The organism is Prosthecobacter sp., from assembly GCF_044378005.1.
Taxonomy (GTDB): Bacteria; Verrucomicrobiota; Verrucomicrobiia; order Verrucomicrobiales; family Verrucomicrobiaceae; genus Prosthecobacter.
The window spans coordinates 57,672-112,753 of the sequence record NZ_JBILYB010000002.1 but is presented as its reverse complement, the minus strand read 5'-3'; the positions used below and the strand labels follow the sequence as shown (position 1 = coordinate 112,753).

Here is a 55,082-nt window from a genome sequence, read left to right as displayed (position 1 = left end):
TGCCCTTCACTTCCTCTCCCTCATTCAATTCGCCTCCATCATCGACTGGCTCAGATACGGTTGTTGAGGGTTTTCAAACACCGCCTAGTTCTCCGCTCACAGCGACATGGGCTTCATGGCGGCGCCTTTTTCCAGACAGGGAGGGATGGCGCGGCGGAAGTCGTCGAGACTGACGGGCTTGGTGAGGAAGGAGTTCATGCCGACGGCTTTGCATTCCTCACGCACGCCGGTGAGAGCGTGGCCGGTCATGGCGATGATGGCGGGCTGGTTCTTGAGATTGAAGTTGGAGCGGATGCCCTTGGTGGCGTCAATGCCACCCATGACGGGCATTTGGAGATCCATGAAAATGAGATCGTAACTGCCGCTGCCTGACATGTGCATGGCTTCCTGGCCGTTGTTGGCGACATCAATGGTGCTGTAACCGAGACGCTGGAGGAGCATGACGGCGATCTTTTGATTCAATGGCTGATCCTCGACGAGGAGAATGCGGGCGGGATGCTGTTTGGCGAAGCTGTCTCCCCCTGTTTGAGCAGCAGCAGCGATGGCGCGATTCGTCGATTGGGAAATCTGGGCATCGTGACCGGCAGAGGCCGCGCGGTTGCTGCCATGGGATGGCGCCCAATCGAGGCTGGAGGCATGAAGTGTGGATGGCTCTGCAGGAGGGGGCGGCTCACCTTTCGTGACCGGTGGCAATGCAGGCTGAAGGGTGGGCATTGGAATGGCCTGATGCAGTGTCTGCTGGAGGACGGCCAGGGGGGTAACGGCTGGAGCCGCCATGGCGGGGCGCAAGCGAGGTGCTGAGGTGGTCTGTGTAAAGGCAGTGGTGCGATCGAGCGAGGTGGTCTGGGGATTGCCAGCGACTCGTGGCATGCGGATGAGTTCAGCGAGGGAGCGGAGAAGTTCACGACGCTTGGCAGGTTTGGCGAGCTTGGCAAAACGGACGCAGCCTGGAGGGGCGTAGTGGTCGCGAAATTTCCAGCGCGTGAGGGGGAGGAGGACGATGATGGCAGCGCCCTGTGCCATGGCTGTCTGGAGGACAGGCTGGGCGGACTCGGGCGAGTGGTCGCGAGCATCAAGGATGAAGACGGCGGGATCTCTGAGGTCACTGGCGAGTTCGGCAGGAGAGACGTCCACCCGTGCCTGGGGAATGCCGGAGATGCCCCATAGCTGAAGGGTCTGCTGGAGGATCTGCTGTGTGGTCGTGTGGGGGCTGTGATAGACGACACGTTTGTCACGCACGGTTTCAGTCCAGGCGACCTCCTCTTCACGACCTTCGGTGTCCGGGGTGATGCGGAGGGGGATCTCGAAGAAGAAGTCAGAGCCGCGCCCTTCTTCGCTGACGACGCTGACTTCACCGCCCATGAGACGGCAGAGCCTGCGACAGATGGCGAGGCCAAGTCCGGTGCCGCCGTATTTACGCGTGGTGCTGGCATCGGCCTGAGTGAATGCCTGGAAGAGCTGGCCGATGTTGTCAGCCGGGATGCCAATGCCGGTGTCACGCACAGAGAAGTGGAGATGTGGGATGTCCCCCTCTTTGGTTCGGCGACTGACCTGGCGTGCAAGGATGAGGATCTCTCCTTTCTCGGTGAATTTGATCGCATTGCCGGTGAGATTAACGAGCACCTGCTTCACACGCTGGAAGTCACCGATGAAGTAGCGGGGGAGTGCGGCATCGACGTGGAAGTTGAGTTCGACACCCTTTTCTGCGGCGCGGTAGGAGAAGACGTCGGCCACCTCAGCGAGAAGTTTTTCCATGTCCACGGGAGCTACTTCGAGTTCCATTTTGCCGGATTCGATCTTGGAGAAGTCGAGAATATCACTGATGAGGTGGAGGAGTGATTCACCCGAGGAGCGGATCATGCGCACGAGTTCTTCCTGTTCCGGGGCGAGGCCAAGCTCCAGGAGGAGGGAGGTGGTGCCGATGATGCCATTCATGGGCGTGCGGATCTCATGGCTCATGTTGGCGAGGAAGTCGCCTTTGGCGGCAGTAGCCTGCTCGGCCTGCTTGCGGGCGTTGTGGAAGTCCGAGAGGATCTGGGATCGCTTCCCCTCCTCTTCCTGGAAGTGGGAGAGGGCGTCGTTGAATGCCTCTTGCAGGGCATCGAGATCGTCGCTTCCATGAGCTGGGAGGCGGTGGTTGAGATTTCCCTGGCGGATGGCCTGGAAGCCCTGGCTGAGTGTCGAGGTCTTGCGTGTGATGGTGCGGCCGAGCCAGAAGAAACCCAGAACGGCAGGCAACAGACCAGCGACTCCCCCAAGAATGGGTACCATGAGACGTGGCAGGCTGAGCAGATGGGGTATCTGTACGAGCGGCTGGCGAACGATGACCCCGCCTGCGATACGCCCGCCAGCATCGAAAAGAGGTCCGCCTGCGACAATCCATTCACCTTTGCTCATGAGGCTGGCCTTGAGCGAGATGGGTGCATCTCCGACCACCATGCTGGAGCCTGCGAGGATGCGGTACATGATGTCTTCGACCTTGTCTGATTCAGGTTCCAGGGGCAGCAGATGCTCTGCGGTATCGTGGACGACGATGTAGGGCGTCTTATCAAGCACGGCTTCTTTTTCGCTGCGGTGAGGGCCGGCGATCTCGATACGCAGACCGAGTTCCTGGATCATGGCAGGCACATCGACGATCTGGAGCCGCATCTGAAGATGCACGATGGACTCGGCATTCAAATTTCTCATGCCGGCGAGTTCGTCGGGCTTGAGGGCCTGGGAAGTAAGTTCGTTTTGCGCAGTGCGGACGATGCTCCCGAGGTAGGAGCGCTGAACCATGCGGAGGGTGAGAAACTCCTGCCAGATGAAGGCGGCGGAAGTCACCAGGACTCCGATGCTCATGGCGGTGACACCGAGAAGGGTGAACCTTTTGGCGATGGAGAGGCGGAGTTTCATGCCTGGGTGAATGCGGCGGTTTTATCACGCACCAGACAGCGCCTGACGATGGCGCAGAGCGCCTCGATGGAATAGGGCTTTTGCAGGATGTCGGCAAAGCCTATGGCCTGACATAGGTCACGGGCATCCTCCTGGAAGTAGCCGCTGCAGGCGATGACTGAGATGCCTGGATCGAGTCTCTGGATGGACTCCAACGCATCAAAGCCGGACATGCCACCAGGCAGGGTGAGATCCAGGACCAAGACATTGAAGGGGTCCGGCTTCTGCATGGCTGCTTCAATGAGTTCGATGGCGGTCTCGCCGGAGTGACAGCCAGTGACCTTGAATCCCTGGGATTCCAGCATGGTGCAGGCCATGGTGAGCACATGAGGCTCATCATCGACAACCAGAATCTGCCCGGTAGGCCGGGACGCGGCAGAAGAGTAGGGGTGGGTGTCAGGATTCATGGCGTAAAGAGAGTGGGTGATCTCAGGTCAGGGCGGTGTAGGCGAGGCATTTGATCTCATCGAGGCTGGTATGACCGGCGATGACTTGCATGAGCCCTTCCTGGTAGAGTGAAAAGAAGCCGTTTTTGAAGGCGGCGGCGCGCATGGCGGACATGGGTGCAGCCTCCTCGACGAGATCCCGCAGTTCAGTGTTCACCTCGCAGAGTTCCATGAGGGCCACGCGGCCCGAGTAGCCGGTGCCATGACATTCCTGACATCCGACCGGAGAAAAAATGGGCTGGGTGAGGGGCTGGGAGATGACGTTTTGTTTGGCCATCATGTCCTGGATGTCCTGCGGCACCTGCATGGGGCGCTTGCAGTAACTGCACATTCGGCGGACGAGCCGCTGTGCCTGCGAAAGAGCCAGACAGTCGGCGAGCAGATATTTTTCCACGCCCATGCTCATGAGCCGGGAAACGGCACGAAGGGAGTCATTGGCGTGCAACGTGGTCAGCACGAGATGTCCGGTGAGGGCGGCATTTACGGCGGAGTTCGCCGTCTCAGAATCACGTGATTCACCGATGAGGATGATGTCCGGGTCAGCTCGCAGGAGGGCGCGCAGACCATTGGCAAAGCTGAGCCCGTGGTGCGGGTTCGTCTGGGTCTGGTTGATGCCCTCGATCTCGTATTCGATCGGGTCTTCGATGGTCTGGATGTTGACGCTTTCGTCGTTCACGCTGTTGAGCAGCGCGTAGAGCGTGGTCGTCTTCCCCGAACCTGTGGGGCCGGTGACGAGGATCAGCCCCTGGTCACGCGTCATGGTGCGGTTGAGGATGTCCACCTGACGCTGTCCGAGATTGAAATCACTGAGCCGCTTCACGCCGTCCTGCTTGTCGAGGAAGCGCATGATGATCTTCTGGAATTCGCGGCGCGTGGGTACAGCGGCGACGCGGACGTCCACACGACGGCGGCCTACACTGAGGGCGAAGCGGCCATCCTGTGCCTCCTGCCGGTTCTGATTCATGCCAGCGTAGTTTTTGATCAATGCCACGAAGCGATTGAGCAAAGCCTCAGGTGCCGTGAGGATGGTTTTCATGTTCCCGTCCATGCGGGCGCGGAAACGGGCGAGATTATAAAATTTCTCCAGATGAAGGTCAGAGGCACGGCAGCGGATGGCGGTGAATAGCGCCCACTGGACAAGTTCCTCGGGCGTGTGGTTGGGGCTGGCCGGATTGATGCGGGCCATGTCCTCCGGCATGATGTCGATGACGCTCTCATTGCCAGATGCGGAGGCACTGAGGGTTGACTTGTCCATCTTGACGCCGCTGGGGTCAAAGGTGGCTCCTGCGCGGTTGATGGCGTCCCTGATGGAGGCGGGATCTGTGAGGACCGTGACGATCTTCACGGCCGGATTCCCCATGCTCAGCCATTCGTCCTCGAAAGCGTAGCTGTCCGCGTGCTCACTGAGCATGAAGACGGCGTTTTTGCCGATGTAGAGGGGATAGACGTTGTGCCTCTCCAGCAGAGGCAGCGGGAAGAAGGTCTGCCTGGGGGCCTCGGCAGCCGAGAAGCAGAAGTCCCGTCCATGCGTGACCATGAAATTGAGCGCCACACCCAGATTGCGCTGCACGATATTGAAGTGTCCGATGCCGAGCTTCGGATTCTTCTCCTTCTGGCCTTCGTAAAATCCGCGCAGCTTGGTGATCTCCGTCTGCTCGTACGGGTAGTGCTCCATCAGCCACTCGAAGGTGCCTTCCAAACCCATCTCATCAAAACGAGGCGGCTCCATGCCCTCAAAGGCATTCTGTTGGGCGATGGGAAGCTGCCCGAAGCGCTGCACGAGATCTTTTCTCGTCTTTTGATATTGGTCCGGGGTGATGAGCACCCGGAGCGTGAGAAACGCCGGCACTCCCCAGGTGTCGCCCGCGCGTGGGTTATGATGCGCCATGACGACGAGCGGACCAAACATCATCAGCGGAAGCCAGGGATCGGCGACATACGGTACACGGCCCAGCTTGCGCACGATGCGCTCCGCTTCCGGTGAGCAGCTCTCGCGCATGAGCGTCACAGGCAGGATGCGGTACTGCATGGCCAGCCCTTCGATGGAAAGGATTGCCGCCTGCTTCGTGTCGATAGTCGTGGCAGCCGTATTACCTGCTTCCCCGAAAGAATCGGGTGGCGGTGCTGCGGTGTCTGGAAGCTTGAAGGAAGACATGAAAAAGGGCAGGCTGAGGACTTGAATCAGCGACCGTTGGAGTTGTAGTTCGGCGGGTACTCCCGCGGCTCTCCGATGTCTGAACCATCGAAGACAACCTTTAAACCAGAGCCCGTCGTGCCGGGGCGAAGCAGTTCAAATCGGCGCCCCGTCCAGCGCAGCCGGAAGTCATTGACCGAGGATGAAGTCGTCGGGCGGTAGCGTGGCTCGATGAAGGGGCTGTTGACTTCCGCCTTATCAGGATCGGGGTTCCGGTACTGCATGTCCATGAGCACGAGCTGCTCGTCCGTGGTGTTGGCATCCACACGGGTGAACACATATTCCTTCACGCTCGCGGCACGTTCAGACATCCCTCGGTTCAGCATCTCCAGTCGGTCCACCGCCAGAACGCCCCGTGCGGTGGAATAGTTGTCACTCATCTGCAGGACGACGATGGATGCGAGAATCCCCAGGATGGAAATGGTCGTGATCATCTCCGTGAGCGAAAACGCCTCAGCATCCCCTTGAAGAGGATGCTGTGGAAGCGGTGTCCTGGATTGGCAGCCGAAACGCATGTCGGGGTGGGCGGGATTGTTCTTCAGTAGGCAATGACACCGCTGGGACCAGTCAGTCGGGCCTTCGTCATGCTCGTTATGGAATCTGGGAAGACGATGCTGTAATCCGAGGGCAGAAATGCTGTCAGAGTGGTTTCTGAATAGGCCAGATAGGGCCGGAGGAGGTTGTACTTGGCGGTGGACGTGGTGGCATTGCCCCAGTTCACGCTGGCCTGTGTTCTGCCCAGCACCTGCATGTAGGTGGACATCGAGAGATTCAGCGACTCCGCACGCGCGATGGCCAGATTCCTCTCACTGTCTCCGCGCATTCGCGTGATGGATGGGATGGCCAGGAAAGCGATGATGCCGATAATCGACACACACGCGATCATCTCCACCATGGAAAAACCGAAGCGCCGGCGACCTCGGGAACCGGAAACAATCGAGATTGGATTCATCGTGAAGTTCATCGCAGGGGTTGTTTACTCATTGACCATGTCTACCATCGGGAAGCCCCCATCCTGCCAGGTGGGTAGATTGAGGTACTGGCTGCTGCCCTTCAGCGCCTTGCTGTAAAGCCGGTCTGTTCCCGTGGTGTATTCCAGAAAATGATCCGCCGTGGTCTTGTCGATGAATCCATTCTTCGCACTCAGATCACTGGAGGCAGGATTGGGCACCAGCAGATTGAAACGTGCAGACGTGGTCGCGAGTGAATTGTAAAGAGTGCGCAGACTGGCAAGACTCCGAACCTGGGCTGTCTCATTCCCACTGCTGTCACGGACGCGCGTATTGGCCATCACCCAATTCACCAATGCCTCGTTCAGTACAGTCTGTTGCTGACGGGCGACGACACGATTCGCATCACGAGCCCCATTGGAAACAGCACTCAGCGCCAGAGCAGACATGATCCCAATGATGGCAATAGTAAAAACTGCCTCCACAAAGGTGAAGGCCGACGATGATCGACTTCTTGGTTTGATTTGAGAGAGCATGGATTATTTAGATTAAATCATAATTATCATACAATCCATATTAATTATCGCCAATGGCAAAATTTGCGAAATCATGCCTTCGCTCGCCATTCGGGAAGGACCTCCCACGCGGACAGCCTCGGCAAAACATCCGGTCAAATCAGCGAGAACACCTCAGGCCCAGAGGGAATGCGCATCATCGAAGTGGTGAAGTCCTTGGAATATTGCCACTCAAAGGCATCAGCGTTCACTCGTATTAAACGCAATTATTTTGCTATAACTCTTGACTATAGTGCAACTTTATTGCTTTAAATGCAGCGTTCATGCCTCTTATGACAGCCTATCCCGCCTCTCTTTCTCTGGCCGCCTATGCAATCCTGACCTTTCAGGTGACGACCTCTCAAGCTCAGACATCCGCTCAATTCTCCGCCCAGCGTCAGCAGCAATACCAATATTCGACCTTCAGCGCCATGTCCTCCCCCGTCGTCCTGCCGATGGACGGGAAGGTGGACGAAGCCGACTGGCTCACGGGCCTGGATGTCAGCCTTTCCGACAAAATCTTCCCCCACGTCCATATCGATACAGCTTTTGGAACCAGCACTCTTGATCAGGAAGAACTCGCCACAGGCCACCATGATCCCATCCGTCGCGACGGAGTGACCGTTCAGAACATCGAGTTCTCCCTCTCCGGGAGACTAGATGACCACAACGAGTTTTTCATCACCTATGCCGGTGCCATCGGGGCAGATCATCACCTCGAGCCCATCTTTGAAGAAGCTTTTTGGAAATTCAAAAACCTTCCTGGCGGCTTCGAACTGCGTCTCGGACGTGTGTACAACCGCTTCGGCATCCAGAACACCTACCATCCGCACGGCTTCGACTGGATCGACCAATATCTCATGAGCACGCGGATGCTTGGAGACGACTCGCTCACCACCCTCGGAGCCGAGCTCACTTGGATCGCTCCCTTGCCGTGGCTTTCCCAGTTTGACTTCGCCATCGGAGAGCCGCCCAGCCACGATGGACACGCGCACCACGAGGATGAGGAGGCGACGCGCTACGTCGCCGATGAATCCTACTTCTCCGAAGACAGTCTCACCTCTGTCGTGAACTGGACGAACGTCGCCTATTACAATGACTTCCATCAGTTCCGATTCGGCGCTTCCGGAGCCTGGGGCGACAACGCCAGTGGCTACCGCACCAGCATCTATGGCGCTCATTTTGAATACCAGTGGCGGGAAAATGGCTTCGATCCCGGCGGCCGCTACTTCCGAGTTCGTTCGGAGGCGATGACGAACCGCTACCGAGTCGAAGATGAAATCGTCGAAGGCCGTTCCCCCGAAACTCAGCAGGACTTCGGAGCCTACCTCAGCGCCCTTTACGGCCTTTCAAACCACCTCGAACTCGGCCTGCGCGGTGAATTCGTTTCTGGCAATAGCGACACTGGCCAGGACTCCCGCTTCCGTGTCAGCCCAGGTGTCACCTGGTATGCCAATGATGCCCGCACTCTCCGTTTCCGACTCCAATACAACTACGACAACTCCAACACACGCGGCACCGACCACGCCATCTGGGCGCAGGTCAGTCTTTCCTGGGGCGGCCCTGAAGTCCGCTAGCTTATCCTTCAAACCTTCGTTTCCTCCTCATCATGAAATCTATCCTCGTTGCTCTTCTCCTGACTCCAGCTCTTGCTAGCGCGGCAGTGAAAGTCGCCACGCTCCATCCCATCCTCGCCGATCTCACCCAGCAGGTCGGCGGAGCCAATGTCGAAGTCGTGGAGATCCTCAAAGCCGGGGGAGACATCCACCACTTCGAGCCCGCCGCGCGTGACATCGCCGCCATGCGCGGCTCCGTGCTTCTGCTCGCCATGGGCAAGCACCTCGAAACCTATCTCGACAAGCTGCGCGACAGCGTGGGCACGGGCGTCAAAGTCATCGAAGTCGGCAAACTCATCCCCTCCGTGAAGCTCGACCCCAGCCAGGAAATCTTCGTCTGCTGTCCCGAACATGCGAAAAGCAGCATTGATCCCCACTGGTGGCACAGCGCCGAGAACATGAAGCGCGCAGCACGGATCATCGCAGATGAGCTAAGCAGCGTCGATCCCGCCAACGAAGCCGCCTATTCCGAAGGCGCCAAGGCCGCAGGCAAACGCTTCGACGAACTGAAAAAATGGGCTCAGCAGCAGATCAGCGCCATTCCTCGCGGAGATCGGAAGCTCGTCACCGCCCACGCCGCCTTTGGCTACTTCTGCAAAGAGTATGGCTTCAAAAGCGTGCCCGTGCTTGGCATTGGCCGCAGCGATGACGCCTCGCCGCAATACATCGCCCTCGCCATCCAGGTCATCCGTGAGCACAAGATCCGCGCCGTCTTCGCCGAAGATCAGGCCAACCCCAAAGTCCTCTCCGAAATTGTCCGCAGCACTGGTGTCAAATTAGGTGCCTCACTCGTCGCCGATGGCACCTCGAAAGAAGCCCACACCTTCGAGACGATGCTCGCGCACAACGTCAAGTCCATCGTCGATGCCTTGAAGCCATCCGCACAGTAGGAAAAAATGGCGGCAGGATTATCTGTCGGGAAGGACAAGAAACTTCCCCTCAAGAAACTTCCCAATGAACAAGCCCCGTGAGACTCTCGTCTGAACCACGGTCCGCTTCCGCCATGAAACAAACTTCGCTCCTCACCCTCGGCAGTCTTTTCCTCATCTCCCTCACCGGGTGCAAACCACCTGACAACACCGCCGCCGAAGAAGCCAGACGCCAGCTCGAGCAAACTCAAGCTGCCTACGCCCAGGAAGCTGCCGACATGAAGCAGCGCAGCGAGGATCTGCAAAAGCAGCTCGCCGAAATGCAACGCGCCCTGCAGGACAAAGAGAACGCCGAGCTGAAGGGAAAGCTCGATGCCATCCAGCAGGAGAATCAAAAGCTCATGGCCGATGCCGAGGCCGCCCGCAGAAAGAGTGAAGAACTGCGCGATGAACTCGCGAGAACTCCGGTGGTTACCACGCCTTACGTGCCACCACAGGTGCCCGGGTCCCAGCCGTGGAATGATCCCAATGCGGATTACTCCATGTTCTACGATTCCCTGAATCCGTATGGCCGCTGGATGGATGTGGACGGCTATGGCTACGCCTTCCGCCCGGACAATGCTGAACGCTCCTCGTGGCGGCCCTATGTGGACGGGCGCTGGGTTTCCACAGATCAAGGCTGGGCCTGGGACTCGAACGAGCCATTTGGTTGGGCCACCTATCACTACGGACGCTGGATCAAAGTCTCACGTCACGGCTGGCTCTGGATTCCTGGCCGCCAGTGGGCTCCCGCCTGGGTGTCATGGCGTCATGGCAGCGACTACGTCGGATGGGCACCCCTGCCTCCGAGCGCCGGTTTCGGCAGCATCGGACATGATTGTGATGCGCGTTACGGCCTGTCCCCGAGCAGCTACACCTTCATCAGTGCGTCAAACTTTGGTCGCAGCAGCTATGTCAATGTGAGCCTCTCCATCTCCAACATCGCCAGCTTCTTCAATCAGACCATCAATGTCACCAACATCGTTGTCGTGCAGCAGAACAACACCTGCATCCAGCGCGGCGGCCCCGCCCTCGACTGGGTGGAGAAGCGCATCGGAGCGCGTGTCGTCCGTGCGCCAGTGCAGGTCGTTCGCACACTGGAGCGCCCCATCGAGTTCCGCCGTGACCGCAGCCAGCCCAGCTTCGTCGCCGCGCCGCTTCCCTCCGGCCGCACCGACCGCAAACCCGTCCTGCCACGCAACGCCGAGCGCATCCAGAAACCCGTCATGCTTAATGCCTGGACGGACGTGCCCGACAACAAGCGCAGCGAACTCCGCGATGCCATCCTCCAGCAATCGAAGCGTCCGCAGCCCAAGCCAGTGCTTGCCGAGTCACCTCGCACACCCGAACCCATCGCCGAGCAGCCACGACAGCCTGGAGATCGCCCCGCCATCCCTCAGCCAGGCCGTGATCGCGGCAACGGCCAACGGCCTGAAATGCCCAAGCTCGAAATCACCCAGGATGCGGCGAACAAAGCCGAACTCGCCCGCCGTGCCGCTGAAGCCCGGATGCAGGAAGCCCAGGCAGATCGTGAAAGGCAGATAGCCGAACAAAAAGAAGCCATGGCATCCCGCCAGGAGGAACTCGCCCGCAGGCAGGCCGAAGCAGCCGCCATGCAGCAGCGGATGGCCGAGCAGGCCAGGGAGGCAAAGGCCACGCGTGAAAAGCAGGCCTCCGAGATGAGCGCCAAAGAAGCCGCCGCCTTGAAAGAAAAGCAGGATGCCGAGATGGCCGCCCAGCAGCAGGAACTCGCCCGCAAACAAGCCGAGGCAGCCGCCATGCAGGAACAGCTCGCCGCCCAGGAAAAGAAAGCCCAGACCATGCGCGAAGAGCAGACTGCCCTCATGAAGCAGCGCGAAGCCGAAGCCCAGCAGGCCAAAGAAGCCGCCATGGCTGCCCAGCAGGCTCAGGCTGAAGCTGAAAAACAACGTGAGATGCAGTCCACGTTGCAAAAAGCGGAGGACCGCAAACAAGCTCAGGTGGAGGCCATCCAAGCCCGCGAAGCCGCCATGGCTCAGCAGCAGGCAGCCAAAGAAGAACTCGTCCGCCGCCAGCAGGAACTCATGCAGCAGCGTGAGCAGCAGGAAGCCATGAAGGCCCAGGTCGAAGCCGCCGAGAAGCAGCGCGCCGCCCTCATGGAACGCCAGCAACAGGAAGCCACCATGCGTGCCCAACAGGAGACCGCTGCCAAAGCCCAACAAGAGGCCATGCGCCAGCAGCTCGAACAACAGGCCGCCATGAAAGCTGCCCAGGAAGCTGCCGAGCGCCAGCGCGAAGCCGCCATGCAGGCTCAGCAGGAAGCCGCCGAGCGCCAGCGCGAAGCCATGCGCCAGCAGCAGGAGGAAGCCCGCCGTCAGGCCGAGGAAGCAGCGCGTCGCGCTCAGGAGGAGGCAGCCCGCCGCGCCGAAGAGGCCGCTCGTCAGAGAGAGCAGAACCAGCCACCACCCGGCCAGTGATTTGCCAATGCGGGACCGGATTGGCGCAAGACCGTGATTGTCGCGGAGGAAAGTCGCGGTAGCATCTTGGCAATCACACTGCATTCATGATCCGCTCCCTCTTCCTCCTCACACTCGCCTCTGCGCTGATCGGCTGTTCCTCCTCTGAATCCGAAAGCGAGACACGGCTTCCGGGTCGCAACATCCTCGATGCCAGCACGCTGAAGGCCGCCCAGACCGGTAAAGTCAGCTTCACCGCCCACGTGAAGCCCGTGCTCGAAGCCAAATGCGCCATGTGCCACAACAAGTCGGCGCAGCCAGGACGACTGAGCCTCGCCAGTCAGGCGGAGGCCGTACAAACCGGCACTCTGGGTGCCTTCATCATCCCAGGACAGCCGGACAAAAGCCGCTTCATCACGCATCTTGGCAGCGCCCATTCCTCTGTGAAGGCCATGCCTCCTGTTGGCGAGACACTGACGCCAGAGGAAGCCGCCTTGATTCGCCGATGGATCGCCCAAGGTGCCGAATGGCCCGCAGGTGCTGCCGGTAAACTCGTCACGGAACGCTGACTCTCTTCACTCCGTGTCTCTGCGTCTCCGCGACATCGCGTCTGTCCTTTGTTCGTTCGGCATCGCCGCATGTTCACCTGACCGACCCCGCGCTGATCTCGTCTTCATCCAAAGCGCGGAGCCGGAGACCATCGATCCCGCGCTGGCTTCCGATCAGGTATCCATGCGTATCGCCACTTCGCTGTTCGAGGGACTTTGTCGTGTGAACTCCACTGGCAGACCCGAGCCCGGCATGGCCGAGCGCTGGGACACCTCCGAGGACAAAAAGACCTACACCTTTCATCTCCGCGCAGGCAGCACCTGGACAAATGGAGCACCTGTCACCGCCCAGGACTTCGTCAGATCCTGGCAGCGAGCTTTGCTGCCGGAGACAGGCTCTGACTATGCCAACCTCATGTTCATCATCCGAGGTGCCCGCGCGTTTTCCGAGGAGACAGACAAAGACTTCTCCCATGTCGGTGTGAGGGCGCTGGATGATCGCACGCTGCAAATCGAGCTGGAAAACCCCACGCCCTACTTCATCGACCTCTGCTCCTTTGTCACGCTGGCTCCCGTGCCGGTGGACACCATCCGCACGCACGACACCGCCTGGATCAAGCCGCAGAACATCGTCACCAACGGAGCCTACCTGCTCGAAGACTGGCGGCTCGATGATCACATCCGTTTGAAAAAGAACCCGCAGTACTGGGACGCGGCGAACGTGAAGCTCAGCACTGTCGAGGTGAAGCCCGTGCAGGATGCCAACACCGCGCTGAGCTACTTCCACACTGGTCAGTGCGACCTCATGATGGACAAGGGTATGGTGCCGCCATCGCTCACTCAAAGGCTGAAGCAGGAGCCCTGGTTCCACACCGGCCCATTTTTGGGCACCTGGTTCATCCGCATCAATGTCACCCGCCCACCCTTCAATGATGCGAGAGTTCGTCAGGCCTTCGCACTCGCCGTGAATAAGAAGCGCATTGTCGAAAAGATCACCCAGCTCGGCGAACCCATCGCCAGCGGCATCGTGCCGCCGGGAACAGGCGCGGATTACCAGCCGCCTCCAGGCCTCGATGTGAATGTGCAGCGTGCCCGCGAACTCCTCGCCCAGGCAGGTTTTCCCGGCGGCAAAGGTTTCCCGCGCATCGAGTATCTCTACATCCCGCTGCCCATCGAGCGCAGCATCGCCATCGAGCTGCAAAGCATGTGGCAGCAGGCGCTCGGCGTGACCGTGAACCTCACGAAGCAGGAGCAGAAAGTCTGGCTGAAGTCCATGCGCGAGCTCGACTACCACCTCTGCCGCTCAAGCTGGGTCGGCGACTACAATGACCCGAGCACCTTCATGGATCTCTTCACCAGCACGAACGGCCAGAACCGCACCGGCTTCAAAAGCCCAACCTACGATGCCCACATCGCCGCTGCTTCGGCTGAAGCTGACATTCCACGCCGCAACAGCATCTTCCAGCAGGCGGAGACGCTGCTCATCAGCACGGAAGCCGCGGTCATTCCGGTGTATCACTATGTCGGCGTGCAGTTCTACCATCAGGAGCGGCTCAGCGGCGTGCAGGCAAACTTGATCGACGATCATCCCTTCCGCTGCATGAGCTGGAAGTGAGTCATCGGATCATTTCCATTCCAGCATGCCTTGCCCGTTGCGGCCATACTTCACCTCCACCGCTTTCTCAGGATGCTTCGGTCCATCGGGAAGCAGCTTGCCAGAGGCATCAAAGAAGTGCGTGCGCCCCGCCTGATGTCGCACCCAGCCGAGCAGAGCACCACTGGTGTCATCGTAGCGGAAAACATCGCGCCAGGGCTTCGGCGTCGTGAGTCTCGGGTCCACCCAGGCAGGAGCGACAGCACGCTCAAGAGCCTCAGGGAACAGCGCTTGACTCATCACCGTCAGATTCAGACTTCGCAGGTAATGCTGATCCGCAGCCGTGAGCTTCTCAGGCGCTGAAACGGTGGACAGCGTGCCACTCGCCTGTTCGATGAGCACCCCCAGATCGATCAGCCTTTGCACTTCACGGCGGAGATCCTCCGCAGCTGTTTTCTTCGGCGAAGCTGCTGCGAGTCTGTCGATCTCCTGACGGAAGGCCAGATAGAGATCGGTGAAGTCCGCCGCGCGGTTGAAGACGATCTCCAGCGCCATCTTCAGGCTGATCTGATCCTTGCTGGAAAGCGGCTTCGCGAGCGCTGAAGCAAGATCCTTTTCCAATGCTGCCTTCGCTGATTCATCAAGCTGTACCCCAGGTGCTGTGAGAGTTTGCCAGCGCTGATCCAGCGGCATCCATGCGGTCTGAATGGCTTTGCGCTGCTCCTCGTTGAGCAGCTTCTCCATGATTCGGCTGCGCAGGCCATCTCCAGACAGCGTGGCGGCCAGCATCACCTTCAGCCAGCGGAGATCACGATCACTCGCAGGCAGTCCGATGTCGGGATTCGGCTTGTGATAGTCGATCTCCGCCAGCCTCCCGCGTTCATTGTAAAAGCGCCGTTCGTTCGGCAGCATGTAGAAGCTGATGATGGCAGGCGCGCTGATGCCCGTGCCACTCGTGGCGAAGACGCCGATGTCCACGCGATGGCTGCGTATGCCCGTGCGTGTGATGATCGGTGGCTGCCAGCGCACACGTAGCCGCATGTAGGGGCCGTTTCCACTGCGGTCGATCCGCACCAACCGGGGATCACCTTGAAGCACCTGCACCGTGGTCTTCACCGGCCTCCCCATGAGGTCTGCACACTTGCTCAGGTCGATGACCATCCCGTACTCGTCCACCGCACCACGGAAGACTCGGGCGATTGAGACACGCGCATCCATCAGCTTGTGGGACACCGGATTCGCTGCTTCAAAGACCTGCTTCCCAGCCTGCGGGTCACTTTCCTCCACCACTTCGAGCTGCACGAGTGGCGGGATGAGGTCTGGCGTCATGCCCTGCGCCATCCGCACCATCGCCTCCTCATTGAGCAGCGCGGCATCAAACACCACCGGGTGGGCTGCACTGGTCAGGTAATCCGCAGGCTTCGTCACCGCACGACTACTCTGGCGGAGGATGGCCTGCACCGTGGGCATGAGCAGGCGCTTTTGGATCAGCGCCCGCTGTGTCTCACGCGGAAACGCAGCGATGGTGGACAACACCGCCTGCACGAAGGGCTGATCACTCCCCGATGATCCTTGCGAAATGAGACAGCAGGGCGTGTTCACCGGATACAGATCACCATAGCCGCCGATGCCATTGGCACCGATGTCGTGATCCTGATGCTCAGGATAGACGAAAAGGTTGTTCGCCAGATACTGCAACATCAGGAACTTCCCACCTCCAGGGTCCATCATGTACAGGCGCGGCAGGCTGCCGCCGGAAGTGGCGGAGGATGCCATGGAGCAATTCCCCACCGTCGGCCCCAGACGCAAATGAGCCGCAGGGCCCGTGGCAGGCCCGCTGGAGCCGCTGTGCTCGAAGGTCTGGAGCTGCGGATACAGGCTCACGTTCAGTGGCGAGTGCTGACCATCCCGGTTCTCGTAGGTGATGCTCGCCAGCCCCGCTGCCGTGCCATCGCGATACCATTCATTGAGGAGATTCCCCACCGCATCATCACGCTTCGTGATCTGCGCCTGCACATCCGCAGCGGCGCCCAGAACACACATCCCGAGGATGGCGGGAAGAAGGAAACGTAGCTGATCGCGCAGACAAGACACAGGCGGAGACTCCGCGCTGAGGCCTCGGTGTCAATGGTTCTGAGCGCTTGCCTATCCTCAATCACGGCCTAGTCTCGCACTCCCTTTTCCCCAGAACCTTTTCACATGCGATTCCGTAACCTCACCCGCCGCCGCGAGATCGGTGCCAATTCCTATCTCCTCGAACGCGGTGAAGACCGTGTCGTGCTGGATGCGGGGATGCACCCCAAGCAGGTTGGTTTCGATGCTTTGCCTGACTTCGGGCCTCTGCCGCATGACTCCGCCAATGCCCTGATCATCACTCATGCCCACCATGATCACATCGGCGCACTGCCCGTGCTCATGACCAAGCAGCCCACCTCCCCCGTTTTCATGACGGAGCAGACCGGCGAGATCATGAGCGGCATGTTGCACAACTCGGTCAACGTCATGACCTCCCAGCGCATGGAAAAGGGCATCAACGAATACCCCCTCTTCACCCACAAGGAGCTGGATGAAAATCGCGCCCAGTACATTTACCGCGACCTTGAGCGTCCCTTTGAGATCCCCGACACCGACTGGGCTGTGACCTTTCATGATGCCGGACACATCCTCGGCTCCACTGGTGTCATGGTGAAAGAGGCGGGCAGTACCTTCTTCTACACTGGCGATGTGAACTTCGAGGCTCAGACCATCTGCATGGCCGCAGACTTCCCCACAGAAGGCATCGACGTACTCGCCATCGAGACCACCCGCGGCACCTACGCACGCCCGGCCGACTACACCCGCAAGGCCGAGAAAGAACGCCTCGCCGCGCTGATCCGCGACACCTTTGATGCCAATGGCTCCGTGCTCATCCCCGTCTTCGCCCTCGGCAAGACCCAGGAAGTCATGCTCATGCTGCATGAGCTCCACGAAGAAGGGCTCATCCCCGAGATGCCCCTGCAAATCGGCGGCCTCGGCACCAAGGTCACCGTCCTCTACGATCACTACACCGACCGCGCACGCCGGAACTACTCTGGCTTCCGCCTGCTTGAAGATGTCAAAATGCTCGTGCAGCCCGAGAAGCGCGGCCGCCGTAGCGGACCGAGGCAGTTCAGCTACCAGCCGCGCACCATCTACTGCCTCTCCAGCGGCATGATGACCGAGGGCACCACCTCGAACCAGTTCGCCTGGCGCTTCCTCGACAATCCGCGCAACGCCATCGCCTTCGTCGGCTACACCGACCCCGAGTCTCCCGGCTACAAAGTCCGCAACGCCAAGTCCGGCGAGAAGATCAAGCTCTCCGCCGATCTCCCCCCCGTGGAGGCCCATGCCCGCATCGAAAGCTTCGACCTCAGCGCCCACGCCACACGCGAGCAGATCGCGGAGTACGTCGAGAAAGTGAAGCCCAAGAAACTCCTCCTCGTCCATGGCGAAGTCGAGTCCCAGGCCTGGTTCACCACCCGCTTCGCCGAGACCCTCAGCGGCACCGAGATCATCCTGCCAGACACCCATCAGCCGATTGATCTTTGGTAAGCCGGTGGGTTTATACCGAAGACTTGTCCGCACCTGCCGATGTCTCTCGTTTTCACCCTGCTCATTTATAATCTCCTCCTTCCGCTCGGCCTGCTCCTCATGCTGCCCGGAGCACTGCGGAAAATGCGGGCACGTGGAGGCCAGTGGTCGGACATGGCGGGGAGATTCGGTGCACTGCCGCTGGTAAAACGCACCGCCATCGCCGCTCTGCCCTGTGGGCGGGATCGGCTTTGGATTCACGCCGTCAGCGTCGGTGAGGTCGGCATCGCCATCAAGCTGATCACCCGTTGGCTCAAAGACGCGCCGCAGACCGGCATCGTCCTCACCACCACCACTCCCACCGGTCATGCGATGGCGGAAGAGTTCGCGGTGAAGCAAAGCGGTCGCGTCGTGGTCCTCTATTCGCCGGTCGATCTCCCCTTCGTCGGCGAGCGCTTCCTCGATCTCCTTCGTCCTTCGCAGATCATTCTCGTCGAGGCCGAAGTCTGGCCCAATCTCGTCTCCGCCGCGCGTCGTCAGGGCATCCGCGTGACGATGGTCAATGCCCGTCTCTCCGCCAAATCGGAGCGCCGCTTCCACCAGCTCGGATTCCTCATGCGGCCTGTGTTTGCCATGCTGGATCAGGTGCTCGTGCAGGAGCCCGGCGATGTCGCGCGCTTCACTGCCCTTGGTGTCGCCAAAGAGAAGCTCCACCACACCGGCAGCATCAAGTTTGATCCCCAGGGAGCCGCTGCCGATGAAGCCCAAATCACCCAGCTCCGCGCCGTCATGCATCAGGCGGGCATCACCGATGCGCATCGCGTCATCCTGCTGGCCAGCACCCACCCTGGCGAGGAAGCCCTGCTCGCCCGAGTCGTGCAGCAGCTCGCAGCCAAACATCACGATCTCGCCCTGCTCATCGTCCCACGTCACGTCGAGCGCGCCGACTCCATCCTCTCAGATCTCGGCACGCTCGGCCTCCATGCCCAGCGCCGCTCCCAGGTCAAACAACTGGAAACGGAGAACCGAGAACTGAGAACTCTCTTGATCGACACCACCGGCGAACTGCGTGCCTGGCAATGCCTCGCCAGCCTCGTCATCGTCGGCAAAAGCTTCCTCGCCACCGGCGGCCAAAACCCCGCCGAAGCCGTCATGGCAAAAAAGCCCGTCCTCTTCGGCCCGCACATGGAGAACTTCGAGTCGCTCGTGGACCTGCTTTTGAAGCAAGGCGGTGCCGTGCAGGTGCCTGACGTGGCCGCTTTGGAAAAAGAACTCGCCACACTCCTCACCGACACCGTCAAATGCCAGCGCCTCGGCGAATCCGGTCACGCCGCCCTCCGCGCCCACGAAGGAGCCACGGAAGCGACTTTGAAAAGACTGTTTCATGCACGCATAATCTAGATCGCCAGCGACGAAGACGAAAGGGCAGACGTGCATGGTGCAGACTTAAGGCCCATTTGAGATCGGCTTACATCTGGGCGGAGGAGATGAATAACGGACGCGATGGATTTTAGTGTTGATTCCTGAGACGCCCATCAGATACACCGATCACCTTTCCAATGAATTACCACATCGCCCGCAACGGACAGCAACTCGGCGTCTTCGCCGATCATGACATCAGTCAAAAACTCGCCACGGGCGAACTCAGCGGAGCAGATCTCGCCTGGGCAGAGGGCATGGCCGAATGGCAGCCACTCAGTTCGATCAGCGGCCTCACCTCGGGTGGTGCCCCCGCGATCCCCGTCGCCGTGAATCCCTACGCGGCCCCGCTTTCGCACATCCAGCCGATCAGCAAGAGTGGCTCGGCTGAACTCGCCTCCCTGGGGCAGCGCCTCGCTGCGGCCATGCTCGAAGGTCTTGCCGCCATCCCTGGCGGGATTTTGCTCGGGATGGGCATGGCTTCCATGGATGAAGAAACCGGCAATCTGTCTTCTACAGGAGGCATCTTGGCAGGCGTTGGGGGGCTCTACCTCCTTGCTTTGGTCATTTACAATCTGGTCCGCCTCAGCACCCACGGCCAGTCCATTGGCAAGAAGTGGATGGGTATCCGCATCTCCTCCATCGAGGACGACTCCAATCCCGGCTTTGTGAAGGCGGTGCTTCTGCGCGGGTTAGTGAATGGCATCATCGGAGCCATCCCACTCCTGGGCTTCATTTACTCGATCACCGACATCTGTTTCATCTTCCGTGAAGACCGCCGCTGCATCCACGATCTCATCGCAGGCACGCATGTGGTGAAGTGCTGAGCCACAAGAACGGGGCAGGCGGACAACCTCGACAGAGTAAGGGCGTGCCCAAGTAAAGTGGTGCTACGACGGAGGCACCGGGCGGCTCAGTGGCTGCCGTTGTTGATCAGGAAAAAGAGGATGATCAGGCCGATGATGATGGCGATGGCGATCTTGATCCAGCTCAGAGGGTATTCACCGGTGATCTTGCCGGTGGAGCCGTTCACAGCCACCTGATAGGTCTTGCTGCCGTAATTGTAAGTTAGAAGCCAGACGGGAAGCAGCGTGTGCTTGAAGGTCTGCGCGCTGAACTTGGGACTGATCTGGAGATTCCGATGCGTGTCCCCCGGCACCTGACGCGCGCATTCATCACGCAGGCGGGAGTCCATCCGATCACGAGAGTCCTGAGCCGCATGGATGAGGTCGATCTGATACTGCTCCACGACCCAGCCGCTGAGGTAGCCGGGATCATAGGGGACGAGATCCGTGGTGGTGGGGTAGGGCTGGAGTTCCTCCAGCAGCTTCGGATGCACGCCCTTGGAGGCGGGGACGAGCACGTCATCGAAGGCCATGCTGACATGACCGCTGGCGTATTCCCAGCGTGTGTGCTGCTGGCGTCTGCCCTGGCTGTCCGTGGTGTAGTAGTGGTGCCCGGCCTCGGCTTCCCAGGGGCACTCGGCGTGGGCATCAAAGGTCCAGTAGGGCAGGTAGAGGCCGTGCAGGGTGTCGGTGAGCGCCTTGTCTCCGACATCACTGCGGGCCCAGAAGTGGCTGCCATACCAGCGGCGGATGTCTTCGCGGACTTTGGACTCGGCCACCTTGAATGGCAGGACGCTGCCGGGACGGATGGGTGCCTGGATGTCATCCACATTGATGAGCGATGGCGAGCCGCAGAAGTCACAGCGCTGGGCCACACGCGCCTCATTGAAGACAGAGATGGCCTGGCAGCTCTGGCAGCGCACGGTTTTCCTCACCGCCGCCCAGCCGCGCTGATCTTCGGGAAGGGATCGCAGCGCGGCGACGAGGTCATTTTCCTCGATCAAGGAGCCGTCGGCCTTCAGCTCGGCGGGCGACTCGGTGCCGCAGTAGGGGCAAACGAGTGCGTGTTTGGATGGGGTCCACACCGCCTCGCCTCCGCAGCCCGGGCAGGCGAACTTCGAGATGGCGGTGACTTCAGACATGGGGCACGCCGGGATGCAGATTCAGGAGTCTCCTCAGCCCAGCTTCGCGCCGAGGCGCTTCAGCATGGCTTCGAGCATCTGACCATACTTGATGTAGCTGTCGTACTGCTCCTTGGCTTTTTGTTCGGGGGAGAGATCGTCGGCAGCGCCAGCACCGTGGAAGACGACGGCCACATGCGGCTCGATGCTGATGTAGCCCTCGTAACCAGTGTCCACGAGGTCCTTCATGATGCGCTCGGTCTGGCCTTCGCCTTCACCGGGGAAGGTATAGACGGCATCGTTCTTGGTCTTGTCCCAGATGCCGTCTTTGACGTGAACGTGAGCCATGAAGGGCTTCACGGCCTGATACATTTCCCAGGCGTCCTGCTTCTGGCCGGGGCGGTCGCGGTCATCGATGAAGACGGGGTTGCCGGTGTCGAAGACCCACTTCATGCCGGGCACGGCCTCGGTCATGCGCTTCACGTACGTGGGGCTCATGCCGCCCCAGTTCATGCAGTTTTCATGGACGACGGTGAGGCCGGCGTCGGCGAAGCGCTTGTTGATTTCGTTCATGCGGCGGATGCGCTCGGGGGCGAACTGCTCCTCCAGGTCTTTGCCATCGGCGTCCTTGCACACTGCGTAGCTCATGACGCGGATGAGCTTGGCACCCAGCCGCTGCATGCGCGGGATGGCACGGCTGATTTCGGCTTCGGTGATGCTGAAATCATCCGCGATCTTCTTGGCCCAGTTGCCAATGAGCGAGCCGAAGCCGCTGACCTTCATGCCTTTCTCTTCGAGGCGTGCCACGACCTTGTCGAAAGCCGCGTCGGGGATCTCATGCAGGTTCCCCTTCACGCCGTCGAACTCCACGCCACGGGATTCGATGCTGTCCCAACCAAGTTCCTGGTGGGCCTGGATTTGCACATCAAGAGGTGCGCCTGCTTCGTCGGAAATGCCGGTGAGTTTGATCATGGTTGGTAGGGGGTGGATGTCTCTGCTGCTGATAACAAGCACAGCATTTCGGGTCAAGTCATTGTGCCAGCTCACCTGAAGACCCGTTACCTTTTTTCAAAGATGGCTGATTGTTAAATCGAGTGGGTGGCCTATAAAAGGCGCGCCCAACACTCAACGCCCCCATGAAGATATTGCTCCACTCCATCCTCTGTCTCCTGGTCATCACATCCGCCGCATTGGCTGTGGTGCCACCCTCCTCCCACATCGGTGGTTACGAAGCCCTGCTGTATCAAACGGACGAAGCCACCGGCACTCCGGCTGGGTTTATCTCCCTCACCGTCGCCACCACGGGTAAACTGACCGGCAAGCTGACGACGGACGAAAACAAGACGTATCCTTTCACGGGCACTTTCGACTACGACGCAGGTTCAGACACGGCCACCACGACACCAGCTCTCATCACCATCGCTCGTGGCACACTGCCAGCCCTGAGTTTGTCTCTGGCACTGAAAAATAACGGTCAGACTCTGGAGGCAACCGTCACCGCCGCCGGTGTTCCAAATCGAGTCGCCACCACCGGGGTGAAACTCTCCCCCAAAACCAAGCTCGCCCCGGCAGACTGGGCAGGCAAATACACCCTCGCCTTCACCCCTTCTGGAACGGTCACCAGCGGTCCTGAGGGCTCCAGCTACGCAGGTGGCGTGGTGGATGCTGCTGGCACTCTGAAGATCGCTGGCAAGCTGGCGGACGGCACCACCCTCACGGGCACGCTGCTCCCCGATGCCAACCGCGGCTACCGCACCTACCTCAATGTGCTAAAACGCCCCGGCAGCTACTTTGCAGGCAAGATCAACCTCGTCGCCCGCGTCGGTGAACCCGGATTCCACGTCGTCACGGCCACAGCACCAGCGGCTGACTTCTTCTGGAACAAACCCGCGCTGGGAGCCACGAAGGACAAAGCTTACCCACTCGGCTTCGGTCCGCTGAAACTGCTGCTGACCATGGAGCCCTGGGTGCTGCCAGCCAAAGGTCAGACGCTTGCCAATCTGCTGGGCATCCTGACTCCCGATAATACCTTCCAGTTCGACTTCGATTTCTCAGGCGCTGGTCTGGATCTCGCCAAATACGCCGGGTTGCTTCCCAAGAAGCTCACGCTTGATGCGAAAAACCTGCTTGTTCCTGTTTATGGAGACGGCTTTTCCCCAACGACAGCAGCCCTTTGGGCCAAGATCTGGACTGGGAAGGTGGACCCACTCACAGGCATCTACACTGGCACGCTGACGCTTGAAGATCTCCTCGATCTCGATGGCGCTGGCAACAAACCAGCCGCCGTCATCAAACGCAAAGTCACCTTCCAAGGCGTACTCTTCAACACTCTGGATGCCCTCAAGCCCTTGGCCGCCGGTAATTTCCTCCTCCCACCTCTGAATGCCAAACTCGAAACCATCCTCGCTGGTGACATCGAACTTGGAGACGTTCTCGAAATCTTGGGTCTCGGCGCTCCAGACCCCAATGCCATCTTCCCCGGCATCCCCGGAAGCTACACCATGGTCCTCGACGCCGAACCCACCGATGCATCGCGTGACGCTGATGGCTCTGGTGGGGTGGTCTTCACCACTTTCATGAAGAACCTTCCAGCGGCGGGCTCCAATTCCACCTTCTCGATCACGCCCAACCTCGGGAGCCTGACATTCAATGGCAAGACTCTGCCACTGATCGCTGATGGCCGCCCGCTCCACCTGATCTACAGCAACGTCTATAGCTCCATCAAAGACAACGTAACCGTCACAGTGACTATCAGCCAAGTCACCGGACTCCCCAGCCATGTCTCACTGTTTTACACCCAAGTCTTGAGCGGCAAGGTTTTTGGAAGAACCGTCCCGGTGCCTGCCATCGCCGCGTATCCCAGCAATCAGCCTCCCGTGAAGGTGAAGTAAGCTTGGGAAGTACTCTTCAATCAAAAGCCCTCTGCTGATAATCAGCCTAGGGCTTTTTTCTTGGGCTCAAATCTGGCTCCAGAACACTCAGCGGAAATATCCCGTCACCTTCAGCTTCCGGCTGAAGAGCTTGTCTCCAGCGGCCACGAAAAGGAGGTCGTGATCTTTGCCGGCAAACTCGCAGCTCACCACCTTGCCATCAGCCACAGGCTTCGAGATCGTGCCCGCCAGACGCCCGGCGGGATCGAAGATCTGGATGCCGAGTTCCGTGGTGACAAAGACTCGCCCCATGGACTCCGTCGTCGCTCCATCACCTGCGGCAGACTCTTTGCCCACAGGCAGCCACATCGTCATGAAGGGCGCACCGCCGGTCAGCGTGCCATCGTCCTCGATCCGCCAGGCCCAGACGTGCTTCCCACCGTATTCGGAGGCGAAGAGCGTGCGTTCATCGGGAGAGATCGTGATGCCGTTTGGCTTCACCACGCGGCCCTGATCCACCACGACGTGCTTCTTGTCCTTCGTGATGAGATGGATCATCTGCGTGGGTGTCTCGGTGAAGTAAAGGTTCCCCTTCTTGCTCACCACGAGGTCATTGCACTTCACGCCCGTGAGCAGCACCTCCACCTCCCCCTTCATGGTGATGGCGATGATGCGCTGCTCCTTGTTGTGACAGGCGTAGAAGCGGCCATCCGGCCCGATTTGCAGACCGCTGATGCCAGGGAGGTTGTCCAAGAAAAGGTCCACCTTCCCCGTCGCGGCATCCCACTTGTAGATGCCCTTGCCCGCCTTCACGTCCGTGAAGAACAAGTTGCCAGCGGCATCGACACAGAGCCCGTCGGTGAAGGCATAACCAGAGGCCGCCTCCTTCCACGGTTCGGAGTCGATGAGATACTCGTGCAAGGAGGTGTCCTGGGCGGACACCGTTGTCAGTAGGGCGAGGGATAGGAGGAGGTGCTTCATGATCGAAAGTAAGTTTTGGGGTGGCAGTGGCTAGGATGACAGGATTAACAAGATGATAGGATTCACAGGATCAGTTGCCAGTTTATTCAGCTCATCATGAATCCAATCCTGTGAATCCTATCATCTTGTCAATCCTGTCAAAGATGTGCTCGAAGTCCGATGGATTCACTTCTTCCAGAGCCAGCGCAGCGTGTCCGGCAACAGGGCTGCGCCGTGTTTGCCGTTGTGGGTGCCTTCACCGAGCACGAACTGGTAATCGTAACCTGCGAACTTCAGCGCAGCCGCCATGTCCTGATTCGCCAGCGGCCAGTTGCCGAATTGATTGTCGAGATCGTTCCGACCATCCTGAAGAAAGACCTTGAGCGGTTTCTTGTCCGTCTTACGCACCAGAGCTGCATACACATGCCCGCCGCGGATGTTTGTGAAGCTGCCGATGTGGCTCACGACTTTGCGGAACTCATTCGGACGCTCCCAAGCCACGGTGAAAGCACAAATGCCGCCGCTGCTGTTGCCACAGATGGCGCGTTCATCGGGATTCGTCGTGAGATTGTAGTCCTTCGCCACGGCTGGCAGGATTTCCTCCATCAGGAAGCGCGCGTAGAGATCGCCCAGCGAGTCATACTCGAAGCTGCGATTGCTGCGCGGCTTGTCCTTCGGTTCACTCGTCGGGAAGACACCCGGCTGGATGAAGATGCCGATGGTCACCGGCATCTCGCCTTTGGCGATGAGATTGTCGAAGACGACCGGCGCGCGGAACTGCCCGTCGCGCTTCACAAAGCCTGCGCCATCGCAGAAGACCATCACGGCGGCGGGTTTGTCCTTCTTGTACTGCGCTGGCACATAGATCCACCAGTCACGCGTCGTGCCGGGGAAGATCTTGGAGTCCTTCCAGACTGGCATTTGGATCACCTCACCCTTGGGCACGTCTGCCTTTTCCTGGGAGTCCGGCCCGAGCACATACTGATCATCCTGGGCTGCCGCACGAAGCGGCTGATGGGCGATGGAACCAAGGGCGATGGCGGCAAGACAGAGGGAGAGTCGTTTCATGAGTGCGGTGGGCCAGACAAAACGCTCCCTGCCAGCACATGTTACAGGGCATCAGCCAGGGTTCGATTGGGTGAAAATTCTCGTTTGGAAAAGCCAATGCCTCGCCTAGTCTGGCAGCGGGTCGGCCGGAGTGGTCGCTCGTCGGTCCAGCTTCGGCTGGGCGCGGACGAGAGGAAAGTCCGGACACCGCAAGGCAGCGTGCCGCGCGCAAGCGTTGGAGGTTCTGGGGCAACCCAGGGCAATGGAAAGTGTCACAGAAAACAAACCGCCCTTCGTAGCTCGTAAGAGCGAAGAAGGGTAAGGGTGAAAAGGCGGGGTAAGAGCCCACCGCTCCGACAGTAATGAAGGAGGCATGACAAACCCCACGCGGTGCAAGACAGAACAGGAGAAACGGCCCGCCTGGCCGCAAGTCCCCGCAAGGGGATGGATAGCTCCGGGTAATAGTCGCATCCTGCGCAAGCAGGAGACGGCTCCGCGAGGAGTCGCCAGATAAATGACCACGCCGGAGGCCGAAAGGCCGAGGGCACAAAATCCGGCTTATGAAGGCCGACCCACTTTTCCCCTTTCTCATCGCCAACGGTGAAACGCCCAGCCCCCGCCGCCAAACCTCCGCCACTGCCCGATGACCCGCTCTCGGCGGCCTTCCTTGAGTTCATGGAAGTGGAGCGGCGCTCCTCACCCCGCACGCTGGAGAACTACGACCACGCGCTCAGCGAGTTCCGCCGACGTCACAAAGGCTTCACCACCTGGCAGGACCTCACCGCCGATGACTTCCGCCAGTATCTCTTCGAGCAAATGAAGCGCGACCTCGGCCGGGCGACCATCCGGCTGCACTTCGCCGCCCTGCGCTCCTTTTTCAAATGGCTCACCCGCCGCCAGGGCTGGAAGACGAATCCACTGCTCGATGTGCAGCTCCCAAAGCAGGAGAAAAAACTCCCCGTCGTGCTCACCCTCACTCAGGTGGATGACATGCTCTCCCTGCCGATGAAGCTGCCCAAGAGCCCGCGCTCCCCTGCCTGGGGACCCGAGCGCGATGCCGCCATCCTGGAACTCTTTTACTCCACCGGCATGAGGTTGGCCGAGCTGGCATCCATCAATGTCGAAGACGTCGATGCCTACAGCGACACCATCCGCGTCATCGGCAAAGGGCGCAAAGAGCGGCTCCTCCCCGTGGGCAGCCCCGCCATGGTGGCCATCCAGCGCTACCGACAAAAAGCCAGCGTCCACAGCGGCCCCCTCTTCCTCAGCAAACTGCGCAAACGCATCACCAACCAGGCCATCGCCGATGTCGTGGACAAATACTGGAAAGCCAGCGGCATGCCCATCCACGTCACCCCGCACAAACTTCGCCACAGCTTCGCCACCCATCTGCTGAACAACGGCGCCGACCTCCGCAGCGTGCAGGAGCTGCTCGGCCACGCCAGCCTCAGCACCACGCAGATCTACACCCACGTCTCCACCCAGCGCATGAAGGAAGTTTATGAGGCCGCGCATCCGCGGGCTTGAGTAGAACGACTTTTCAAGTCGTACACTGGTGCGGCGAGATTGCATCTCGCCCGTTTCTTCCCCCGAATTGGAAACTCGTTCTACTCTCCCCCTCGCTGCTTTTTGGCCTCCGCGCCTTACTTGCCCAGCACCTTGCGCAGCACGGGCTCGAAGATGTCGGCCTGACGCATGAAGCCGAGATCGCTCGCGTGGGAGGCATCGGTGGCACCTTCGGTGTCGTCGCCGTAGAGACTATCGCCGGGGATGTAGGACAGGCCTTTGACGCCTTCTTTGATCAGCGTGTCATAGGCGGCCTTCAGAGCGGCGTGATTGTCGGTGTGGAACTGATGCTTGGCAGGGGTGATCCAGTCATTCGTGAAACGACGATCCTCGACGAGCACGATCGGGGTCTCCGGCTTCGCGGCGCGGAGCTGCTTCACGAGTGGCACACACTTCGCGCTCACATCCGCAGGCTGCATGTTGGGCAGGCAGTCGATGACATAAGCGGCGGCATCGATCTGGATGAGATACTCGCCGACGGCCTTGTCCATGCGGCCATTGCCGGAGAAACCGAGATTCACCACCGGCATGTCCAGCCTGCGACCCAAGATCCCCGTGTGAACCATGCCCGGACGACTGGCGCAGGCGCCATGCGTGATGCTGGTGCCGTAAAAGACGACCGGCTTCGCACGCGGAGCCAGACCTTCGAACTTGCTGCCCTTCGCCACACCGATCTTCAGGAACTCGGCCCCATTGTAGAGCGGCAGATAGGCCGCGTATTCACGCTCGCCAGGGGCCAGACCTTTGATGACCTCCGCCTTCACTTCCTGCGTGGCGGGCCGAGTCACCTGCACCCACTTCCATTTCCCATCCTTGTCCCGAGCATAGAGATCCACGCCGCTCACCCCCGTGGGAGGCATGTGCGGCATCCCAAGATTGGACTTCATCACCTTGTAATGCACATGGATGGCCGGGGCGTCTGTCTTGAAGCGAACCATCATGCCCGCGCTGTCACGGCTCAGGCTCCACACGGCTGGCGTCACTTTGCCCTCGGCACTGGCTGGCAGACGATCAAACCAGCGCTTCCGCTCCTGATCCGGCAGGATGCGCCCCTCGATTCCCCATTGCGTCACATCATGCCAGTCGAGGTTTTCAGCCGCCGCCTTGTTCACCCCCATCGCAGGATCGAGCTTCGAAACATCCGGCGCTTTTTGCGCGAAGGAGGCACTGGCTAAGGCGAGGAAAAGAAGACTGTGGAGGCAATGAATATAAGACATGGGAATGAGATGACTTGAACGCGCTCAGCCCGGCAGTTTGATCATCGGCCAGTCAACGCCCCGCCACTCCAGAGCGCCATCAAATGGCGAGTGCAATCCCTGGCAGCCATGGTGCGTGGGCACAAATGCTAGGGCTACTCGGCCTTTTTGTCCTTCTTCTTTTTCTTCTTCCCGGTCGCCGTTGTGGTTGGCAGCCACTTGGATAGCTCGGCCTTCACCGCAGCGTGCTCGGACTGGTTGGCGAGATTGCTCCACTCATGCGGATTGGCCTGGTCGTCGTAGAGTTCCTCGCCACCGCCGGCGTAGCGGATGTAGCGCCAGCGGTCCGTGTGCACGGCGTGATTGCCATCGTGCATGGTGCTGATGGCCGGACGATCCCATGCGGCCTGCGGATCGGCCAGCAGCGGCTTCAGGCTCACACCTTCGAGATGTGGCGGTAGCGGCACGCCGCTCAGATCACACAGCGTGGGATAGATGCCGAGGAAATCGACCGGTCGGGCGCACACACCGCCAGCCTTTGTCACACCCGGCACACGCCAGATCATCGGTGCCCGCGTGGCCTCCTCCCAGAGCGTGGATTTGCGCCAGTGCTCCTTCTCTCCGTGATGCCAGCCGTGATCACTCCATAGCACGACGAGAGTGTTGTCCTTGTATGGTGACTTATCCAAGGCAACGAGCACGCGCCCGATCTGCGCATCGGTGAAGGCGATGCACGCCAGATAGGCCTGCACGTATTCGCGATGCTTTTGGTGATCGCGTTTTGGCAAACTCGCCCGGTTTGGCCATCTCGACCGCCTCGGGCGGCACATCAGCGAGGTCATCACACGGCCAATCGCATCGTCCATGCGCTTGCCCATCGCGAGGCGTGCATCGCGGTCTTTGTTACCGGTGTTGAACTTCGCGATTTCGTCCTCCGGTGCCTGCAACGGTGCATGAACCGCGTTGAAGGCTAGGTAAGCGAAAAACGGCCCCGCCTTGTGCTTCGTGATGAAAGCCGCCGTCTCCTCGCCGAGTCGATCGGTAAGGTAACCTGTCTCCTTCACCACCTCCGTGCCGCGATATATCGGATCATTCGGGTCATCGAGTTTGAAGTAGTCATGCGCCCCGCGGCCGAGAAAGCCGAACACCTCATCAAATCCGCGCAGGGCCGGACTCCAGGCCAAATCCGGCCCCAAATGCCATTTGCCAAACTGCCCCGTCGCATAGCCGGCGGGCTTCAAATACTGCGGGAAGAGCTTTTCGCTCATCGGCACCCCGCTGCCTGCCTCACCGCCGGTGTAGAGCCCCAGCATCAGCCCCGCCCGCGTCGGCGAGCACACATGCCCCGTCACATAACCCTGCCGACAAATCACGCCCTGCTTCGCCAGCGAATCGAGATTCGGCGTCACGATCTCTTTCGGATGCTGCGGGTTAAACGTCAAATCCGCATACCCGAGGTCATCGGCGACGATCACGACGATGTTGGGTTTGTCAGTCGCGTAAAGCGAAGCGCTGAGGGCGAAGAGAAAAACAAGGAGTCTCATGGTCGCGCTGAAACGTCAGTCTTCAGCGAAACTTCAAGAGAATGGAGAGGCTGCGATGTCATTTGCCAATGCGTTCGCGGCTGATGCTGCTCTCACGAGCCGACCCTGACATGCCGAGCCCACAGCGCTCCCGCAGCTTTCGGGTCTTCGAGAGCACTGGCGTGGTTTTGCATGTCGAGATCGAGTCCTGTGGCGGATCAAATCTTCATCACCAGGGTTCCAGCGGCTTCTTTGGTCTTCGGCTCCAAGCCTTTGTCTTCTTGGGAAGTCGGTTCTCCGGGGTTCACTTTGATGGTGTGCTTGCCTTGGGCATAGACACGGGGCTGGAAGCGGTGGCCGCGAACACGCACGGTGTAGAGGATGTCGCCGGTGGATTCTTCAATGACTTGCACGACGGGGTTCTCAGCGCCTTCGATGACGAGCTCAGGCAGCCAGCCGGCCACGTGGCGACCATCGTTGGCATCTTGAGAGATGGTGATGGGCCAGCCGGGGAACTGCGCCTTGTCACCCTCAGCAACTTTGGCGAAGCGGGGCCAGCACTCGAAGGTGGTCTGGCGGGTCGTTTTATTGAAACGGATGAGGCCGTATCCATCGGCGCGCTGCTTTTCGTCCTGCATGTCTTCCGGGTTCGCATAGGCGAGCATGCTGATGCGATTGCCGAGGCCGTCTTTGAAGTCACCGGTCCAGGGCAAGGGACTGCCGGGCACGGGATTCGGGCCTGCTTTCTCATCCAGCGGATGCCACCAGCGCCCATAGATCGTATTGACCAGCGCGGGGCTGGTGAAGCTGTAAGGGCCGTCACCAAACTGCTCGATGCCATGACGCACGACGACCGCGAGGTGCTGATCGCCGCACAGATGCGGTGCCCAGGCACGTCGAATTTCCACGAGGGCGCGATTGCGGCCTGCCTGGGGCCAGCCATTGCAATCGAGGTCGGCGAGAAGGCGCTTGTCCACGCCGCCGTGCATGTGGACGGCACCGCAGAATGCGGTGGCGGAGAGCACGCACTTCATCTCCGCGCCCTTGCTGTAGTCCTGGCCCCACTCGTGGAGGAATTTTTCCTGCCGCTTGCCCAAAAGCTCCAGTCCGGGCAAATCGATGCTTTTGGGGTCGTAAGCAGGATCATTGATGTGATCGGGTCGCGGCCCCATCTGCGGGATTTTGCCAGCCGGGCCGCTTTTGAACTTCCTGTCTTCGAGAATCGCGAAGTCGATGCCGCCCACCAGCATCCGCGTGAAATAGACGCGCACATCGCGAGTCACTGGCTCGGGGTCATACGCATCCGGCAGATGCCAGCTCTGCTGACGCTGCACCTGGTTCACATACGCCACCGGATAGCGGAAGCCGCCATCCGCATCGCCCTCGATGCTGGATTGCTTGCCGCTCTCGCCCCAGAGATTGCCATGGCCGACATCGTGGTCATCCGGGATGCAGACCGTGGGCCGGTCGCGCATGATGTCGCGGAACTGGAGGCCAAACTCGATCCAGCCCGCCGTGTGCTCGGTGTGGCGATAAGTCTGGTCGCCGCCAAAGAAAAGCACGTCGGGATCTTGAGCGCGGAGATTGTCGATGATCTCCGTGCGCGGCCCGATGGTGCGGCTGGAGTTGCAGCTCATGTTGGCCACCACGATCACCTCTTTGTCCACGGGATCGCGACGGATGAGTCCTTCAAACATGGCCTTCTCACCATGACGCACGCGGTAGGGCACATTCTTCGAGCCATCCCAACCCTCGACGCGGAAATGCGCATCCCAGCCTGGATAGAGCACTTCGCTTTTCGCGATCTCTTTCCAGTCCTCACCCTCGTGATTTACTTCGAGCCGAGCCATGCGCTCCTCGCCCGGCATCAGCGGGAAAAGCTGCGCACTCATTTTCAGCACACCATTCTGCTGCGTGTATTGCGCGAAGCACACCACCTCATCACGCGGCACGTTCATCGACGGAGCAGGAGGTGGCCCGCCCTTGCCTTTGCCCTTCTTCGGATTCGCAGAGGCTTGAGCCGCCTTCGTCCACCACTCACCCGTCGTGAGCGATTCGAGAGTCGGAAAAGCATCGCCAAAAGGCATCGCCTCATCGGCTGCCTGGCTGGAATGAGAGACAAGCAGCAGCGGAGCCGCTTGCAGGAGACGACGTCGGGATAGTTTCATGGGTTTGGGTTCGGACTCAATGAGGTGCGGTTTTAGCGGCGAACACGGTTCTGGAGTTCTCCACGCGAGTCGAAATGCTCAAGGACAACTTCATCAACCATCGACGGGTGCGCTTCATGGCTACTTGAGGCTGTCGTAGACCTTGCGGATCATCTCGGGATCGATCTGGCCGCGTTCGGCCTTCTCGCGGTATTCTTTTCCCATCTGCTTGATCTGGGCCATGGCCTTGCGGAGGCGTTTCTTGTCGATCTCGTTCTCCTGGGCTTCGGGTTCGTCGTGTTTCGGCAGGTAAGCGCGCAGTTCATCCACGATGGGCTTCAGCTTGGCATCCGTGATCAGATTGCGACGCTCCATCGGGTCGCTCTGATGATCGTAGAACTCCTCCGTGCCGTCCGCATAACGCGTGTAGCGATGCGTGGCCGAGCGCACGGAGTGATTCTGAAATCCCATCGTCGTGAGCGTGGGCGGGCCATACTCCGAAGGTGCTTTTTGCCATCCGGCAAAGCTGCGACCATCCAGGCCTTCCTTGGTGGGCAAGCCGCACAGCTCCACCAGCGTCGGGTAGAGATCGAGAAGGTTCACAATGCGGTTCGATTTGATTCCCTTCTCCGAGATGCCGGGCACGCGGATGATCAGCGGCACGCGTGTGGATTCCTGCCAGAGATCGGTTTTGCGATAGCGGAGCTTTTCACCCAGGAACCATCCGTGATCACCGCACACGACCACGAGGGTGTTTTCCGCGTAGCGACTCTTCGCCAGCTTGTCGAGCACCACACCGACACAGTGATCCGCATACGAGCACGCGGCAAGATAGGCCTGCGTGATTTGCTTGAACTGGTTCGCTTGCTGCACCCGCAGGAAATCCTCCGTCGGGCCAAACTTCTTCTTCCCGCGCGGCGTGAGGATGTCGTCGAGGTCATCGGCCACGATCTCCGCCACCTGCACCAGATCGAGCGGATGCATGTCAAAGAACTCCTGCGGCACATGAAACGGCAGATGCGGCTTCGAGATGCCCACGGCCATGAAGAAGGGCTTGCCTTTGAAATCGCGATCCAACTGCTGCGCGGCCCATTCGCAGGTGAGGTAGTCGCTCGTTTCCTTCGTCGTGGTGACCGTCGGCCCCCAATCGAACTCCTTGGCCTCGGCGTTCGACTTCTGACCATCGAGCATCGGCAACTTGTTCAGAGGCAGGTCGGCTTTGTCGAGGCCATCGCCGCCGGCGTTCGGCTCCCACTCGTCAAAGGCCCACTGGCCTTCATCCATGCCGATCCAGCTCGGATGCTTGTGGAAGATTTTGCCTCTCGAAAGCGAGTGGTAGCCGTTCTGCGAGAAATACTGCGGCAAGGTGACCGCCTTCGCCGCGATGGGCGATGACTTCAGGTTGTTGCCATTGCCATACACGCCGGAGGTGGACGGACGCAGCCCCGTGAGCATCGCCGAGCGCGACGCACAGCACACCGAGCCCGGACAATACGCCTGCAAGAACACCGTGCCGCCCGCTTGATTCGCCAGCCGGTCCATGTTCGGCGTCTTCGCCTGCGGATGCCCGCCAAAGACGCCGACCCAGTCGTTCAGGTCATCGATCTCGATGAAGAGCACATTGAGTTTGCTCGCAGGAGTCTCCGCTGCGCAAAGAACACCGCAGAGCGCGATGAAGAGGATGGTAATGAGTTTCATTGGGGTGAGATCGTTTCGCTTGTTCATCAGAGGTTCCGGAAAGCTTCGCTGAGCACGACCGCCTCAATCAGAGAGCGCAGGCCGTATTCCCTTTTCGGGAGTTCATCGACGATCCGCTCCACGATGGCCTCGTCGAGCGCTTCCATGCGGCGGCCGCAGGCGTAGGTGAGGAGGCGGTCCGTGAGCATTTTGGCGAAGAGGTCTTTGCGCTGCACGAGGATCTTTTTCAGGCCGGACACGTCATCGAACTTCTCGCCGCTGGGCAGTTTGCCGCTGGAATCGATTTTGGTTTTGCCGATTCGAGGACGCCAGTCGCCGATGGCGTCGAAGTTTTCGAGCGCAAAGCCGAGCGGGTCGATCTTTTGATGGCAGCCGTAGCAGTTCGGCGACTCGCGATGCTTGCTGAGCAGCTCGCGGATGGATTTGGCTCCACGCACGTCGGGATCAATGGCGGGCACATCATCGGGCGGCGGCGGTGGCGGGGTGCCGAGGATGTTTTCGAGCAAAAACACGCCGCGAGTCACGGGCGAAGTCTCGATGCCATTCGCGGTGATGGTGAGCACGGATCCCATGCCGAGCAGGCCGCCGCGTTTGTCGGTCTTGAAGCTGACTTTTCGGAATTCGTGCGCCTTGGCGGGTTCGCCGATGTCGCCGAGTTCGTAATGCGAGGCGAGTGCTTGATTGAGGAAGCTGTAATCGCTGTCGAGGAAGTTCACGAGGCTGGCATCGCGGTCGATCAGGTCGCGCATGAACATCCGCGTCTCGGTCTTGAAGGCGTCTTGGAAACCCTTAGAATAATACTCCTCGAACTCTCCGCGATCCGGCGGCATGCCACCAAGGTTGCGAAGATTCAGCCAGCTATCGAGGAACCCGGCGACGAAGGCATCGGAACGCTTGTCTTTGAGCATCCGGCGTGTTTGCGCCAGCAATACCTCCGGCTTGGTAAGGTCCTCGCTCAACAGCTCGGCATCGGGCATCGTGGACCAGAGAAAGTAGGACAGTCGCGAGGCGTGCGCGAGGCTGGTGAGCTTCTTCGAGTCGTTTTGAGTTTCGTGGGAGAGGTAAACAAAGCCCGGTGAGCAAAGCGCGGCCTTCAGGGCTGCCTTGAAGCCTTCCAGCGGAGAATGGCCTTGCTGAATGCGTTTTTCCGCGACGGCCATGAGGCGGTTCATTTCGTCCTCCGTGGCTTTTCGGCGGTAAGCGCGGTCGGCGAAGGTTTGGAGCAAGGAGCGGGTTTTCTCCGCTTGGAAGGTTTCGGTGCCCAAAACGGCCTTTTGCGATGCTGGAGGCCATGTTTCAGCGAGTGGGCCGCGAACCTTCACTTCGTCGATGCGGATGTGCGGGTGTTTGTGAACGTGCAGCGTGATCTGTCGTGCGGCGACAATGCCGAGCTTGCCCTTTTGCTTATCATCCTCGTCCATGAATTGATCCCACAAGTCTTTGTGCTGCTCCGCGATTCGGAACCACGTGCCGCGGGCATCATCGGGGCCGTTTGGGAAGACGAAGCGGGGCGTGTGTCCGGCATCGAACCACATTTTCATCGTGATCCACTTGGCCTCGCCATCGTCCAGCGCCACCTCGGCGAGCATCGGCTGCTGCGGCTGAGGCAGGTCGAGAGGGCCGATTTTGGCATCGCCAGGCACGATGCCGAGGCGGAAAGGTTCGCGTGGATCAATGCCGAACCATTTGGGGTCATACGGATGCTCCCGGTTCATGGCTTTGGCGAGAACCTGGACCTCGTAAAAGCCGTCCACTGGCACGCCATCGACGAAGTCCTCGATCACGCCAAATCCGGCGGTGTGCTTGTCGGAGTCCATGCACTCCTCCACGAGCAGGTGTGCGTTGTTGTAGTCCTTCTCCTTTCTTTTCAGGTTGGACCTGAAGTTCTTGGTGAAGTGCCACGCTTGCTCCTTTACCTGCCGTTGCTGAGCGAAGGCCTTTTCCACCACCGCATCCGCCGCATCGAGATACTGGTCGAGGAGGTAACCGGAGGTTTGCAGCACATCGCCGAGGTTTTCCATGTGCTCGGCGGATTGATCGCGCGGGAACTTCGTCGTCGGGTCAAAGGCTGCCATGTTCAGCGAGAAGAGATCGCTGATGGTGTGGAGATATTCCGTGCGATTCAGCCGACGCAAAACGGTGCTGCCACCGGTGCTGGCGAGCTTTTCACGCCCCTCGGACAGCGCACGAGTCATTTGATCGACAAAGGCTTTGGCCTCCTCCGCCGGGGGCTGCTTCGACTTCTTCGGCGGCATTTCGCCGAGATTGATCTGATCGAGGATGTCTTTGAGTTCGACCAGCGTGTCCACTTTGCCGACAGGCAGCACCAGCTGGTCAAAGCGGCGGTCGCCCTTCTGTTTTTCGGCTCCGTGGCAGTCGTTGCAGTAAGTGGCGAGGAAGTGTCGGGCTGGCTCTATGCCTGGCTCGGCATGCAACGAAATGCTGACAAGGGTGAGAAGCGTGGCCGCGAGAGAAATCGAGAAGCGAAGCATGGTGCTTGAACGGATAAATGAAGTGCCTGCCATGAATCACACGAGCCCTGTCAAGGTTCCCGTGCTCGTCCCAAATGCCTCCACCTCGGCCCCGAAGCGATGCAGCATGGAGAGATACAGATTGCAGAGCATCTGTCGGCCAAGACCTTTGGCGGGATAGGCTTTGTGCTCGCCGTGTTTGAAGCCGCCACCGGCGAGTATGACGGGGAGATTGCTGTTCGTGTGGGCGTTCGCATTGCCCATGCCGCTGCCGAAAAGGACCATGGAGTGATCCAGCAGCGTGCCGGAGCCATCTTGGATGCTCTTGAGCTTCTCCAAGAACCTAGCGAACTGCTCCACTTGATAGCGCTCCATTTTGATGAGGCCTTTGATGGCCTCGGGACGTTGGCCGTGATGGGAGAGGCCGTGGTAGCCGCCGCTCAAGCCGAAGGCGGCGGCCTCGAAATCGCCACCGATCTCGAGCGTGGCGATGCGCGTGGAATCCGTCTGCAAGGCGAGGGCGATGAGGTCATACATCACGGGTAGGTCAGCGACGAAATCGGTGTTCTTCGGCTCCTGCATCTTCGGGTCCGGCTTCGGCACGCTGGCCCATTGGCGGCGCAGCTCGATCTGCTTCTCCACATCGCGGACGGAGGTGAAATACTCGTCGAGCTTTTCCTTGTCGCGCTGGCCGAGCTGGCGCTGGAGCGACTTTGCATCGCCATTCACGGCATCGAGAATGGAGCCTTTCAAATCGAGCCGGTCCATGGATGCGGCGAGACTTTTGGCATCTTCATTGATGAAGAGTTTCTGGAACAACTCACGCGGCGTGCTGATCGGCGGCACCCGTGTGCCGCTGCGTGTCCACGACAGGAGACAGCCGCCATGAATGCCGCTCTCTGATCCCAACGTGAGCGATGGAAACCGCGCCGCGCCGCCCATCGTCTCCGCCGCACGTTGATCGACGGTGATGTTGCCCTCCGGCATGCCTTTCGCATCGGATGTGCGCACGCCGCTGAGGAAGGAGCTCATGGCAAAATGCCCGCCTTTGACGCCATGATCGAGTCCTGAGTAGAGCGTGAATTCCTTTTGATGCGGCTTGAGAGCTTCGATGGATTCCGGCAGTTCGTAATCCGCGCCTGTTTTTGTCGGAAAGAAGGCCAGCGGATAAAAACCGAGCAAATTGCCGATGCACACCAGGCGCATTGGTCTCGCGGCATTCACTGCTTTCCCCGCAAGCGAGCCGACGGCGGCGTTTTGTGCGAAGACACGGCCTCCGATCGATTCCAGCAAGGGAAGCGCGAGGCTTATGCCCGTGGCACGCAGGAAGAAACGGCGGTTGGGTGTGGCGAGGTGATTTTTGCTCATGGAAGAGGTTGGGAGGTGACCAGCGATACCTGCACGTCATCAAGGTAGTGCACGGATGGCGGCTGCGCGGCGTCCACAGGAGGCACGGCACCGAAGATCAGCACCAGTGTCTTCGATTCAGGCGGCAGGCGCAGTTTCATGGAGAACGTATGCCAGCCCGATTCTCCGGGCGCTGTATCAAACCGCTGCGATTGGGACACGACGCCATCGCTATCCACCTTTGACCAGAAACCCTTCATGGCGACCTCCGGCACCTCATCCAGCGCGATGGCACGGATGAGGTAACGTGAGCTGAAGTCGCTGTTCATGGCGCAAAACGAAGCGGTGACCTCCACCTCGGAATCTTCGCCCAGCAGTGGCAAGGGCTGTGCACGAAGATCAAGCGCCTGGTAAGCTCGCGAGGTGTGATTCTTCACGTTTTTCTCACGCGGAATGGGCTCCAGCCGCAGCATGTGTGAGCCTTGCAGAGGCTTCACCTTCGCCTCTGCCGCCAGGATCTTGGCGGAATCCACGCCCCATTGCCCGACATGATCTGGCAGCCCGTCTTTGAGCTGTTGCTTTGCATCTTCCAGGCCCGCATCGAAAACGAGAAGCGGCATCTTCTTCACCGCCGCCCGCTGGGCCACATACCCGAACACCACCGACGAGCAAAACATCCCAAACACAATCCCCGCCGCCGCAGCGGTGAGCGGCCGCCAGGAGAGCCAGACACTCCTGCGTTTCGATTCAATCTGAGACGGTGACACCAGCATTTCTGTGACCGCTGCCTGCGACCCAGCATGGGCCTCCAAGGCCACATCCAAATTCATGTATCGGAGATACAATCTGGCCACAGCGTCATCCCGTTTGAGCGAGCTGTGAAGAAGTGTGGCTTCTTCCTCCGTGGTGAGTCCAGCGATGTAGCGCTGAATGAGGTCATGCCAGTCTGTGTTCATACGCTTTCCTCCTGAGCAAGTGTGTGCTCCACGCAGTCCAGCAGCGCCTGCCGGATGCGGTGAAGCAGTTTGTAGAGTGACATCGGCGTCTGTCCGCGCCGTGTGGCGAGATTGTCCATTCGCGTGCCCTTGGTGTAAGCGGCGAGCACCAGCTCTTTTTGGGATTGCGGCAGCTTTTGCAGGCAGCCCTCCAAAGCCTCGCGCTCGGTGAGATGCTGCGGCTCCTGATGCACCGCCAAGTCCGCAAGCCGGTTCACCAATTCGTCGTCGAAAACATGACGGTCACGCACTCGGCGGCGCAGATGCATCCGCACCTGATTCCGCGCCACTCCGAAGGCCCAGGGCCGGAACTCTTCCGCCGAGGCAAAGCCCTGCCAAAGGGCCACGATCACCTCCTGCATCACCTCTGAAGCCTCCTGCCGGGTGGGCAACAGCGAGCGGACAAACGTGTGCAATGCCACCTCATTCTCCGCATAAAGGCGGAGGAACTGGTCATGCTGAGGATGGTCTGACGGCTGCGACATGGTGACTTCAACCTACTCGTTGCCGGTCACCGTTTCATTTGCCAAAAAAAAGGTGCGAATGAGTCCGAATCGATCCCCAACGCTACTTTGAGACCTTGGGCAGGCTTTGAATCCGAGCCGTGAGTTCCGCGATGACATCAGCGTGCTGCGCGGAGACATCGTGGAGCTCCTCCGGATCGGTTTCGTGGTCATAGAGCTCGGTTGGACCATCGCTCCAGCGGGTGAAGCGCCAGCGGGCGGTGCGGATGCTTTGACCGTAAAGTTTGTCGCCACGCGTGACGAGCGTGAAGGCGGCGTCTTTGATGCTCGTGGTGGGATCGGTCAAAATGGGCCGCAAACTGGCTCCCGCTGCCGTGTGAGGCATTTTCAGGCCGCAGAAGTCGGCGACCGTCGGATACACATCGACGAACTCGACTAGTGAACGCGTGGTCTTGCCGCCGCGCATGCCCGGAGCGGCGATGATGAGCGGCGCACGGCAACTGCGCTCGAACAGCGTGTTTTTGTTCCACCACTGCCGCTCGCCTGTGTGGTAGCCGTGATCACCGACGAAGATGACGATCGTCTTTTCCCAAAGCTGATGCTTGTCGAGCGCATCGAGCACACGACCGAGTTGCGCATCCATGAAGCTGGTGCCGGCGCAGTAGGCGCGGAAAAGCTCGCGCCACTCCTGCTCGGTGAATTTGCCAAAAGCGGTGCCGTAGTCGCCGAAGCCGACGCTCTCCTTGCGCACCGCTGTCATGCCTGCGGGATCGCTCCAGGGCTTCAGCGAGTCGGCGGGATACAGATCGAAGTATTTCTTCGGCGCGATGAAGGGATCATGCGGCTTCATGAAGCCGCAGCCGATAAACCACGGCGTGTCGCCGAGCTTCTCGATCATTGCCACCGTCGCCGCGGCGATCTGGCCATCCGGTTGATCATCATCCGTGCCATCCGCCGCGCCCCACTGGCACCACTTCAGCGCCCCGCCGGTCACATCACGTCCCTCGAGCATTTTGCGGCCTGCTTTCGTCGCTTCAAACGCCTGCGCCGTTTGCCAGGAACTGCCAGCGTCCATCCAGCGCTGCTTCGCTTCCGCATTCTTGCCGCCACCGAGGTGGTAGAGCTTCCCATACGCGTGCGACTGCCATCCAGCGTCTTTGCAGAGCTGCGGCAGCGTCACGACCTCCGGCATCTTTTGCCGCAAAGGAATGTCATTGCCCACGATGCCCGTCTGCTCCGCCCGCAGGCCAGCCATCATGCTGCTGCGGCTCGGATTGCACACCGGATACTGCACATATGCCCGCTCAAACGTCGTGCCACGAGCCCGCAAACGGTCGAGGTTCGGCGTCTTCACGACCTCCTTCGTGAACGCCCCGCCAAAGTCCCGCAGATCGTCCGCCATGATGAGCAAGACATTGGGCTTCGCGAAAGCAGAGAGCAAAGGGCAGAGGGCGAGGATACAGACGAGGAAGCGCATGGTGGCGCGTGAAACGGCCTGATGCTGGTCTTCTAACCGGAGTTTGTGGCAGATGGCGAAAGTGTCTTTGCTCTGCTTGTCTTTGCTCACGTGCGGATCTTTTCGGCCAAGTCGTGGCGACAATTCGTTATTGGCGATGCTTTGCAGCAGCGAGTCACGTCTTTGCCTGGCCTGTTCTGCACACGACCCACTGCCATTGATCAAGCCGGTCCATCGCGCCTTTGAATGAAGGCGTGCCGGGGGCTTCATTTTCCCGGCATACTCTGCTTGGGCAAAGCTCAGGTGGCGTTCCTTGCTCACCGTACGCTTTGCCAATGTGGAGTTGCTCGAATTTTTTACCTCGATGATTCATTCAGCGTCTCCTTAGAAATTCGGGGTGCCAACTTACGACTTCGAAAGTCGTGGTACCTCACTTCCAATAGCGCTCGATGGCATCAACCAAGCCGGGGATGCTGTGGACTTCGGCGGCGATGTCGATCTTGAGGCCGTGCTTTTTCACGGCGGTGCTGGTGACGGGGCCGATGGAAGCGACTTTGCACCCCTCTGGCAGGGGGACGCCGAGTGCCATGAAGTGATCCACGGTGCTGGCGCTGGTGAAGGTGATCATGTCTGCGCCTTCTTCCTTCAGTCGGGCGAGGGCTTCGAGGTTGTCGTCCTTTTCAGGAACGGTGCGGTAGGCGATGGCTTCATCGACGATGGCTCCCATTTTCATGAGTTCCTTCGTGATGACATCACGCGTTTCTTCGGCTTTGACCCAGAGGACGGAGACGTGCTCCATGCTCTGCTGGTCGCCCAGGGCTTTGACCAGGCCTTCGGCCACGAAGTCCTTCTCGGGCATGAGATCGACGGCGAGGTGGCGGGCGCGGACTTTCTCAGCCGTGCCGGGTCCGATGCAGGCGATGCGGACGCCGCCGATGCAGCGGGCGTCGTTGAAGAGCTTGTCGAACATCTTGAAGAAGGCATCGACGCCATTGGGGCTGGTGAAGACGATCCACTCGTATTTGTGGCAGTCCTGGACGAGCTCGCCGAAGCCGAGCATGTCCAGCGGCTCTTCAATGCGGATGGTAGGCAGCTCGATGACATCAGCGCCAAGGTCGCGCAGCTTGCGGCTGAGGACGCCGACCTGCTGGCGGGTGCGGGTGACGACGATCTTTTTGCCGAAGAGCGGGCGGTTTTCGAACCAGTTGATCTTCGAGCGCTCGGTGACGACATCGCCGAGGACGGCCACGGCGGGTGCTTTGAACCCAGTCTCCTTCACCCGCTGCGCCATGGTGCTGAGCGTGGCGACGAGGGTTTGCTGCTTCCCATGCGTGCCCCAGCGGACGAGGGCCATGGGGGTGTCGGGGTTCGCGCCATGCTTCAGGAACTCGCCCGTGATCTCCGCCATGCGCTCGACGCCCATGAGGAAGACTTTCGTGCCATCGGCGGCAGCGAGCTTCGCGTAGTCGAGGCTGGTCTCGGCCTTGGTGGGGTCTTCGTGACCGGTGAAAATGGTGAGCTGGGAGGCGTGGTCACGATGGGTGACAGGGATTCCCGCATAAGCCGGAGCCGCGATGGCGCTGGTGATGCCGGGGACGATCTCGAAGCGGACGCCAGCTTCGGCGAGTTCGGCGGCCTCCTCAGCGCCACGACCGAAGAGCACAGGGTCGCCGCCTTTGAGTCGAGTGACGGTCTTGCCCTCGCGGGTCAGTTTGACGATGAGGGCATTGATCTGGTCCTGCGGCAGGGCGTGGTCGCCGGCTTTTTTCCCGACGTAGATCTTCTCCGTGCCCTCTTTGGCATAGCGGAGGAACTCGGGATTGCAGAGGTAGTCATAGACGAGGACATCGGCGGCCTCGATGCACTCCTTGCCTTTGATGGTGAGCAGGCCGGGATCACCGGGGCCGGAGCCGACGAGGTAACAGATGCCTTTGGAGAGAGCGGGAGCGGTGGGGGAGGCCATGCGGGAAGGAGGAAATAAAACGCCCGCCATGCTGTCGAGGCTGCCACGGGCTGCAAATGCTGATGTTGCGCCGGGCGCGTGCGCCTTTTTAAAAAAGAGAAGTGTCAGGGAACCGCAGCATGGACAGGCATGCTGCCGTTGCTTCCTTCCGGACCTGGCGGGGTTCGCGAGCTGGACATCCGCGGCCCCTGACAATGTCGAGATAGGCGTGTCGGACACTTTGTGCAAGCCGGAATCCAACCCATCATTTCATGCGTTTGCCCTGCCATGATGGGGGTGGCGTCTGCTCGGGGTATTCCTGCTCTGAGCCAACGAGGGCAGGCCAAGAGGGGACTGATTACAGTGGGCACTAGTTCTTGAAAATGCCCTTCATCTTCGAGAAGAAGCCCGGCTTTTCGAGATCGCCATTCGCGCGTGCGGCGGGGTCTGGAGTGACTTCGGGCATGAGGATGGGCTGACTCTGCTCCCAGCCGCCGCCGATGGCTTTCACGAGGCTGACGGTGGCGGCGAGGCGCTGACCGGCGGTTTGGATGGTTCCGCGCTGGATGGTGAGCACGGTTCGGTTGGCTTCGATGACATCCAGGTAAGGGCTGGTGCCAGCTTCGTAGCGGGTTTTGGCAAGTTGGGAGGCTCGCTCGGCGCTGCTGCGGGCTCGCTGCTGGGCGCTGGACTGCGTGGCGTAGTTGCGGATCTGGGAGAGGCTGGTTTCGACATCGGCCACGGCGGCGAGGAAGGCTTGGCGATAGCCTGCGAGGGCTTCGTCGTGGATGGATTTGGAGCGGGAGAGGTTGAAGCGGTTTTTGTTCCCCGAGAAAAGTGGGATGCTGATCTTCGGCCCGTAGCTCCAGAGCAAGGAGGCGGGCTCGAAGAGAATGTCGATGTCGCCGCTCTGGAAGCCGCCATTGCCAGCAAGCTTCAGGCTCGGGAAGAACTGTGCTTTGGCGACGCCGATCTTTGCCGTGGCAGCGGCGAGTTGACGCTCGGCTTGGGAAAGATCCGGGCGACGCTCCAAGAGGTCGGTGGGGACTCCGGCGGGCAGGCTCGGCGGGCCGCGAAGTTCACTGGCATTCACGGCGAGATGAAAACTGGCTGCATTGGCTCCGATGAGGATGGCGAGCGTGTTTTCGAGCTGATCGCGGCGGGCTTGCAGCGCGGAGATCTCGGCTTCAGCACTGGCGACTTCGGTTTCGGACTGGGCTTCTTCGAGTTCGCTGCCTGCACCCGCGAGCACACGGGCTTTAGCGATCTTGAGAGCTTCACCACGCCAGCTCACAGCTTCACGAACGACACGCATTTCGGCATCGAGCGCACGAAGCTGGAAGTAGGTGGAGGCGACTTCGGCCTGGATGCCGAGCAGCACATTGTGAACGGCATCCGCAGCGGCGGCGGCGGTGGCTTTGTCAGCTTCGACGCCGCGACGGATCTTGCCCCAGAGGTCAATCTCCCAGGAGAAGTCGAGGAGGGCATTGTAGGCGGGGCCATCGTAGCGCAGGCCATTGAGCGGGAAGGCGGAGGGCATGTTCCCAGAGGTGCGCTGACGCTCGCCGCTCAAGGGTGCGCCGAGCGTCGGGAAGAAGTCTCCGCGTGTGATGCGGGCGGTGGCGCGAGCCTGATCGAAGCGAGCGATGGCGACTTTGAGCTGTTGATTGTTCGCGGTGGCCTTCGCTTCGAGTTCATTGAGCTTCGAGTCGCGAAAGACCTTCCACCACTCGCCCTTCGGCAGATGGGAGGATGGGTTCGCCGCTCGCCAGGTGACGCCTTTGAACTTCGGCGGAGAGACCGTGTCAGGACGCTCATAGTTCGGCCCGACTTGGGCGATGGCGCTGGAGGCGAGGAAGAGGAAAAGAAAGCGCATGGCGGTGATTAATGAGAGTTGGCAAGGGCGGCGACAGGAGGCTCAGCAGCAGCAGCAAGGGTCGCGTCCTTCTTCCGTTTGTGACCGATCATGACTAGCACATAAAAGACAGGCGTCAGAAACAAGCCGAGGAAGGTCACGCCGATCATTCCGCTGAAGACGGCGGTGCCCATGGCGCGGCGCATTTCGGCACCGGCACCGGTAGAGACGACGAGGGGATACACACCGGCAATGAAGGCGATGGAGGTCATCAAAATGGGGCGGAGACGCAGACGGCAGGCATCGAGGGCGGATTCGAGCGGGGTTTTGCCATGGTCGTAGTTCTCTTTGGCGAACTCGACAATGAGGATGGCGTTTTTGCAGGCGAGGCCGATCAGAACGATGAAGCCGATCTGGGTGAAAATGTTGTTATCACCGCCGGTGTAATGCACGCCGATGAGGGCGAAGAGCAGGCACAGCGGCACGATGAGGATGATGGCGAGCGGAAGGCGCAGGCTTTCGTATTGCGCGGCGAGCACCATGAAGACGAGCAGGATGCAAAGCGGGTAAATGTAGATGGCGGTGTTGCCAGCGATGATCTTTTGGAAGGTGAGATCGGTCCACTCGAACTCGAAACCACCGGGCAACGCCCCTTTGACGATGCCAGCGATCAAATCCTCTCCCTGGCCGGAGCTGAGCGGCGGCAGCGGCGAGCCGCTGATATCGGCGGCGAGGTAGCCATTGTAATGGAAGACGCGGTCGGGGCCAAAGCTCTCGTTCACTTTCACAAGCGAGCCGATGGGCACCATCTCGCCGGATGTGTTGCGTGTTTTGAGACGTGTGATGTCGCCCACCTCATCGCGGAACTGCTGCTCGGCCTGGGCGACGACTTGATAGGTGCGGCCAAAGCGGTTGAAGTCGTTCACATAGAGGCTGCCGAGGTTGATTTGCAGTGTCTCGTAAAGATTCGCGAGCGGCACGCCCTGCGACTTGGCTTTTTCGCGATCCACATCGGCTTCGAGCTGCGGGACGTTCACGGTGTAGCCGGTGTAGGTAAGGCCAAATTTGCCGGAACCCATCGCCGCGCCGATAAGCCCCTGTGTGGTTTTATAAAGTTCCTCGTAGCCGCGATCACCACGGTCTTCGATCATCATTTTGAAGCCACCGGCTGTGCCGATGCCATTCACGGGAGGCGGTGGTAACACGAGCACGAAGGCATCCTGAATGCCCATGAACTGCCCGTTGAGTGCGCCAGCGATAGCCGCGCTGTTGAGATCGGGCGTCTTGCGTTCTTCAAAGTCCTTCAAGCCGACGAAAACGATGCCGCTGTTCGGGCTGGCGCTGAATCCGTGGATGCTCAGGCCAGGGAAAGCGATGGCGTCCTTCACGCCGGGCTGTTTCATCGCGATCTCGGACATGCGGCGCATCACTGCGTCCGTTCGATCAAGCGACGAGCCTTCGGGAAGCTGAGCAAAGCCGATGAGGTAGGCTTTGTCCTGCGCGGGCACGAAACCTTCCGGCACGATTTGGAAGCCCTTCATCGTTGCCCACACGAGTCCGCCATAAATCAGGAGAGCGATGATGCTGAAGCGGATGGTGCGCTTCACGATGCCGACATAGACATTCGACGACCACTCAAAGAATCGATTGAAGGGCCTAAAGAACCACCCGAGCAGCAGGTCGATGAGCTTCGTGAGAATGTCTTTCTTGTCGTGATGGCCTTTGAGGAGCAAGGCGGAAAGAGCGGGTGAAAGCGTGAGCGAATTGATCGCCGAGATGACCGTCGAGATGGCGATGGTGACGGCGAACTGTTTATAAAACTGCCCGCTGAGGCCGCTGATGAAGGCGGTGGGGATGAAGACGGCGCAAAGCACAAGCGCGGTGGCAATGATTGGGCCTGTGACCTCCTTCATGGCTTGTCGCGTCGCCTCGACGGGCTTCAAGCCGTTGCGGATGTTTCGCTCGACGTTTTCGACAACGACGATGGCGTCATCCACGACGATGCCGATGGCTAGAACGAGGCCGAACAGGCTCAAATTGTTGATCGAGAAGCCCAACGCATGCATCACGGCAAACGTGCCGACGAGCGACACCGGCACCGCTGCGAGCGGAATGATGGAAGCACGCCAGGTTTGCAGGAAAATGACCACCACGAGCACCACGAGCAGGATGGCCTCGACGAGCGTGTGAATGACGGCGTCGATGGATTTATCCACGAAAACCGTGGGGTCATAGGCGATGGCGTAATCGACGCCTTCGGGCATTTTGGTCTTCAACTCGGCCATGCGTGCTCGCACGGCCTGCGAGACGGCAAGCGCATTCGAGCCTGGAAGCTGGAAGACGCCCATGCCGACGGCTTTTTTGTTATTCAGGAGACTGCGCAGAGCATACTCGCCGCTGCCCATCTCGGCGCGGGCGACATCACGCAGACGCAACTTTTCGCCATGCGGGCCGGTTTTGACGATGATCTGCTCAAACTCCTCCTCAGTGATGAGTCGGCCTTTCGCATTCACGGTGAGTTCAAACGGCGCACCCTTGACTGGTTGCTGACCTATGGCACCCGCAGCGACCTGGATGTTTTGCTCGCGGATGGCGTTCACGATGTCGCTGGCGGTCAATCCGCGCGCGGCGGCTTTGTCGGGGTCGATCCAGATGCGCATGGCATATTCGCCACCGCCAAAGATCTGCACCTGACCCACGCCCGTGAGGCGGGAGAGTTCGTCCTTCACATTTAGCGTGGCGTAGTTGCGGAGGTAGATCTCATCGTAACGGTCATTGGGCGAAAGCAGGTGCACCACGAGAGTCATGTCCGGCGAGGACTTCACGGTGGTCACACCATAGCGGCGCACTTCCTCCGGCAGCTTCGGCAGCACTTGCGAGACGCGGTTTTGCACCTGCACCTGCGCCAGATCGAGGTCCGTGCCGATCTTGAAGGTCACGGTGAGAATCATGACGCCGTTCGCCGTGCTCTGGGAAGACATGTAGAGCATGTTTTCCAACCCGTTGACCGTCTGCTCGAGCGGAGAGGCAACGGTTTCGGCGATGGTCTTCGGATTGGCACCCGGATACGTCGCCGTGACGATCACTGTCGGCGGCACGACCTCCGGGTATTCTGAGATTGGAAGCTGGAAGAGCGAGATCGCGCCGAGGATGAAGGTCAGCAGCGACAAGACGCCCGCGAAGATGGGGCGGGTGATGAAGAAGGAAGAGAAGTTCACGAGAAATGACGAATGAGGAATTCAGAATGACGAATGAATGAGCGAAGGCCGAATGACGAAGCTGAGGTTCGTCATTCGCCATTCTGGTTTCGTCATTTCGCGCCGGAGGCTGACGCTTGTTTCGCCGCATCGCCTTCGACCGGCGCGACCGGCATTCCAGGCATCGGCAGGCGGGCCTGGCCGTTGATGATGATCTTGTCGCCAGCAGTGAGGCCGGTGCGGACGATGCGTTTGCCGTCGATGGCGGGGCCGATGGTGACGGGTTTATAGACGGAAACTGCGGGCTGTTTCGACTCGTCGATGCCGAGGACGTATTTGTTGGCCTGATCGGTGAGGATGCTTTTTTCATCGACAAGCAGCGCCTTGTATTTCGCCGTCATCGGCAGGCGGATGCGGGCGAAGAGGCCGGGCGTGAGCGAACCATCGGTGTTAGAGAACTCAGCGCGGAGGACCATGCTGCCGGTGCCGGCGTCGAGGCGGTTGTCGAAGGACTCGACGTGGCCTTTGTGCGGGAAATCCTTCTCGTTGGAGAGCTGGAGTTCCACCGGCATGCGTCCGTCGCCATTGGTGAAGGTGGTTTTGTCGCGTTGTAGCGCCTGGAGCTTTAGCAGGCTGTTTTCGTCGATGTCCGCATACACATAAACGGGATCGACGGTGACGATGGTCGTGAGCAGCGTGGTCCCGGCGGTGACAAAGTTCCCCGTGGTAGTGATGGCGCGGCTGATGCGGCCTGCGATGGGCGCTTTGACCTCGGTGTGCTCCATCTCGATGCTGGCGCTGTGCTCGGCGGCGCGGGCGGATTCGAGCGATGCCTGGCCTTGCTTATACATGGACTCGCGAGTTTCAGCCTGCTCTGGAGCGATGGCTTTGGCGGCGAGCAGAGAACTGACGCGGTCAAACTCGCGCTTGGCCGCCTCCATGTTGGCTTCGGCACGCTGCACCTCGGCCTTGGCGGCACGGAGTTTGGTCTCAAAGGGGCGCTGGTCGATGGTGAAGAGGATGTCTCCCTTTTTCACGAGGCTGCCGGCCTGGAAATGCACCTGGGTGATGTAACCGGCCACGCGCGGGCGGAGATCGACCATCTCCTGGGCCTCGACACGACCGGTGAATTCCTCCCACTCGACGAGTTCCTTCGACTCCACAGGAGCGAGGGTCACAGGTGCGGGCGGCATGGCACCGCCACCGTGGCCACCACCATCAGCGGGCTTTCCGCAGGCGGCGAGGAACAGGGCGAGTGGGAGGAGGATGCGCGGGGGGGGCATGGTGAATGTGGGGATGGTGGTCGAAGTTGACCGGTTGGTTAATTTGAGGTCGAATCAGAAGTTAAAACGGGGCAAATAGCTCAGGGTTGGGAGTCTGCGACGCCAAGGATGCGTCGGGCTCCGGCTTCCATTTCATTGAGATGGCTGAGATCATTCCACATGCGGGCGTGGAGGAGGAGGCCTTCACCATAGGCAAACAGGATTCGTGCCAAGGCGGGGGCGTCAGGTGCCTCAATGATGCCCTGGTAGTGGGCGTCCCGAATAGCGCTCTCGTAGTAGCGGATGAACTGGGAGAGGATCTCCTGGAGCTTGTCGCGCAGTTTGTCGTCGATGGTGCTGACCTCGGCCCCCAGGGAATGAATGGGACAACCGAGCACGCGGCCATGTTTTTCCTGCATTTCCCGCTGCTCCTGCTGGAAGTCGGCGAAGCATTTCCAAATGCGATCCAGCGGTGCATTGACCGGCGAAAAGGTCTGATCGAGCTGCTTCCGGTGCTCTGCCCAGCTATACTCGATCGCCGTGAGGGCACAGGCCGTTTTCGATTCAAAGAAGTGGTAGAAGCTGCCCTTCTTCACGCCGGCCTTTTCACAGATGTGATCCACCGACGTGGTGCCATAGCTGCCGGTCCAGATCAGTTCGACCATGGCTTCGATCAGGCGTTCTTTGGCGTCAGAGGTTCTTCCCATGCGGCGAAGAAGTAGTGGTACTAGACGATCAGTCAACAATAAATTCCACGACCCTCTGATGACGTCATCCAGAACGGACGGCTGCATCTGAGTGAAATGATTGGCTCCGTTCCTTGACGCTCGGGAGCGCTCTCCTATGATGGCGAGCCCTTCCTCCGGGCGATCTTTGTTTCTTACCTCCCCCCAAGCGCATACGCATCATGGCCATCCTCGTTGATATTGACACACGCATCCTCGTCCAAGGCATCACGGGCGATTTCGGCTCCCGCCACGCCAAAGCCTCCCTCGACTACGGCACGCAGCTCGTGGCTGGTGTCACCCCAGGCAAGGGTGGAGTGACGTTTGACCACGGCAGCCACAAGGTGCCGGTCTATGACACGGTGAGTCAGGCCGCGAAGGAATCCGGCGCGACTGTCAGCGTGATCTTCGTGCCGCCGCCCTTCGCTGCTGATGCGATCCTGGAAGCCGTGGACGCCGGGCTCGACCTCGTCGTTGCCATTACTGAAGGCATCCCGGTGAACGACATGATCCGCGTGAAAGCGGCGATGAAGGGCAGCAAGACCCGCCTCATCGGCCCGAACTGCCCCGGCCTCGTGACTCCCGGTCATGGCGAAAAATCCCAGGGCGGCTGCCGCATCGGTATCGCCCCAGGTTACATCCACAAGCGCGGCAACGTGGGCGTGGTCAGTCGCTCCGGCACCCTCACTTATGAAGCCGTGTGGCAACTCACGACTCGTGGCTACGGCCAGAGCACCTGCGTCGGCATCGGCGGAGACCCCGTGAATGGCACCAACCACCTCGACGTGCTGAAAATGTTCAACGAAGACCCCGAGACTGAGGCCATCATCATGATCGGCGAGATCGGTGGCAACGCGGAAGTCGAAGCCGGCCTCTGGGCCAAAGACAACTGCAAAAAGCCCATCGCCGCCTTCATCGCCGGTGCCACCGCACCTCCTGGACGCCGCATGGGCCATGCCGGAGCCATCATCGGCGGAGCCGACGACACCGCCGCTGCCAAGAAGCGCATCCTCGCCGAGTGCGGCATCTCTGTGGCCGACAGCCCGGCCGACATGGCCGCCGCACTGCTGAAGGTCTGGGGCAAGTAAGCGTCTCTTTTTGGGTTAGCTTTGTTTTTGAGTCACCCGGCAGTCATCTGCCGGGTGATTTGTTTTGACCTGAGCACAAAAAAGCGAACCGCGCCTGGAGGCACGGTTCGCTGTGGTGTGGGTAAAATCTACTTAGCGATCTCGCAGGTGACTTTGGCGGACTTGTCCATCACGCCAAGCACGACGGCACCAGTGCCGACTTTAAGGGCTTTCTTGGCATGTTTCGCGTCCATGATGGCGACCCAGCCGATGCCCATGTTGAAGGTGTCCCAGGCATCGCTCGGGTCGGCGTGGCGGAGGACCTTTTGCACGACGTCGTTTTGCCAGAAAGGAACCTTCAGATGGCAGCCGAAACCGTTGCGGGTGAAGATGCGGCCAAGGTTCTCGACGAGGCCGCCACCAGTGATGTGCGCCATGGCTGCAGGTTTGATCTTGGCTTTGCGCAGGCCCCAGCACTGCTCGTGATACAGCAGTGTCGGAGTGAGAAGTTGCGCAGCGTCTTTCTTGCTGAGCTTGATGCTTTCCTTCGCCAAAATGCGGCGGACCAGGCTGAAGCCATTGGCGTGGAATCCGGCGCTGGGCCAGCCGATGAGGACATCGCCTGCCTTGATTTCGGCGGGGTTCATGACGTCGGCCTTCTCAGCGGCACCGATGGCGAAGCCTGAGAGCTCGACCATGCCATCAAGCACAGCTCCGGGCATCTCGGCGGTCTCACCACCGGCGAGAATGCAGTTACAGGCCTGGAGATACTCGGACATGCCGGCGATGATGCGCGTGAGCTGGCGCTTCTTGATTTGATTCACGCCGACGTAGTCGAGGAACATGATGGGATCGGCACCGCAGGTGAGCACGTCGTTCACGTTCATGGCGACGAGGTCTTTGCCCGCGTTTTCGAGGAGATCGTATTTGAGCAGGAGTTCGAGCTTCGTGCCCACGCCGTCGCAGCCGGTAAAGATGACGGGCTGCTTGTATTTGCTGAGATCGTAACCGGCGGCAAAGAGGCCGAAGGCGTTGGCGAGCTTGCGCTTCTTCTGCGTGGCTTTCACCAGCGCGCCGATGTCATCGACGAAGGAGGCTGCTTCATGAATATCGACGCCGGCTTGTTTGTAGGTGTGCTTGGACATGGGGACAAAAGAGCCGCGAAGTAGCGGCGGGAGTGTTGAGAGTGAAGCGGTGAGGCGGCGATGCAAGCAGGAGGATCAATCGCCGACTAAATCGGGTCGAGGGCTCCGCGTTGGTTCTTGCAGCCACAGGAGGGGCAGAGGGAGACGAGGGGATTCTTTTTTGGCAGGGCGTAGGTGCAGTTGCAGATGCGGCACTGGATGGCGATGCGCCGGCGGCTCACCTCACGTCGGCGCTCGCGCCAGAGCGTCCACATCCATAGGCCGCAGACAAGGCACACGCCGATGAGCATCACGGCGACGATGAGACCACTGAGCTGGACTCGGATCATGGGGCACCCTCCTTTTCCCAGACGAAGCTGATCTCAGCCCAGTCCATGTCCTGCTGCTGGACGGGGTCGGGCTGGAAGTGGAGCTGGGTCATCGCAGCATGAAGCTTGACCATGACCGCAGGGTCTTCGGAGGCGGAGAGCGGCACCGCGAGCAGGACCTGCCCCAGTCGGCCAATGGCGACTCGGAAGCGTGCTTTACCAGGATCGACGAGCGGAATGTCCCGCAGCACGCCGTCTGAAATCAGCGCACGCTTCGCCGGACCTTCGATGCGCGCTTGGAGCGTGGCCCGAGGGGCGGGTTTGAGTTCGGTGGGTTTGGTCGGAGGCAGGGGAGGAAGGGCGTCGAGAAAGTTCTGATCCAGAAGGCCTGGGCGCTCACGTGCAGCAAGGGTGCTGTTGGCGGCTTTCAGCTTCATCTCAAAAGAGGTGGGTTTAAAACCGGGCAATCTGGCGGCGGCGGGCACATCGTGAATGCCGGGAGTTTCCGAAGGCAGCAAAGTGAAACTGCGATCCATGGCACGGTGGATGAGAGCGCGCTCGGCAGGCACGTCGGGATTCAGCACGATCATCTGCTGAGGGCGGGCGGTGAGCTTCGGCGCGCCGGGGGTGACAATGCGGAAGAGGACGAAGAGTGAGGCGATGCCAAAGATCGTGATCAATAAAAAAGACAGCAGCCAGGGGGCGGTGCGCTCCCGACGCTTCCAGTCAAAAATCAGCGCGGACTCGTGGGGCGTCGCTTTTTTCATTTCGTCGCAGCGGGCTGCTGGCTGGGATTGGTGGAGAGAGCCACTTCATAGCCCAGGCCCATGGCGAGGCTGCTGACCTCCGTAAATCGTCCAGTCGTCGCGTAGCGGTCAGCATGGAGGAGGATGCGGCGCTCGCCATCTCGGCGCTGCTCCAGGCTGCTGCGGAGTTCCTCCAAAGTCATGCGCTGGCCGTCGAAGTACATCGGGGCATCCTGCCCGCCAGCGATGGTGATGATGTGGGCGCGGTCAAAGCCGGTGAGGCGGCTGCTGGAACGGGGTTTTTCCACCGTGATGCCGGACTGGACAACGAAGCCGCTGCTGAAAAGGAAGTACACGAGCAGCAGCAGAATCGCATTCAGCAATGGCGTGATATACAGCCAGGGGCTCTGCTTTGGCAGATGGCTCACGAGTTTCATGACACGAACAAGGCTGGGATCATGAATGCGATTTCCGCGCGCGACTGCGGGCAGGCACCTCTTCGGCTGGCTGGCGGAATTCGACGATGTTATCCGCAGATTTCGCGTCCTCGATCAAGTTCACGATCTCCACTCCGGCACGTTCCAAGTCGTGCATGATGGACTGGGCGCGGGCGCTGAGGAAGGCGTAAAAAAGATAGGCTGGGATGGCCACCACGAGTCCGAGTGCGGAGGTGACGAGACTTTGGTAAACGCCACGAGCCACTTCGGCGGGCGTGGTGATGCCGTTGGCGGAGGACAGATTGGTGAAGCTGTCCAGCAGGCCGATCACTGTGCCGAGCAGACCGATGAGCGGCCCCGCATGGGCGATGGCATTGAGGATGGCGAGATAGCGCTCCAGACGGGGTACTTCGAGCTGGCCGACCTCCTGAACGATCTCCTTCAACTGCTCACGAGGCGCATGGTGGCGGAGCAGAGCGGCATGAATAACGCGTCCGGCAGGCACCCTCGTGGCCACGCATTCCTGCAGCGCCTCGGCGAAATTCCGCCGCCGGATCAGGGCAGCGAGCCCGGCCAGAAACTCACCCACATTCATGCTCGCGCGATGGAAGTAGGCCAGTCGCTCCAAGAAGATCGCCACAGCAAACCCCATGCAAGCCATGAGGAGCCACACGAGCGGTCCGCCTTTGGAAATCAGTTCTGTCATGGTTCGGGGAAGAGGGAGTAAATAAAGGAGGGCAGGTGATGTAACGCACTGCTGGACATTCCACAGAGCAAAAGAAGGACCCATGTTTCAAATTTCTGGAAACAATGCAAGTCTAGGTTTTGGCTTGGCAGCCCTTCAGTCTGACAAGCGGAAGCGAAGCGATCATGAAGTTCGCGCGTTTGTCTTTCCAGTCTTGACTCAGCAGCCCGCGCCCCGCATTTTTGCGGCCGGATTTTATCCATCAACCACCTTAAACACACACCTTTATGTCCATCAAAGTCGGAGTCATCGGAGCAGGCGGCATGTTGCAGTATCACGCGGCGGGATTCCGTCAGGCGGGAGCGGAAATCGTGGCCGTGGCCGATGCGGCCCCCGGCGCTGCCGCCAAGGCTGCGGAGAAGTATGGCATCGCCAAGTCCTATGAATCCGTCGAGGCCATGCTCAAGGGCAGCCCGGAGATCAAGGCGGTCAGTGTCATCGTCCCGAATAAATTCCACAAGCCACTGACCATCCAGTGCCTCAAGGCGGGCAAGCACGTCTTCTCGGAGAAGCCACCCGCGCTGAATGCCAAGGAAGTGAAGGAGATCATCGTGGCCGCCAAGAAGGCCGGCAAGAAAGTGCTCTTCAACTTCAACAACCGCGCCCGTCCTGAATCGCAGGCGATGATGAATTACGTCAAGCAGGGCGTGGTCGGCAAAATCAACTCCGCACAGGCCAAGTGGATCCGCCGCACCGGCATCCCTGGCTTTGGCGGCTGGTTCACCACGAAGGAACTTTCCGGCGGCGGCCCGCTCATCGACCTCCTGCACATGGTCGATCTCGCCATGTACTTCATGGAC

At 60.0% G+C, this 55,082-nt stretch carries 42 protein-coding genes and 2 other RNA genes (1 of these 44 only partly in view); 13 read left to right on the top strand and 31 right to left on the bottom strand.

Going from position 1 to position 55,082, the window contains the following annotated elements; genetic code table 11:
- Positions 1-96 precede the first annotated feature (96 nt).
- Genes AC6FTP_RS01045 through AC6FTP_RS01020 form a run of 6 tightly spaced genes read right to left on the bottom strand, consistent with a single transcriptional unit; the run spans position 97 to position 6,973 of the window.
- Positions 97-2,895: an ATP-binding protein gene (locus AC6FTP_RS01045; protein WP_497205043.1), complete on the bottom strand. Its 2,799-nt coding sequence runs from the start codon at positions 2,893-2,895 to the stop codon at positions 97-99.
- Positions 2,892-3,341, bottom strand: coding sequence for a response regulator (locus tag AC6FTP_RS01040; protein WP_497205042.1), 450 nt, complete (start codon positions 3,339-3,341; stop codon positions 2,892-2,894). The genes AC6FTP_RS01045 and AC6FTP_RS01040 overlap by 4 nt, the downstream gene beginning before the upstream one ends.
- A 22-nt stretch (positions 3,342-3,363) precedes the next feature.
- A complete protein-coding gene (locus tag AC6FTP_RS01035) occupies positions 3,364-5,535 on the bottom strand; it encodes a GspE/PulE family protein (protein WP_497205041.1) in 2,172 nt (723 codons plus the stop codon).
- A 26-nt stretch (positions 5,536-5,561) separates the two neighbouring features.
- Positions 5,562-6,089, bottom strand: coding sequence for a type II secretion system protein (locus AC6FTP_RS01030; protein ID WP_497205040.1), 528 nt, complete (start codon positions 6,087-6,089; stop codon positions 5,562-5,564).
- A 23-nt stretch (positions 6,090-6,112) separates the two neighbouring features.
- Positions 6,113-6,538: a type II secretion system protein gene (locus AC6FTP_RS01025; protein WP_497205039.1), complete on the bottom strand. Its 426-nt coding sequence runs from the start codon at positions 6,536-6,538 to the stop codon at positions 6,113-6,115.
- Positions 6,539-6,550: 12 nt separating this feature from the next.
- The gene (locus tag AC6FTP_RS01020) at positions 6,551-6,973 is read right to left on the bottom strand and encodes a hypothetical protein (protein WP_497205038.1); all 423 of its coding nucleotides are present in this window, start codon (positions 6,971-6,973) and stop codon (positions 6,551-6,553) included.
- Between the two features lie 398 nt (positions 6,974-7,371).
- Between AC6FTP_RS01020 and AC6FTP_RS01015 the strand changes: the two genes are divergently transcribed.
- The 5 genes from AC6FTP_RS01015 (at position 7,372) to AC6FTP_RS00995 (ending at position 14,200) form a co-directional block, all read left to right on the top strand.
- A complete protein-coding gene (locus tag AC6FTP_RS01015; RefSeq protein ID WP_497205037.1) occupies positions 7,372-8,655 on the top strand; it encodes a hypothetical protein in 1,284 nt (427 codons plus the stop codon).
- A 32-nt stretch (positions 8,656-8,687) separates the two neighbouring features.
- Positions 8,688-9,584, top strand: a complete 897-nt coding sequence (locus AC6FTP_RS01010; protein WP_497205036.1) for a metal ABC transporter substrate-binding protein — start codon at positions 8,688-8,690, stop codon at positions 9,582-9,584.
- Between the two features lie 113 nt (positions 9,585-9,697).
- Positions 9,698-12,058, top strand: coding sequence for a DUF6600 domain-containing protein (locus AC6FTP_RS01005; protein WP_497205035.1), 2,361 nt, complete (start codon positions 9,698-9,700; stop codon positions 12,056-12,058).
- An 86-nt stretch (positions 12,059-12,144) separates the two neighbouring features.
- Positions 12,145-12,606, top strand: a complete 462-nt coding sequence (locus AC6FTP_RS01000) for a c-type cytochrome domain-containing protein (RefSeq protein ID WP_497205034.1) — start codon at positions 12,145-12,147, stop codon at positions 12,604-12,606.
- 13 nt (positions 12,607-12,619) lie between these two features.
- The gene (locus AC6FTP_RS00995) at positions 12,620-14,200 is read left to right on the top strand and encodes a peptide ABC transporter substrate-binding protein (RefSeq protein WP_497205033.1); all 1,581 of its coding nucleotides are present in this window, start codon (positions 12,620-12,622) and stop codon (positions 14,198-14,200) included.
- 9 nt (positions 14,201-14,209) lie between these two features.
- Here the strand turns inward: AC6FTP_RS00995 and AC6FTP_RS00990 are convergent, their stop codons facing one another.
- The gene (locus AC6FTP_RS00990) at positions 14,210-16,222 is read right to left on the bottom strand and encodes a hypothetical protein (protein ID WP_497205032.1); all 2,013 of its coding nucleotides are present in this window, start codon (positions 16,220-16,222) and stop codon (positions 14,210-14,212) included.
- Between the two features lie 156 nt (positions 16,223-16,378).
- On the opposite strand from AC6FTP_RS00990, the gene AC6FTP_RS00985 reads away from it, so the two are divergent.
- The 3 genes from AC6FTP_RS00985 to AC6FTP_RS00975 all read left to right on the top strand — a co-directional run bounded on the left by AC6FTP_RS00985 (position 16,379) and on the right by AC6FTP_RS00975 (position 19,974).
- Entirely contained in the window at positions 16,379-17,749 is a 1,371-nt protein-coding gene (locus tag AC6FTP_RS00985) for an MBL fold metallo-hydrolase (RefSeq protein ID WP_497205031.1), read from the top strand.
- Between the two features lie 39 nt (positions 17,750-17,788).
- A complete protein-coding gene (locus AC6FTP_RS00980; RefSeq protein ID WP_497205030.1) occupies positions 17,789-19,129 on the top strand; it encodes a 3-deoxy-D-manno-octulosonic acid transferase in 1,341 nt (446 codons plus the stop codon).
- 158 nt (positions 19,130-19,287) lie between these two features.
- Positions 19,288-19,974 (top strand): RDD family protein, encoded by a 687-nt coding sequence (locus tag AC6FTP_RS00975; RefSeq protein ID WP_497205029.1) that lies wholly within the window; start codon positions 19,288-19,290, stop codon positions 19,972-19,974.
- An 86-nt stretch (positions 19,975-20,060) separates the two neighbouring features.
- On the opposite strand, the gene AC6FTP_RS00970 is transcribed toward AC6FTP_RS00975, so the two are convergent.
- The gene (locus tag AC6FTP_RS00970; protein WP_497205028.1) at positions 20,061-21,134 is read right to left on the bottom strand and encodes a TFIIB-type zinc ribbon-containing protein; all 1,074 of its coding nucleotides are present in this window, start codon (positions 21,132-21,134) and stop codon (positions 20,061-20,063) included.
- Positions 21,135-21,167: 33 nt separating this feature from the next.
- Complete coding sequence (locus AC6FTP_RS00965; RefSeq protein ID WP_497205027.1) at positions 21,168-22,085, bottom strand: sugar phosphate isomerase/epimerase family protein; 918 nt, start codon at positions 22,083-22,085, stop codon at positions 21,168-21,170.
- A 164-nt stretch (positions 22,086-22,249) separates the two neighbouring features.
- On the opposite strand from AC6FTP_RS00965, the gene AC6FTP_RS00960 reads away from it, so the two are divergent.
- Positions 22,250-24,004: a hypothetical protein gene (locus AC6FTP_RS00960; protein ID WP_497205026.1), complete on the top strand. Its 1,755-nt coding sequence runs from the start codon at positions 22,250-22,252 to the stop codon at positions 24,002-24,004.
- 87 nt (positions 24,005-24,091) lie between these two features.
- On the opposite strand, the gene AC6FTP_RS00955 is transcribed toward AC6FTP_RS00960, so the two are convergent.
- A complete protein-coding gene (locus tag AC6FTP_RS00955) occupies positions 24,092-24,964 on the bottom strand; it encodes an SMP-30/gluconolactonase/LRE family protein (protein WP_497205025.1) in 873 nt (290 codons plus the stop codon).
- Between the two features lie 165 nt (positions 24,965-25,129).
- Complete coding sequence (locus AC6FTP_RS00950) at positions 25,130-26,011, bottom strand: alpha/beta hydrolase (protein WP_497205024.1); 882 nt, start codon at positions 26,009-26,011, stop codon at positions 25,130-25,132.
- Positions 26,012-26,128: 117 nt separating this feature from the next.
- Here AC6FTP_RS00950 and rnpB point away from each other — a divergent pair.
- Together rnpB and xerA are read left to right on the top strand one after the other, a co-directional pair.
- Positions 26,129-26,569, top strand: an RNA gene (gene rnpB, locus AC6FTP_RS00945) — RNase P RNA component class A.
- A gap of 21 nt (positions 26,570-26,590) precedes the next feature.
- Positions 26,591-27,517 carry a site-specific tyrosine recombinase/integron integrase gene (gene xerA, locus AC6FTP_RS00940; RefSeq protein WP_497205023.1) on the top strand — a complete coding sequence of 309 codons (927 nt, stop codon included), beginning with the start codon at positions 26,591-26,593 and terminating at the stop codon, positions 27,515-27,517.
- A 116-nt stretch (positions 27,518-27,633) separates the two neighbouring features.
- On the opposite strand, the gene AC6FTP_RS00935 is transcribed toward xerA, so the two are convergent.
- The 15 genes from AC6FTP_RS00935 to AC6FTP_RS00865 all read right to left on the bottom strand — a co-directional run bounded on the left by AC6FTP_RS00935 (position 27,634) and on the right by AC6FTP_RS00865 (position 49,816).
- On the bottom strand, positions 27,634-28,773 hold the full coding sequence (locus AC6FTP_RS00935; protein ID WP_497205022.1) for an SGNH/GDSL hydrolase family protein: 1,140 nt from the start codon (positions 28,771-28,773) through the stop codon (positions 27,634-27,636).
- A gap of 134 nt (positions 28,774-28,907) precedes the next feature.
- Complete coding sequence (locus tag AC6FTP_RS00930) at positions 28,908-30,296, bottom strand: sulfatase family protein (RefSeq protein ID WP_497205021.1); 1,389 nt, start codon at positions 30,294-30,296, stop codon at positions 28,908-28,910.
- A gap of 197 nt (positions 30,297-30,493) precedes the next feature.
- On the bottom strand, positions 30,494-32,443 hold the full coding sequence (locus AC6FTP_RS00925; RefSeq protein WP_497205020.1) for a metallophosphoesterase family protein: 1,950 nt from the start codon (positions 32,441-32,443) through the stop codon (positions 30,494-30,496).
- A gap of 120 nt (positions 32,444-32,563) precedes the next feature.
- On the bottom strand, positions 32,564-34,120 hold the full coding sequence (locus AC6FTP_RS00920) for a sulfatase (protein ID WP_497205019.1): 1,557 nt from the start codon (positions 34,118-34,120) through the stop codon (positions 32,564-32,566).
- A gap of 26 nt (positions 34,121-34,146) precedes the next feature.
- Entirely contained in the window at positions 34,147-36,612 is a 2,466-nt protein-coding gene (locus AC6FTP_RS00915) for a DUF1592 domain-containing protein (protein ID WP_497205018.1), read from the bottom strand.
- A gap of 36 nt (positions 36,613-36,648) precedes the next feature.
- Complete coding sequence (locus tag AC6FTP_RS00910; RefSeq protein WP_497205017.1) at positions 36,649-37,959, bottom strand: DUF1552 domain-containing protein; 1,311 nt, start codon at positions 37,957-37,959, stop codon at positions 36,649-36,651.
- Entirely contained in the window at positions 37,956-38,894 is a 939-nt protein-coding gene (locus AC6FTP_RS00905; protein WP_497205016.1) for a hypothetical protein, read from the bottom strand. Before AC6FTP_RS00905 ends, AC6FTP_RS00910 begins: the two co-directional genes overlap by 4 nt.
- Positions 38,891-39,418: a sigma-70 family RNA polymerase sigma factor gene (locus tag AC6FTP_RS00900; RefSeq protein ID WP_497205015.1), complete on the bottom strand. Its 528-nt coding sequence runs from the start codon at positions 39,416-39,418 to the stop codon at positions 38,891-38,893. Before AC6FTP_RS00900 ends, AC6FTP_RS00905 begins: the two co-directional genes overlap by 4 nt.
- A gap of 82 nt (positions 39,419-39,500) precedes the next feature.
- Positions 39,501-40,964, bottom strand: coding sequence for a sulfatase (locus AC6FTP_RS00895; protein WP_497205014.1), 1,464 nt, complete (start codon positions 40,962-40,964; stop codon positions 39,501-39,503).
- 319 nt (positions 40,965-41,283) lie between these two features.
- Complete coding sequence (gene cobA, locus AC6FTP_RS00890; protein ID WP_497205013.1) at positions 41,284-42,816, bottom strand: uroporphyrinogen-III C-methyltransferase; 1,533 nt, start codon at positions 42,814-42,816, stop codon at positions 41,284-41,286.
- A gap of 99 nt (positions 42,817-42,915) precedes the next feature.
- Positions 42,916-43,010, bottom strand: an RNA gene (gene ffs / locus AC6FTP_RS00885) — signal recognition particle sRNA small type.
- A gap of 155 nt (positions 43,011-43,165) precedes the next feature.
- The gene (locus AC6FTP_RS00880) at positions 43,166-44,671 is read right to left on the bottom strand and encodes an efflux transporter outer membrane subunit (protein WP_497205012.1); all 1,506 of its coding nucleotides are present in this window, start codon (positions 44,669-44,671) and stop codon (positions 43,166-43,168) included.
- An 8-nt stretch (positions 44,672-44,679) separates the two neighbouring features.
- A complete protein-coding gene (locus AC6FTP_RS00875) occupies positions 44,680-47,868 on the bottom strand; it encodes an efflux RND transporter permease subunit (RefSeq protein ID WP_497205011.1) in 3,189 nt (1,062 codons plus the stop codon).
- A 92-nt stretch (positions 47,869-47,960) separates the two neighbouring features.
- Positions 47,961-49,130 (bottom strand): efflux RND transporter periplasmic adaptor subunit, encoded by a 1,170-nt coding sequence (locus AC6FTP_RS00870; protein ID WP_497205010.1) that lies wholly within the window; start codon positions 49,128-49,130, stop codon positions 47,961-47,963.
- A gap of 80 nt (positions 49,131-49,210) precedes the next feature.
- The gene (locus AC6FTP_RS00865) at positions 49,211-49,816 is read right to left on the bottom strand and encodes a TetR/AcrR family transcriptional regulator (RefSeq protein WP_497205009.1); all 606 of its coding nucleotides are present in this window, start codon (positions 49,814-49,816) and stop codon (positions 49,211-49,213) included.
- A gap of 200 nt (positions 49,817-50,016) precedes the next feature.
- Between AC6FTP_RS00865 and sucD the strand changes: the two genes are divergently transcribed.
- On the top strand, positions 50,017-50,922 hold the full coding sequence (gene sucD / locus AC6FTP_RS00860) for a succinate--CoA ligase subunit alpha (RefSeq protein ID WP_497205008.1): 906 nt from the start codon (positions 50,017-50,019) through the stop codon (positions 50,920-50,922).
- Between the two features lie 128 nt (positions 50,923-51,050).
- On the opposite strand, the gene purM is transcribed toward sucD, so the two are convergent.
- The 5 genes from purM to AC6FTP_RS00835 all read right to left on the bottom strand — a co-directional run bounded on the left by purM (position 51,051) and on the right by AC6FTP_RS00835 (position 54,243).
- Positions 51,051-52,046, bottom strand: coding sequence for a phosphoribosylformylglycinamidine cyclo-ligase (gene purM / locus AC6FTP_RS00855; RefSeq protein WP_497205007.1), 996 nt, complete (start codon positions 52,044-52,046; stop codon positions 51,051-51,053).
- Positions 52,047-52,132: 86 nt separating this feature from the next.
- Positions 52,133-52,375, bottom strand: a complete 243-nt coding sequence (locus AC6FTP_RS00850; RefSeq protein WP_497205006.1) for a hypothetical protein — start codon at positions 52,373-52,375, stop codon at positions 52,133-52,135.
- Positions 52,372-53,121, bottom strand: a complete 750-nt coding sequence (locus AC6FTP_RS00845; RefSeq protein ID WP_497205005.1) for a hypothetical protein — start codon at positions 53,119-53,121, stop codon at positions 52,372-52,374. Before AC6FTP_RS00845 ends, AC6FTP_RS00850 begins: the two co-directional genes overlap by 4 nt.
- Complete coding sequence (locus AC6FTP_RS00840; protein WP_497205004.1) at positions 53,118-53,537, bottom strand: ExbD/TolR family protein; 420 nt, start codon at positions 53,535-53,537, stop codon at positions 53,118-53,120. Before AC6FTP_RS00840 ends, AC6FTP_RS00845 begins: the two co-directional genes overlap by 4 nt.
- A gap of 19 nt (positions 53,538-53,556) precedes the next feature.
- Positions 53,557-54,243: a MotA/TolQ/ExbB proton channel family protein gene (locus AC6FTP_RS00835; RefSeq protein WP_497205003.1), complete on the bottom strand. Its 687-nt coding sequence runs from the start codon at positions 54,241-54,243 to the stop codon at positions 53,557-53,559.
- A gap of 266 nt (positions 54,244-54,509) precedes the next feature.
- On the opposite strand from AC6FTP_RS00835, the gene AC6FTP_RS00830 reads away from it, so the two are divergent.
- Positions 54,510-55,082, top strand: partial view of a Gfo/Idh/MocA family protein gene (locus AC6FTP_RS00830; RefSeq protein ID WP_497205002.1) — the 5' portion only. The gene runs 510 nt beyond the window's last position; the window shows 573 of its 1,083 coding nt (coding positions 1-573); the start codon lies at positions 54,510-54,512; its stop codon lies beyond the right edge, outside the window.

What these genes read in the sequence shown, in the direction of transcription:
- AC6FTP_RS01020 (WP_497205038.1), bottom strand. Translation starts at nt 6,973, where the DNA reads ATGTCTGCTCTGGCGCTGAGTGCTGTTTCCAATGGGGCTCGTGATGCG.
- AC6FTP_RS00935 (WP_497205022.1), bottom strand. Translation starts at nt 28,773, where the DNA reads ATGTCTTATATTCATTGCCTCCACAGTCTTCTTTTCCTCGCCTTAGCC.
- AC6FTP_RS01015 (WP_497205037.1), top strand. Translation starts at nt 7,372, where the DNA reads ATGACAGCCTATCCCGCCTCTCTTTCTCTGGCCGCCTATGCAATCCTG.
- cobA (WP_497205013.1), bottom strand. Translation starts at nt 42,816, where the DNA reads ATGGCCTCCCCCACCGCTCCCGCTCTCTCCAAAGGCATCTGTTACCTC.
- AC6FTP_RS00990 (WP_497205032.1), bottom strand. Translation starts at nt 16,222, where the DNA reads ATGTGTGTTCTGGGCGCCGCTGCGGATGTGCAGGCGCAGATCACGAAG.
- AC6FTP_RS01030 (WP_497205040.1), bottom strand. Translation starts at nt 6,089, where the DNA reads ATGCGTTTCGGCTGCCAATCCAGGACACCGCTTCCACAGCATCCTCTT.
- AC6FTP_RS00880 (WP_497205012.1), bottom strand. Translation starts at nt 44,671, where the DNA reads ATGCGCTTTCTTTTCCTCTTCCTCGCCTCCAGCGCCATCGCCCAAGTC.
- AC6FTP_RS00870 (WP_497205010.1), bottom strand. Translation starts at nt 49,130, where the DNA reads ATGCCCCCCCCGCGCATCCTCCTCCCACTCGCCCTGTTCCTCGCCGCC.
- AC6FTP_RS00975 (WP_497205029.1), top strand. Translation starts at nt 19,288, where the DNA reads ATGAATTACCACATCGCCCGCAACGGACAGCAACTCGGCGTCTTCGCC.
- AC6FTP_RS00920 (WP_497205019.1), bottom strand. Translation starts at nt 34,120, where the DNA reads ATGAAACTCATTACCATCCTCTTCATCGCGCTCTGCGGTGTTCTTTGC.
- AC6FTP_RS01005 (WP_497205035.1), top strand. Translation starts at nt 9,698, where the DNA reads ATGAAACAAACTTCGCTCCTCACCCTCGGCAGTCTTTTCCTCATCTCC.
- AC6FTP_RS00900 (WP_497205015.1), bottom strand. Translation starts at nt 39,418, where the DNA reads ATGTCGCAGCCGTCAGACCATCCTCAGCATGACCAGTTCCTCCGCCTT.
- AC6FTP_RS00955 (WP_497205025.1), bottom strand. Translation starts at nt 24,964, where the DNA reads ATGAAGCACCTCCTCCTATCCCTCGCCCTACTGACAACGGTGTCCGCC.
- AC6FTP_RS00980 (WP_497205030.1), top strand. Translation starts at nt 17,789, where the DNA reads ATGTCTCTCGTTTTCACCCTGCTCATTTATAATCTCCTCCTTCCGCTC.
- AC6FTP_RS01035 (WP_497205041.1), bottom strand. Translation starts at nt 5,535, where the DNA reads ATGTCTTCCTTCAAGCTTCCAGACACCGCAGCACCGCCACCCGATTCT.
- AC6FTP_RS00915 (WP_497205018.1), bottom strand. Translation starts at nt 36,612, where the DNA reads ATGCTTCGCTTCTCGATTTCTCTCGCGGCCACGCTTCTCACCCTTGTC.
- AC6FTP_RS00850 (WP_497205006.1), bottom strand. Translation starts at nt 52,375, where the DNA reads ATGATCCGAGTCCAGCTCAGTGGTCTCATCGTCGCCGTGATGCTCATC.
- AC6FTP_RS00950 (WP_497205024.1), bottom strand. Translation starts at nt 26,011, where the DNA reads ATGAAACGACTCTCCCTCTGTCTTGCCGCCATCGCCCTTGGTTCCATC.
- AC6FTP_RS01010 (WP_497205036.1), top strand. Translation starts at nt 8,688, where the DNA reads ATGAAATCTATCCTCGTTGCTCTTCTCCTGACTCCAGCTCTTGCTAGC.
- AC6FTP_RS00845 (WP_497205005.1), bottom strand. Translation starts at nt 53,121, where the DNA reads ATGAAAAAAGCGACGCCCCACGAGTCCGCGCTGATTTTTGACTGGAAG.
- purM (WP_497205007.1), bottom strand. Translation starts at nt 52,046, where the DNA reads ATGTCCAAGCACACCTACAAACAAGCCGGCGTCGATATTCATGAAGCA.
- AC6FTP_RS01040 (WP_497205042.1), bottom strand. Translation starts at nt 3,341, where the DNA reads ATGAATCCTGACACCCACCCCTACTCTTCTGCCGCGTCCCGGCCTACC.
- AC6FTP_RS00910 (WP_497205017.1), bottom strand. Translation starts at nt 37,959, where the DNA reads ATGAGCAAAAATCACCTCGCCACACCCAACCGCCGTTTCTTCCTGCGT.
- AC6FTP_RS01045 (WP_497205043.1), bottom strand. Translation starts at nt 2,895, where the DNA reads ATGAAACTCCGCCTCTCCATCGCCAAAAGGTTCACCCTTCTCGGTGTC.
- sucD (WP_497205008.1), top strand. Translation starts at nt 50,017, where the DNA reads ATGGCCATCCTCGTTGATATTGACACACGCATCCTCGTCCAAGGCATC.
- AC6FTP_RS00865 (WP_497205009.1), bottom strand. Translation starts at nt 49,816, where the DNA reads ATGGGAAGAACCTCTGACGCCAAAGAACGCCTGATCGAAGCCATGGTC.
- AC6FTP_RS00840 (WP_497205004.1), bottom strand. Translation starts at nt 53,537, where the DNA reads ATGAAACTCGTGAGCCATCTGCCAAAGCAGAGCCCCTGGCTGTATATC.
- AC6FTP_RS01000 (WP_497205034.1), top strand. Translation starts at nt 12,145, where the DNA reads ATGATCCGCTCCCTCTTCCTCCTCACACTCGCCTCTGCGCTGATCGGC.
- AC6FTP_RS00905 (WP_497205016.1), bottom strand. Translation starts at nt 38,894, where the DNA reads ATGAACACAGACTGGCATGACCTCATTCAGCGCTACATCGCTGGACTC.
- AC6FTP_RS00970 (WP_497205028.1), bottom strand. Translation starts at nt 21,134, where the DNA reads ATGTCTGAAGTCACCGCCATCTCGAAGTTCGCCTGCCCGGGCTGCGGA.
- AC6FTP_RS00960 (WP_497205026.1), top strand. Translation starts at nt 22,250, where the DNA reads ATGAAGATATTGCTCCACTCCATCCTCTGTCTCCTGGTCATCACATCC.
- AC6FTP_RS00925 (WP_497205020.1), bottom strand. Translation starts at nt 32,443, where the DNA reads ATGAAACTATCCCGACGTCGTCTCCTGCAAGCGGCTCCGCTGCTGCTT.
- AC6FTP_RS00985 (WP_497205031.1), top strand. Translation starts at nt 16,379, where the DNA reads ATGCGATTCCGTAACCTCACCCGCCGCCGCGAGATCGGTGCCAATTCC.
- AC6FTP_RS00835 (WP_497205003.1), bottom strand. Translation starts at nt 54,243, where the DNA reads ATGACAGAACTGATTTCCAAAGGCGGACCGCTCGTGTGGCTCCTCATG.
- AC6FTP_RS00930 (WP_497205021.1), bottom strand. Translation starts at nt 30,296, where the DNA reads ATGAGACTCCTTGTTTTTCTCTTCGCCCTCAGCGCTTCGCTTTACGCG.
- AC6FTP_RS00965 (WP_497205027.1), bottom strand. Translation starts at nt 22,085, where the DNA reads ATGATCAAACTCACCGGCATTTCCGACGAAGCAGGCGCACCTCTTGAT.
- AC6FTP_RS01025 (WP_497205039.1), bottom strand. Translation starts at nt 6,538, where the DNA reads ATGAACTTCACGATGAATCCAATCTCGATTGTTTCCGGTTCCCGAGGT.